Below are 57,671 nucleotides of genomic sequence, written 5' to 3'. Positions count from 1 at the left end.
GACGGATACACGTGGCTGCAGGACGCCGCCATCGTGGTGATCGACGAAGCGCACGGCGCCATCGCTCAAGGGATCACCGCCACGCTGAGGTGGCTGGGCATCGACCAACACAACACGGCACGTCCGCTGCTGGGACTGACCGCCACACCGTTCGCCGGAACCGGCGACGCATCCAATCAGCGGCTCGCCGCCCGTTTCCTACGGCAGCAGTTCAACGTGCTCGGCGATGACCCCTACGGTGAGCTGCAGAAACTTGGCGTACTGGCCCACGTCGAGCACCGGGTGATCGAAGGTTCGGTCTACCCGATCGCCGACGCCGACCGGAATCACTTCAACAAGTTCAAGGACGTCTCCTCAGACATGCTGAACCGGGTCGGCCGCGACCGAGACAGGACACTGCGTCTGGCGGAGGACATCGCGGGTCAACCCCGCGATTGGCCGATCCTGGTGTTCACCTCCTCGGTGCTCGCCGCGCAGACCCTGTCCGCGGTACTACGGGAACGGGGAATCCGATCAGCGGCCGTCAGTGGGGCCACGCCCACACCCGAGCGGCGCCGCACGATCGAGGGCTTCCGACGCAACGACATCCAGGTGCTGACCAACTGCAACGTGCTGACCCAGGGCTTCGACGCCCCCGGAGTGCGAGCCCTGTACATCGCCCGTCCGACCTTCAGCCCCAACCTGTACATCCAGATGGTCGGCCGAGGCCTGCGTGGGCCTTTGAACGGCGGAAAAGCCGAATGCCTCATCGTCAACGTCGCCGACACCTTCGAGGTGTTCGGTGACCGCCTCGCCTACAAGGAGTTCGACCACCTGTGGCGATACCGCGGCGGTGACCGATGAGGATGATCCCCGCACCCGAGCGTTTCGGACACATCAACTCGGCTGCCGAGACCCGCATCGCGAAGCTGCTGGCCCAGGTGGAACTGGGCGAACCGGCCACCTGCCTGTACTCGGTACACCTACCCCGGCACGAGTACAAACGCATGGCCGAGATCGACTTCCTGATCGTGCTCAGAGACCTCCTGCTCGTCGTGGAGGTCAAAGGGGGCCGACTGACACGCATCGACGGTCTCTGGGTCTTCACCGACCGCTACGGCGAGGAGCACGAGAAGCGGGAAGGCCCCTTCGAACAGGCTCGCGGCGCGATGTTCGCCCTGAGAGACGGCCTCAGCCGGCGGATACCCGGACTGACGACGGCATTCGGAGCCGTCGTGATGACACCGGACCAGGCGTTGGACCGCGATCTCGAATGGGACCCGGCGGAACACATCGGACCGGCCGCGATGACGGTCACCGGCCTGGAAACGGCGCTGAAGGCCACCGTGGGTTTCTGGCGTCACAAAGTCCACCGCCCGGTCCGTGACTCCGACTACCGCGACATCCTGGCCCTGCTGCGCCCGGACTTCGACCGTGTTCCCCGGCTGTCGCTGCTCGCCCCGACCTTCGAGACCGACTACCTGGAACTGGCCCGTGAGCAGTACGACATGCTCCGAGGCAGTGAGATCAACGAACGGATCTTCTGCACCGGCGGAGCCGGGTCCGGCAAGACCCTGCTGGCGGTGGAGACCTCACGGCGTGCCGCCCAAGCCGGTGCCTCGGTCCTGCTCACCTGCCGCTCGCCAGGCGTCATCGACGTCATGCGCCGTTCTCTGGCCCACACGAACGTCACCTGCCTGCCCTGGTCGGATCTGGCCGACATCGGTCCCGTCGACGTCCTCGTCGTCGACGAAGCCCAGGACCTGCTCAACGTCGAGGACTGCCTACGACTCGATGCACTCGTCACCGGCGGACTGCGCGACGGGCGCTGGCGCATGTTCAGCGACCCCAACAACCAGACCGACATCCACGGTGTCTTCGACCCCGACGTCTACCGAGAGGTCTGCGCGAACGCCAGCCGCTACCAACTGCCCTACAACTGCCGCAACACCTCGGCGATCGTCACCCAGACACAACTCATGACCGGCGCAGACCTCGGCGTGGCCAAAGCAGGGCAGGGACCCGCGGTCGACTACGACCGACCGGACACCGACCAGGACACTAGCGCGCTGCTCGACGCCCGACTCAAGAGGCTCCGCCGAGACGACATCGACCTGAGCGACGTCGTGGTCGTGACACTGCGCGAAACGGTCAAGGACAGCTCCGCCGTGCACTCCCGAGCCTTCGCCAGAGGACTACTGGTCACCGACGACCGTGGGCCGAGACCCTCCGAGCCCGGTGTCGCCAAACTCGTCACCGTCCAGGACTTCAAGGGCCTCGAGTCCCCGCACGTGCTGGTCATCGACATCGACGACGTCACCGAACCGGCCGACAAATCGAAGCTCTACGTGGCCATGACCCGACCACGGATCTCACTGTGGCTGGCGGTGCTACCGACAGCTTGGCAGCAGCTGACCAGGACACCCGAAGGGAACCGGCGATGACCGAACCGCGGACGTTCGTCGAACTGCGCGACGACACCGTCGCCTACCTACGACGGCAGTATCTCGGGCCCCAGGACGGTGAACACGAGATCCTCGCGAACCGCCCCGATCGGTTGTATCTGGTCGGGACTCTCTATCCGCGAGGGCCCGCGGCCCCGCGGCTGGACGGCGACGTCCTCGGTGACGAGGGCCACGAGGAAGGGCTCGACGAGCCGATCGAACTGGCGAACGCCTGGCGCCCCGCGTCCGCCGCGATCTCATTCCTGCACGACGGCGCCGACATCGACTGCGAGGTGTCGGCCGCCCGGTACGAGAAGCTCTCCGACGGCGGCGGCTGGCGGCGTGTCCCGCTCACGGAGCCCTCCGTCATCCTCGACCCGCACACCGACCCGGTGACGATCTTCGGCGGAACCGCGAGTCTCAAGGCGGTGTGGCGGCCGCTGGGCGATGCCTGGCTGGTCACGGTCGCCGTCGAGAACAACGCCCGCCACGACGACGCCGCCTCTCCGCCCCCGACCGAGGACTGCCTGTTCCAGGTGGACCTGCGCTGCACCATCGGCGGCGGCGAGGTTCGGCCGTATCCGTCGGTGTCGCTGCTCAGCGAGGACCCGGAGGATCAAGAGCTGCAGCTGCTCTACCGGCACCGCCGCGTCTACGGCGTCGGCCACGGCTGCTCCGTGGCCTGGGAGACCACCGCCGACGTCGTCACCCGGGTCGCCGTGGACATGCTGCCTGGCAGCATCGTCCCGGGGGTCTCGCCGGGCACCCGGACCGCGTCGGTGCTCAGGCTCGGCTTCCTCTGCGACGAGACCATCACGGTTCCCCGACTCGCCGAAGAACTCGGCACCTTCATCGAAGACTACGCAGGTTGGATCGAACGACGCCGGGCCGAAGCGGACGAGCTGCCCGCACACCACGCCGGCGCAGCGGGCCGCCTGCTGCAGCGGATGGACACGGCCCGCGACCGGATGCGTGAAGGCGTCCGAGTGCTCATCGACAACGAGCCCGCCCGGGTCGCCTTCCGCCTGGCGAACAGAGCCATGCGCGAACAGATCCTCCAGTCACGACACGCCAAGACGTCGCCGGGCCGCCGCGGACAGGAACTGGCGAAGCGCCCCGCCGACCTCACCGAACCCGCCTGGTACCCGTTCCAGCTGGCGTTCCAACTCCTCACCGTCGCCTCGACCGTCGATCACCGCCACACCGATCGCGAGGTCGTCGATCTCATCTGGTTCCCGACCGGTGGAGGAAAGACCGAGGCCTACCTGGCCCTCGCCGCCTTCGAGATGATCCACCGCAGGCTCACCCGAGGCGTACGCGGCGGCGGAACCGCGGTCCTCACCCGCTACACACTGCGCATGCTCACCGCCCAACAGTTCCAACGGGCCGCGACGCTCATCTGCGCACTGGAACAACTGCGCCACCACGACCCCCGGCTGCGGGGGACACCGGCATTCACGATCGGGCTGTGGCTCGGCGGTGCGACCACACCGAACACCTACAAGGACGCCCACGACCGGGCCCGCACCCTACGAAGGGCAACCGAGCCGGACAACTCCTTCCAGATCAACGACTGCCCGTGGTGCGCCACCCCTCTGCTGCCGCGTACCCGAACCGCCGACACTGGGGCCTACGGCGTACGAACCACCAACAACACGTTCGCACTCTTCTGCCCGCACGCCGAATGCCCGTTCCATCCTGAACTACCGGTCAAGGTGGTCGACCAACAGATCTACGCCGACCCGCCGACCCTGCTGGTCGCCACCGTCGACAAGTTCGCCGGGCTGGCCTGGCACAAGGACGCCGGCGTGCTGTTGGGCCGCGACGACGTGCCCTATGACCCACCCGGCCTGGTCATCCAGGACGAGCTGCACCTGCTGTCCGGTCCGCTCGGCACTACCGTCGCCCTGTACGAAGCCGCAGTTCTGGGCCTCATGGGCTGGGACGGCACCAAACCGAAGATCGTCGCGTCGACGGCCACGATCAGATCCGCACCGGAACAGGTGCAACGACTCTACGGATCACCCGTCGCGCTGTTCCCGCCCAGCGGACTGGACGCCGACCACAGCTACTTCGCCAACACCGACGACGAGTCACCGGGGCGCATGTACGTCGGTCTGATGCCCCAGTCGTTCACCCAGTCCCGCGCGACCGGCCTGGCCTGTCTGGCTCTGCTCGAAGTGCCGATGCTGTTGTCGCAGGAACCACGAGACCTGGACCCGTACTGGACGGTCGTGGCGTATCACAACTCCTTGCGGGAACTGGGCCGCACGGTCACCATCGTGCGCGACGACATCGAGTCCCTGCTGACCAACCGAGCGACACGTCGCGGTGATCGTGCACGCCGTATCCGCGGCGAGGGCGTCATCGAACTCACCAGCAACGTTGCGCCCAGCGCGCTGATCAAACGACTCGCCCGCCTCGAGCGACGTGTCGACCAGAAGGACGCGGTCGATCTCGTCGCGACGACCAACATGCTGTCCGTGGGCATCGACATCAGCCGTCTCGGTCTGATGCTCATGAACGGACAACCCAAGACGACGGCCGAGTACATCCAGGCCACGAGCCGGGTCGGCAGATCCGACGTTCCGGGCCTCGTCGTGACACTGCTACGTGCGGGAAAGCCGCGCGACAGGTCACACTACGAGTCGTTCCGGGCATTCCACGGATCGCTCTACCGCCACGTCGAGCCGACCAGCGTCACACCCTGGTCCGCGGCGTCGCGTGATCGATCGCTCAGTGCCGCCCTGGTCATGCTCGTGCGTCACGGTGCGGGACTGCGTACCAACGACGATGCGGGTGCCTTCCGCCCCACCGACCCGCCCGTGGCCAAGGCCGTTCGCATCCTGCTCGAGGCCGTCGCCAGGAGCGAACCGGATGCACTGAGTGAGACGACGGCCGAAGTACAGCGACTGGTCAACGAGTGGGACCGCAAGGCACGACGGGCCGAAGACCTGGGCCTGAACCTTCGCTACGACAGCAGCGACAACGATCACCCCGTCCTGTTGTGCGAGTTCGGGGAACGGCGGGACGCCTGGCCCACCATGCATTCCATGCGTTCGGTGGATCGCACCGTCCGTGTCATCGCCATCGGGGAGGTTCAGTGAGGACCACACGACTCAGCCAGACGATCTCACCCTTCGGTGTCGGTGCCGTCCTGGACGTCCTCGGGGAGTCGCTCATGGCTGCGGACATCAGCCGCTGGCCGGTGGACGAGACCTATCGGATCGTCTCGCGACGACTCGAGGAAAGTCTCGGCGTCGCCGAACTGCGCAGCCCGCCCAGCGTCCCCTCGCGCCCGTCTAAGCGCACCCCCGGGGTGCTCTACGAACGCTTCCCCGGCTGGTTGTTCTGTCAGGACTGCCGCCGCATGCACCGGATGAGACACCACGACGAGACCGGTGAACCGCCGACCTGCCGACACTGCAGGGGTCCTATGGTCCCGATGCGATTCATCGTCGTGGGAACCGAACGCGGTCACGCCATGGACGTCCCCTGGGTCAGATGGGCCCACTCCGAACCGCAGAATCAGGAACACCAACGCTGCCGGGCGGAGGATCTGCTGTTCCTCACCCGCTCGGGCGGCTCCGAAGGCCTTTCCAGCCTGTACGTGCGGTGCGCCACCTGCACGGCTGAACGAGACCTGGGCGACTTGACCACACGCGGGTCGCTGGCCCGCATCAACGTGCGATGCAGCGGCGCCCAACCCTGGCAACGTCCCAACCCCAACGCGTGCGACGAACGACTCGAGGTCCTCCAGCGAGGCGCCACCAACGTCACGCTCAGCGAGACCACCACCGCGCTGGACATCCCTGAACCGGCGATACCCGTACGCGACGAACAAGCCGAGATCCGTCAGCACCGCAACTTCGAAGACCTGCGGTCGGCACCGAACGGCCCGTTCGCCGAGATGTTCGTCGATCTCATCGCCTCCAACCTCACGGTCAGTAAAGACCTAGTCCGCCAGGTCGCCGGTTCGGGTACCGGTCATGATCAAGAGGTCAGTGCCGCGCGGGAGGGTCTGCTCGCCGACGAGTGGCAGGCATTCAGGCAGGCCATCGACAATCCCGACGAGCAGCTCGGCACACCCACCTTCCGCGTCTCGGCGACCGCGTTCCTGGAACCGAACGCCGGCTCGGCCTTCGCCGCGCTCGGCGAGACAATCAGTCACGTCGTGCTCGCCCACCGCCTCAGAGAGGTACGGGTTCTGCACGGCTTCCGCCGATACGATCCGAGCGCCGACATGGTCGACGCCGATCTTGGACCCCGAGGCAGAGCCCGGTGGCTGCCCGCCGTGGAGGCCTATGGAGAAGGGATACTCCTGACTCTCGACGAGGATCGACTCGCCCGTTGGGAAGGCCGGGAACCGGTCGCCGAACGCGCCCTCGAACTGGAACGCAGGCGACGCGAGTCACCCATCGGCTCGAGATTTTCCGAGGCGACGCCCCGCCTTATCCTGCTGCACACCCTCGCACACATCCTCATGCGTCAGCTGGCCTTCACCTGCGGATACTCGGCGGCATCACTGCGCGAACGCGTGTACGCCTCCACAGGACCGTCACCCGAGGCCGGCCTGCTCATCTACACAGCCGCCGGCGACGCGGAGGGCACTCTCGGTGGCCTCGTCCGCCAAGGACACGCTCCACGACTGGCGACGACCGTGTTCTCCGCTCTGGAGGGCGCTGCCTGGTGTTCCTCGGACCCCCTCTGTCGAGGAAGCCGCGGACAGGGCCTGGGCAGCATGAACCTCGCCGCCTGCCACGGCTGCTGCCTGGTGTCGGAGACCTCGTGCGAGCGAGGGAACCTTCTGCTGGACCGCGTCATGCTCGTCGGTGACGGGACGACACCCGGCTACTTCGAAGAGGTCATCGCTGGCGCCCGGATCACGGCGGCTCGGTACGCCTCGACTGAGTAGCATCCGACCTCGCCGGCGTGTCCAGACGAATCAAGCTAGAAACCCCCCGGACATGACGGCGAGGCCGATCCGGGCATCGAGCGTGTGCCGTCAACCGCCGATGCCAGCGGCGCATCGATTACACGATGTGGCCAGCCGGGCGACACTGGTCAGGCGATCCGCCGATAGCTCGGCCACCGCGTCAGGCGTGGCATCGAGATGCCGGACGACCAGGTAGAACACCTGATCCTGCGGTAACTTCGACGACAGGCGACCGACGCGGCAACTGCGACATGTGAATCGATCCCGCGAGAAGACCTGCCTACGCAAATCTTCCGGGAACAACCTTTGTGACGGATGCAGCCGGTCGGCCTCCCGCACCGACACAAGCCGGTGATCTCCCGGGTTCAAATCGGGTGCATCGGCAGAGGTCTCGATCGGCAACAACTCCCGGCCCCTGATCTGCCGGGCGACACCGGCGCCGTCCTTGTCCCGGGCGACCCTGTTGAGTTCCTCCGCAGACACGGCCTGGCCGACCAGCGTCTCGAGCAACGTCTGGACCCGTTTGACAGCGGAACCCCCCGCATTACGGACGTCGGTCACCGTCTTGAAACGAACACGACGGGCCGTATCGGGGTCCTCCGACATCAAACGGTAGCGGCCGCCACCCTCCTCGATCTCGTAACCCAGTTCGCCACGAAGCTCACGCACGCGCCGAGCCCACTCGCCGATACCCGACACCGCCGCCAACTCGTCGCTACCGACCCACTCACCGCGATGCCTCATCAAGTGGGCGAGGATCCGCTTGCGGGCCCCGCCGCCCGAGTCCGATCGCGGCCGTCGACCGCGGTATGCACGAGCGATTGCCACCCGAAGCTCGGCGACCGCGTCGAGAACCGCCTCCTGCGAGCGCTCGGCGGCCACCTCGTCCGCGAGCCCTCCCAGCCGCTCGACCGCAGCGCGAAAGTCGTCAGCTGGATCTCCGTCAACCACAAGGGCACCCTATGCCGTCCACCCTCCTCCGACGCCATTTCGACACGGAGCTGGGCCAGCACCTCTTAAGTCACACTGAGTGCCGTTCGTACCCGGTAAACGATTGGGCATACTCCGCTGCTGCGACCTTGTGTGGTGTGGCCTGCTCTACCAGCCGAGCTCGTGCCAACGGTGCTGGCCGGAGAACCACACCCCGGTGATCTTCGATAGGCGGTAGGTGCCCAACCAACCGAGCGGCTTGACCACAACGTCCACACGCCATGACGAACCTCGAGTGGTCTGCGCCAGTCCGCAGGCGCGCAATGCCGCGTACCAGCCGGCGTACCGATCTCGTATGAGGATCGCCGACGCGGAGCCGTCGGAGCCCACCACGAGACCACTCGAGGTTTGCGGGGACTCACCCATCGGGGTGTTCGCGTGGTGGGCGAGGTGCAACTCGGGGATCTGGTTCCAGATGGCCTGCCATACCGGGTCCCGTTGGTATGCGGCATGCCATGACCCGTCGACCACGACGTCGGCACCCGGCCGAGTCGCTCGATCGTGGAAGCCGCCCACCTGAGCCATCAATGCCAGCAGCGGTCCGTTCGCGAGGATGTCAGGAACGTACCGGCCCCACCACCGGTTCACCACGGCCAGAACCGGGTCGTCGACAGGACGTCCTCGTTTCTGCCATCGCTCTAGTCCCAGGTCGGCTGGATGGCCCGGAGTACCCGGCCTTGCGCGCGCTGCACGCCGACCTGGACGCCGGCCTGGCTGTTCGGGCCGCCCCCACCCCAACCCGAACACCAATAGGTGTAGCAGCGGCCCCCAGTACGCGATGAGCTCCGCGTGGTAGAGGTCGAGCCCGGCATCCGGGTCTGTCATCAGCACGGGCTCCGGCGGAGCGAGGTGCCGGCCGGCGGGATCGGCGACGGCGTGCCAGGCTCGGGGGATCCACGCTCCCCACGGACCTTGATCACCAGAGGCGATGTCCGAGTGCGGCAGACTCGACCAGTCGCTGACCGCCGGCACTCCCGTCATGGCTGCCCGCCAGCTAGGGCCCGGGCGGCGACTGCCTGGTCCCATCCACGTGCGGCGACCAGGCGTGCGCCGACGAGCGACGCTTCGGTGACGTCGAGGGCGGCCGGTCCGCGGGGGAGTATCTCCCAGTCAGCCGGTACGGCGGGCACGGTGGCGGTCCAGTCGTCGAATGCGGCGTGATCGTCCTGCTGCAAGCCGGTCTCCAGTTCTGGAGGAGAGCCGGCCATGACGAGGTTCAGTACCCGCGCCAGGTCGTTGATCTCCGTGGCGCTGCGGACGTCCCCGCCGTTGGCAGGGGCCACGATTTCGAGCAGGGCGAGTGCCAGCGAGCGACACCGTACGAACGGGCGATGCAGATAGCTGTTCGGGAAGTCCTGCCGAAGGAACGCCCGCAGAACGGGTGTGTAGTCGTCGCCGTTGCGGAACAACTCGGCACCCCACCACAACCGCATCATGGCTTGCTTCTGTACAGGTCCGTTCCAGCGTTCGTCGTTGACCGCTGCGGCTGAGTCGGCCCAGCGCCAGGTGACGTAGGCGTGATGGCGCACTGCGAGCCATGTCCACAGCACTCGGTCGCTGGCCTGGACTCTCGTGAGACGTAGCGCGTAGTGCAGTCGTGGCGCCAGCCATCGGTCGCTGGCGGCACGGTCCTCCGCCCAGTCGGCGCCGTCGGATCGCTGAGCGACCGATGCCATGAGGTCGTCGACAACGTTCAGGCCGATATCGGCGCCGCTCCGGTGTCGCACGGGCTCGGTGAGCGCCACGTCGCCGTCGATGTGCTCGATGAGCCGTCGACGCTGATCGTCGGAGAGGTGCTGTCGGAACCGGCGCAGAGAGTCGCTATCCATCGGCGACCTCTCGACTGGCGGTCGTCAGCGCGTCGGTGTATCCCATCAGTGCATCGATGGCCACGTCCACACGGGCCGACAGGTCGGTGTCGGACACGCGGGCGTCTGTGCTCCCGGCGAGCCGTTCGTACAGTTCGTCCACGTCACCGACGCCGGACATCCACGCGGCGATCGCTTCGCACACCTGCCGGTAGAGGGCGGTGGTGGGCGGTTCAAACGTCCCGTCGTCGTAGACGATGATCTCCGCCATGGCGGCGCGGAACAACGACGCGACCGCGTGGCGGGCGACCGAGGCGCTCAGGATGTCGCGCACGCGACGACGTTCGAGCCGTGCGGCGTTGTTGTGCAGCAGCTTCTGGAGTCCCTCGATGCTCTGATTCAACAGCAGCCGCGGTTGCGCGGCGAGGTCCATGAAGGCATGGGAAGCAGGGTTCTCCCGCGCTCCGAGCGGGGCGTCGGGCGAGGTGAAGTCCACCCAGTCGATGTCGAACGGTGGGCCACCGGGCGGCACGGGAGCCTCGTGCCGTTCGAGGACCACAGTCCACGGCTCGCTCGACCCGATCACGCGGTTCCTGCCACCGATGGTCGCGCCGACGTGAGCTTGAAGGGCGAAGCTTCCGGCGACGGCATCGGACGGGACGGCCAGACGCCCGCTCGGCGATCCGTCATGAGTGTCGTCGAGAGGGTAGGGAATGCGAGTATTCGCTGCGGCGGAGGACAGCAGGACGTAGGCCCGCACCGCGTCGGCCTCCGCAGGGATGGGCTCCTCCGCGCTCACGGTGACACGGCAGTCGAGCCGCTGCCATGTCAGACCGTCCAGGCGCAGGCGCAGGTGCTCGTCGTCCACGCGGCCGGCCATGATGACCGCACCGTCGACTCGGACGTCGTCAACGGCACACGTCAACGGCGCTTTGAGCGTCGGCCAGGGATAGCGGATCGTCACGGTTGACCGCCCGTCTGAGCCTGCACGAGCTGTGTGGTGCCTTGAAGCAGCACATCGATCGCCGACTCCTCGGCCGGGATCGGCAGATCGCCGCTCGAGACACCGTGCAGTGCGACCTTGATGTACCGACCCCGCGGTGTCCCCGGCATACGCAGGATCCCTTCCTCGAGGGATCCGCCGCCCTCGTCGACCTCGAGTACCGCCCAGTCGACGGTGTTCCTGCGTCCGTCCAGCCCCACGAATGCCAGCGCCGGGCGAACGGCCCACCCTTCGGACCGGTTCTTGGCGCGCACCGTGAAACGAACATCCCACCGACCGTCGCGCACACACCAGTCGGTGACGTCGACCTCGGGTTTGCGTGGCGCCCCTCCGCGAGCGCCCACGCCGGGCTCGGCCCTGAGGAAGCGGAAATGGCGCAGCAGCGATTCCGGAGGCTGCTGAGCACGAACCGGCGGCGCGCCGAACAGGCTGACCAGGGCATCGAGGACGCCCTTCTCGATCCCGCGGAGATGGGGCAGCCATGGAGCTTGGTAGTGGGCGGTCAGGTTCGCCTGTGACGCCTGGCGACGACCGGTGCCGGGGATCCACCGGTCGTGAGACGGGGGTTCGGAGTAGCGCAGGAAGTCGTCGGCCCACAACTGCTCGGGGGAGGGATCCCGAGGATCGATTGCGGCGCCCGCCAGGAGGAAACCGTGGTACTTGTACGCGTCGAACGAGCGGTCGACGGTCTGCACCACCATCTCCGGGCGGCGCACGAGGCAGACTCGGTTCTCCAGGGTGTCCGGCTGATCGTCGGAGGCAGTGACCACCAGTTTGGCCAGGTGTACGAAGGAGTCATGGCGGTCCCCGGTGCGTCGACGCGAGATGGTGATGGGGACGTCTCGCACCACTACAGAGTTCGGGCCGACCAGCTGGTCGTCGACCTCCCCGCGGTCGAAACGTCGCAGCGCTGTCACGAGTTCGGTGTAGGTCTCCTCCGGATCCACGACCTCCGCACGCGTGGCGCCCCCGTCGATGACCTCGATGCGTACCTGAAGCCCGCCCCGGGTGAGCAACGGCCAGAAGTTCTCCTCCACGCCGGCGCGCAGGTCGCGCGCCAAGGAGGTCAGCTCCTCCGGGCCGCCGAGGCCCCGTTCCGGCTGGTCCGGGTCGTAGAAGCCGACCAACAGGGCCGTTGTTCCCGGCCGCCGGTCCGAGCGGTTCAGGCACAGTGCATGCACCAGAGCGGGATCGTCCCAGACGGAGCCCACGTAGCCGTTCCGCTGGTCGCGGCCGAAGAAGCCTCGGCCCTGATACCCGATGCCGTCGTGGCGGTGCATGACGCCTTGACTCACGCCCAACACCCGATTCGCGGTGCGGCCCTCGACGGCGTCCCGCGGTGCCAGCACCGAGTTGAACAACACCGTCTGTAGCCTCGAGAACCTCCAGTAGACGGCCTTGCCCAGGCCGAAGGATCCGCCTGCCGCCTTGTCCTTACCGCTGAAGAGATCCAGCCGGCACAACTTGATGAAGTTCCCGTAGTCGTCGGGAGGGACGTGGTCGTCGGGGAACTCGGGCCCGGTCAGCCCTTGGCAGCCGTAGTCGGCCACCCGGAGCAGGAGAAGCGATTCGGATTGCTCCACGGCTTCCAGACCGGCGAGGATCTGACCGGCTGCCACCGCGCCGCCGGAGCTCGCGCCCATCGATTGGAGATGCGATCGCAGCTGCGACCACTCCAGCGCGTGCAGGAACCGGTGACGGTCGTGACCCGTCAGACGGATGAAGCTGAAGACCAGCTCCGCCGGCTCATCTCCGCGGCGCGCGTCGTTGGTGTTCTGGGCACTCTCTCGCGCCAGCGACTCCAACCCCGCATTGACGGTCCACTGATTGGCGTTGCCGTAGTTGCCGTAGGCGGGGCTCTGGGGTTCCCACTGCCACCTGGTTGCTCCACCGTCCACGGACGCCTCTTCGGTCACTCGCGCCGAGCTCGGACATGGCCGACGCAGGGCGTCTGGAAGCTGTTCTGAACGTTAGCCAGCCGGTCGTCTGAACGCCGACTCACAGTGCGGACCACGTTACGTGCCCTCACCTCACCACGTGGCGCGTTCCCGAGATCTGTCTCAGGTCCTGCTGCAGTCCCGCGGCGATGCCGTCCGGGCGGTGGCCGCCGGCCGGGTCTCCACTTCATCGACGCCCATAACGACCCCTTATGGTGTTGAGCCCCACGCAACACCGAAGACCGGGTCACTCGGCGGAAATCAGCAGCACATGGTCACTGCCTCGATGTTGGACCGGGGCGGTGTCGAGAATATGGACCACGAAAACGCTGCAGGCGCTTCAAGCAGCGCCTCGACCCTTCGCAGCGTATCCACCTTTATTGTCCTGCCCACACGATAAGGCTGCCGTTGGCGGGAGGGCGATAACCGCTGGCTCCGGGCCGACCGAACCGTGCATCATCCTGCGCGCAGGGCCGTCGTCTCAGGCGGACCATGCCAGCACACGACTGACCTGCCTCCAAACCTGGCCGGACTGGCGCGTGGCCTGAGGAGCGGACCAACATCACCGGCACGCCACTCACCGCCACCAGCGCGCCACGTCCCATACCGCTTCGATGGTTGCGGTCACGGCGGTTGCACCGCCCCGCTGCTTGATCCACCACGCCGACGCACCGACCAACGTAAAGAGTTCGGCACGGTCAGCGATGGGTGGCCACAGCGCGAACACATCCACCCGAGATAGCGGTAACGTTGGGTGGATAGGTCGCTAGCTCGGTGCAGTAGTGCCGCTATGGCGGTAACCCGCTTTTCCCTATCGGCCAGTTGACGCGCCCGGTCGAGGCGGGGCTGATCTCGTCACTTGCCAACACCGCGGTCAGTGCTACGGCGTTATCCTGCGCCGATGAAGGTGACTGCCCTGCGCGAGTTCGACGACGGTGCCGCGATCTGGGCAGCAGCAGAGCTGCGATCGTTAGCGCGAGCCAAGGTGGCCGCTATTTGGGCACATCAGCGTGCTTCCTGGCCGGGACTCCGCGATTACTTCGCTGTAGTCTGGGGGATCACAATGATTCCTTTGCTGTCGGAGATCACCTTGCTTTCACAGCCCGCAGCCGGGCTGGTGACCACCGTCGGCTTCACAAAATCGCCGCCGACGGCGACGCCGTCGAGACTGGTCAGTAAGCAGGTCGATGGCAGCCCGGCGGCGGCTCGGTCAGTGACCACCACGGTGACCGCGGTGGGCTTGTCGACCACCGCGGTAGGGCTGTCGAGGGTGGCCCAGGTGAACGCCACCAGTGCGGCGGCGAAGATCGCGGTGCCCAGGATCAGACGGTTGGTGAGCGCACGGAACCGCTCGCCGGTGGCGATCTGGTGGGCGACAACCTCGATACGGTTGACCGCCTGCAGCGAGCTGACGGCGCGGTCCTGGACCAGGCGTAGGTCCGCGTTGGACGACCCGTCACCGGCTTGCATCTGGGCCAGCGACGCTTGGGAATCCCGGTACTCCGCGTAGATCTCGGCGAGCGAGTTCTTGCCGTCGAACAGATACGACCGCAAAGCGAGGAGTGACCGGACGAGACTGTCCTGGTTGGAGTCGACGATGGCCAGGCCCCCAGTGCTGGGGCGCTGGCCGCGCAGCTCGCGCTCGGATAAGTCGCGGATGCTTGGGCGGGGCGTGATCATCACCCGGGCGGCGGCGATGATTAGCATCACCACGGTGCCGAGCGCGAGACCGCCACCGGCCACGGCTGCGACCCGGTGCAGCGTGTCGGCATCGGCCAGGACTCCGAGGTCTTTGAGCTGAAAGCTGCCGATCAGGATGGCGCCGACCGCGGCCGCGGCGGCGATTAACCACTTGGCAGACTCCCGGAGGTTCGCCACGGCGGCTGGAGCACTTGCCGCGTACGAGTCGTCGGCCACGCCTTCCCCTCACGTCGTTGTACTACATTCCGCTCGCTAAATGTACTACACTTGAGCTTGAGGAGGCCTAAATGACCGATGCACGCGAGCCAGTCGTCACGAGCGACCGCGTCTACACGATGCGCGAGCTTAATCAGCAGACCGCCGAGGTGCTGCGGCAAATCAACCAGGACGGCCGGCCCGCCGCGATCACCCGCCACGGCCGGTTTGTCGCCTTGATCACCCCGCTAGCCGACCGCAACATCGAGGCGGTCCTACTGGACCAGCTCCTCGAGTCGACCGACAGCCGGGAGCAGCTCCTCGGGCAACGCCCCCTGGACACCGCGCGGACGACGAGCGAGGTTGCCGCAGAGCTTGGCCTCACCCTGCCCGACTTTCCACAGCGGAAAGTCGACTAACTAGGTCCTGCGAGCCGCCGTGCTAGCTCGTCGTTGCTGAGGACCCGGAGTACGACGAACGTCTTGTGTCGCCGACGCAGCTTGATCCGCTCGGTGGTGGTGAGGTGGCGATAGACGAAGACGAAGTCCCGGGACCGGTCGAGCGGGGAAACCGCCGGGTCGGATCCGAAAGAGAGGAAATCGGGGAGATCACGATGCCGGACCGCCCGCCTCCACCAGACGCCTGGGTGCTCTTTGAGGTTACCTTCGATCTCCGTCTCGGTGGCAGGCACCCGAAGTTCCTCCTCGGCGAGCCGCATGAGCTCGCCCTGCACCAGGGCGTCGGCGATCATGTGCAGGTCCTCGATGGCGTCGGGCGACCAGTCCACCACTCCCATCCGGAAATGTATACCGGTGCGCATGCCGGGCGGCAAGGACATGCCACCCGTCTCGGTGAAGCGAGGAGGGCGCGATGACATCATCGTGGACGGTCTACCGCGACAGTGCCGGCGACTCGGTTGAAACGGATATCAAGCTGATGCCGCCGTACGACCTCGGCACTCTTCTGGAGCTTCTCGACCGGCTGAAAAACGGCGGAGTCCTATCCGGGGAGAGCCGGGCTCACCCTGGCGCGCTATGCGAACTGCGGGTAGCCGGGCGGTACCCGGTGAGCGCCGTCTACTTCGCCCCCGACCACCGGAGCGCGGTCCTGCTCGCCGTGGGCTTTAACCGCTCCGCGCGCGACGACGCGGTTTACCGGACGGCCGTGCGGCGGCTGCGCAACTATCTGCTCGAGCTGGATTCGAACGGGCTGCCCGCCGTCCGCGATCGGGCGGAGGAACCTGTCATCGCCCCGCGAGACGCGGATTTCGGCTTTCCCGCCTCGCCGACCCTGCTCGGCTATCCGGTCACGCACCAGGTGCTGCTCCGGTTCGCCGACGTCGACGACGGCACCCGTTACGTCGAGGTGGTCAAGCCCGGTTCAGGGGTGGTCGCGCTAGCGTTCACCTCGGACGACGTTGATGCGCTGTTCGAATTCTTGCCGCTCCTCCTTCCGGAGCGCCATCCGGAGCACACTCGCTTTACCGACCATCCAGACGACCGGCCGGAGTGACGATCGGCCGGAGTGAGGCGAAGGAGCGACGAATGGGTGACACGCCGGGGCACGAACTCTGGCCGCTGCGGGCGGAGGACATTGTTCCGGAGGTCCGATGGGGATTCGAGGATGCGCGTGTGCGCGCAAATCTGGTCTCCGCGCTGACACATCTGCGCCGGCAGGTGGCACTGACCACAGCTGAGCTGGCCCGGCGGTCGGGCATGCCGCAGGAAGCAATCGTCGAGTTCGAGGCGGGCGCGGCGGATTACTCGGTGGAGTTCGTCCAGCGCCTGTGCCGGTGCATGGGTGTACGTCTAACGCTGAGCCTGGAGACCGACATGCAGTCCTCGGCCGAAGGAATGGACTCGCCGCCAGCGATCGGGCGGCTGCGGTGGGATATCAGCCCGGCTCAAACCTGGTTCCGGGCAAGCCAACCGGACGAGCAGCCGTGACCGGCCGACGGACTTTTCGCCGGCCTGGGGATCAGGAAGACCGGACTACAGCACCGTCACCGAAGCCAGCGACGGTCTAGCACACACAATGAAATGTTCTCGTTCTTATGCCGCTGATAACGCGCGGGCCGGTTATCGCAGTAATCCCGCGTTATGCGCCAAATCCGTCATCGACCATGGGCTTTGCGGCGGGTGCGGACGATCACTCCGCCGAGCCAGCTGACGTCAAATCTAATCGAGTTTAGTCATCATCAATAACGCATCCGTTCACCGTCCTGGTAGCTCGCCAGCTGCTCGGATGCACCGTGGCGTCATCGGACGCTCCAGCACCCATGCCGAGAGTGGCAAAGCGACTCATGTGGGTCGTTAACCGCTGCCCATGCTCCTGCGCCTGACCAGCCCGGACCCCGCGGGATGAGTAGTGTGCCAGTCGGACATCCAGCAGGAACGCGCGATGTATCGCAAAGCAGAGCAACTAGGGACTTTTAATCCATAGGTTCCGGGTTCGAGTCCCGGGCGGCCCACCCGAGACGGATACCCAAACGGAGGGGGTTGCCGCTGGCGGACGGCCTCCGGACACTTAGGGATCCGATTGAGCCGTGCCGCCGGGTCGATGGGTTCTGGCGAGGGTCGGCGACTCCTGGGTGTAGTGGGTCAAGGGCTGGCTCAGGGTGTTGATGAGAGTCCTTGAAGGTGGCGGTTGGTGGTCCGACCCGCCTTCCGGGCGTAGGCCTGGGCCAATGTGCGGTGGGCGCGGTCGTCGGTTCGTCGGGCAAGGGCGTGGAGGTCTGCCGAGGCGGTGTCCGGGTGCCGTTGGCACCAGCCGGTCAACAAATCGTCTCGTGCCGGTGGTGGTGCGTCGGCGGCTGCGGTGATAACCACTTCGGCGGTCTCGTCGAGCATGTCCTGCCAGGTCGGCACGGTGATGCCTTCGCGGCGCAGATGTCCTGCGACCAGCCCTGTGCCGAGCCGGGTCAACTGGGCCTGCCGGTCGTTCAGGGTGATCGCGCCGAGCAGGTGGAGTTGGGTCAGCAGGCGGTGCACGTCGTTGTCGCACTGACGGCGCCAGATGTCGGCGTGTGGTGAGCCAAGGTCCACCACCATTGTGTCCTCGGCGACCCGGAACGCGATCTCCTCGAGGTCGGCCGTGTCCACCTCGCCCTGAGCGAGATAGAGACCCATCAGCAGCGCGAACGTCACTTCGTCGAATCGCCAGCGGATCATGGATTCGGCGTAGCCGGAACCGCAGACGGCCTCGCCGAGACTGAAGAACGCCTCGAACACCCGGTGCGCCAAGGCGAGTGGATCGGCGAGCAGCTTGGTGGCGCTCTTCACCGGTACGAGCTGCCCCTTGACCACGCGGACGACACGGGCGGACCGTGCCCAGGCGAATACGACGGAGGTTTCGTACAGTTCTTCGCTGCTCTTGGTTGTGAAGACCTTCCCGCCGATCTGGGGATCGACGACGTCCGCGACGTCCAGCAGGGAGATCAGTTCACGGGCGTCGGCGAGACGCAACCGGCCGGTCGCGGTCAGCGTTCGTCCCGGGGTTGCCCAGTGGGCGAACCGCTGTATCCGGGCCAGCGTGACCGATTCGGCTGCGAACCTCGCCAAGGTGGCATCTTCGGGCATGGCCACCAGGGGAAGCGGCTGCGGACGCTCATCGTCGGCGGCGGTCAGGTGATTGGCCATGACTTGGTCGAGCAGTTCCTGATCGACGGTAATCCGGCCGGCACGGACGTCGTTGATATAGCGCTCGGCCGCTGGTGGGTCGGCAGGGTCGACATCCGCGGCCAGCATTTGCATGCCCCAGAACTTCGCCAAGCCGTACCGGGATGGGTCACTCATGGCTACATCGAAGTCACCAGCCAGCGTGTCCAGCGCCGCATGCAAGTGATCCGGCTCCGCACAACGAAGATCGGCCAGATCTTCGGTGAACAAGAAGTCGACGAACGCGTGGACGGTCGGCACGACCGCCTGCCACTCGCCCGGCGGCATCGTCACCTTCCGCGGAAACCAGTCGAGCAGCGCCTCACGCAGATCGGCCGGATGCCACCGGCACAGGATGCCGTCACCGGCGTCCCAGCGGTGCTCGATCAGCACCTCGACCACGAACGGATCGACCGTACGTCGTTGCCGTCGCGCCCATCTGTCGAAAGCTTCCACCAGTCGATCCCGCGCCGGGTAGAACACCTCGTCCGGCGCAGCCGTGAACACCATCCGCATGACGTCGTACCGTACGCGCAGGGTCTGGTGGAGTCCGCGAAGACTGCGCGTAAGCGAGTTTTGTATCCGGATCGTCAAGGGCGAACAACCCTCACTGCGGACTGCTCACCCGCCTTGAACTGCGAGAACGTATTGGCAACAACTCGCCGACGACAGTCAGCGGTTGGTTCGCATGGTGTTGCCTCCGGCCCACCCTGACCTGCGGTTCCGGTACGAGCCGCGTCAAGCGCGAGCGGATCGAAACAGCCGCGGCGCGAAGTCGATCAGGTTCTTCTGCCACGTGTCCCAGCCGTGCGGGCCCGGAGTGACTCCGGCGAACTCGTATTCGATGCCGACCCGGTCGAAGGCCGCCATCGAGGCCAGCGTGATCTGGTAGGTGAAGTCAGTCCGGTTACCGGTGTATATGCGCAGCAGCTTCGTCCCGCTGTTGATCGCCGCCGGGTCGTATCCCGTCGGGTCGGCTTCGGTGGAGAAGCTGATGCCCGCGGAGAACGCCCCGATGTAGGCGAACTCGCCCGGGTGGTTCTTGAGGACGTCGAACGTCTGGAACCCGCCCATCGACAGGCCGGCGAGTGCTTGCTGCGCCGGCTCGTCGGAGATGTGGTAGCCGGCCCGCGCCGCCGGCACGATGTTCTCGAGGAGTTCCTTCGGGAAGTTGGAGACGTTGCCGTTGCCCATCACGACGACCATCGGCACGAGGGAGCCGTCCCGGAATTCGTTGTCGAGGATCTGCTTGGCTCGTCCCATCTCCAGCCAGTCGGTGTAGTTCTGGCCACCGCCGTGCTGGAGGTAGAAGACCGGATACGGCGTCGGCCGCGCGGGGTCGTAGCCGGGCGGTGTCCACACGTACGCCGAGCGTTCCTCTCCGGCCACCGTGCTCTGGTAGGTGAGCCGGTTCACGGCACCGCCCTTCCCGGCGGGGACGTCGGCGAGCAGACGCGACCGCTTTCCGGGGACGAGGAATGTGCTCCACGTCGGTTCCGTGGTGATGCTCGTCGGGTTCGACGTGTCCTTCTTCGACGCCAGGTCGACGATGAACTTGTAGTAGTAGAACCAGGGCTTGAGCGGTCCCACGGTTACGCGCCACCGGTCACCGGCGCGGGTGAGCGGCACGTTGACCCAGCTTCCGCCGGGCGCCCAGTTGCCCCAGAGCGTGACGCGCTGCGCACCGGCGAACTCGGTGCCGGTCTCGGCGGTGACGAAGGTGTCCCCGTTGGCTTCCCTGGTCAGCCATGGTGTCGGGGTGGTGCCGGGCGCCGGCGGCGTGAACTCGTGCCGCGGCACCAGGTGGCCCGGGCTGGGGCGGTGGTTAGGCACCGGGCGGAAGAGCCGCGGCGCGAAGTCGGCCAGGTTCTCCTGCCACGCCTTCCAGTTGTGGCCGGCGTCCGGGTTCACCCCGTCGAACTCGTGCCTGACCTGTGCCTTCTCGAGCTTGCGCAGCAATCGGTAAGTGGGGTTGTACGCGGGATCGGTCAAGTTCCCGGTGTACAGCCGCAGCAGCTTGATCTTCGCGTTGACCGCCTTGGCATTCACGCGGAGACCCTCATCGGCGAGGACGGCGCCGAACGAGCCGACATAGGCGAAGGCGCCGGGGCGGGTCAAGGCGGTTCGCACCGCCCGTACGCCGCCGGCCGACGCACCGGCAATCGCCTGTTGCCGGGGGTTGTCGGTGACGTTGTATCTCCTGTCGATCGCCCGCGGGAGCCGGGAGCGCGAGACGTCGTCCTCGTCGCTCATCACGACCACCATCGGCTCGATCCGGCGCTGCACCGAGAGGTTGTCGAGGATCTGTCCGGCGCGGCCCAGTTCGGCCCAGTCGGCGTGGCCCCCGCCTTCGCCGGGAACGAGGTACAGGATCGGATACGGGCGCCGGCGGTCGGCGTCGTATCCCGGCGGCGTCCACACCGTCGCTGACCGTTGCTCCTGCGCCGTACCGCCTGGATAGGTGATGGTCGCGATCTTTCCGCCCTGCCCCGGCGCCACGTCGGCGAGGTATCGCGCAGAGTCTCCCGGGACGAGGAAGGTGCTCCAGGTCGGGTCCGAGGTTACCGAGGCCGGGTTCGTGGAGTCCTTGACGATCTTGGTGCCGTCACCCCGGAGGCGGTAGTAGTACAGCCCTGCCGGCAGCGGACCGATCATCGACGTCCAGGCGGTGCTGTTGCCGGACCGTCCGAGCCCGAGTTCGGCCACGTTGAAGGACGGGCCGAAGTTGCCCTCGACGACGACGGAGGACACATTGCCCATGGTGCTCTGGATGTCCTCGGCCGGGACGGCGAAGGACGCGAAACCATCGGACACGGTCAGCCATGGTGCGGCCGCTGCTGCCGCTGCCGGCTGCGCGCCCGCGGCAGCGGTCGCGGCGCCCAGCGAGACGGTGACGAGCGCCGCCAGAAATCGGCGTGCGCCCCGCCGGTGGTGGAATGTTGATGACATTTACTCCACTCCTTGCTGGCCCTTCGCGTTCAGACGACGCACCGGAACACCTTGCGACGAGGAAGTCGAGGCAGGCCGAAACTTTCGGACTTCTACCGGAAGCAATGATGGGAATCTATGCGTTACCTCTTCCGGCGGTCAAGAGGACCGTGCTCGAGCGGCAGCAGAGTGTGATCACGCAGCCGTCCAGGAGTTCATGCGCCCGTGACCGGCCGGGGCCGGCCCCGGTGCCCGCCCGTTCACGTGATGTTCTGCCTGAGGCGGCACGGTGAGCCACGGCGGGCCGCGCCCGTAGCCGTCCGCAGAACCAAGCCACCGACCCTGGAGGTCATGTGCGCACCACATCCATCCGTGTGCGGGCAGTCGCATCCGCTGCGGCTGCGGTCACCCTCCTCGCGGCGGCACCGGCCGCCGGCACCACCGGCGGGCCGGACCGCGACCGTACGCCCGCCGGGGCGAGCTGCGCGCCGGACGCATCACTGCTCGGCTTCTCCGACGCCCTGGACAAGACCACGTTCGCGGGTACGCAGGTCGCCGGCTTGTCCGCGCTGACCCTCACCGGCCGGTCCCGCGCGCTCGCACTGGTCGACAACATCGGCACCAGCCCCGCGCGGCTGTACGACCTCCGCCTCAGCACCGGCCCGCGCGGCGTCGACGCGAAGGTCCGGGGCGTCGCCGTTCTCACCCGGCCGGACGGCACGCCGTACACGGGCGCCGATCTTGACGGCGAAGGGCTCGTCGCGGAGCGTGGCGGGGCCACCGTGCTCGCCACCTCGGAACGGGAGCCTTCCATCCGGCGGTTCCGCCGCTCCGATGGCCGCGAGCTCGCCGCGCTGCCGGTGCCGGCCCGGTTCCGGGTCGCCCCGGCCGGCGAGGCGGCAGCGAACCAGACGTTCGAGGCGCTCGCCATGACGCCCGACCAGCGGGTGTTGTACGCCGGCATGGAGGGCCCACTCGCCGCGGACGGCCGCGACGCCGAGGACCGCGGCCTGCAGCGAATCCTGCGGTACGACGGCCGCGCGGGCGGCGGTTACACCCCGGGCGCGCAATACGCCTACCGCACCGATCCGGCTCTCGGCCTCGTGGAGCTGGTCGCTCTCGGCGGCGATCAGCTGCTCGCGGTCGAACGCGGCTTCGTCGCCGGCGTGGGCAACACCGTACGGGTCTACCGGGTTTCCGGCACCGGCGTGCCCGACGTCTCCGGTGTCACCTCGCTGGCCACAGTGACCGACCCGCGATCCTGGCTGGGCAAGGAGCTGCTGGTCGACGTTGCGACCTGTCCGCCGTCCGGCGCTACCGCGAAGCAGCCGCAACCGAACCCGCTGCTCGACAACATCGAGGGCGCCGCGCTGGGCGGCCCGCTCCCCGGCGGTCGCCGGCTGCTCTACCTGATCTCCGATGACAACGGCAGCGCCACGCAGATCACCCGGGTGTACGCGTTCGCGGTCGCGCTGCGGCCCCAGCCGGCCTTGACGGGCCGGGCGATCCTGCCGGCGACGGCGTACCAGCCCGGCCAGGTCTCGGGCACCCAACTCCCCCCGGCGCCCGTCAACGGCATCGCGCCGCCTTTCCCCGGCCAGCCGGTCCCCGGCTTCTCCGCGGTGATCCCGGCTTCGGCCGGCGACCGGTCCGGCCGCCGCCTGCTCGCCATGCCGGACAACGGCTTCGGCGCGAAGAACAACTCGGCTGACTTCCTGTTGCGGGCGTACGACATCACGCCCGACTACCGCACGCACCGGGTCCGGGTGAACGGGTTCATCAGCTTCCGCGACCCCGACCGGAAGGTGCCGTTCCCGATCGTCCACCAGGACACCGGGGAGCGGCTGCTGACCGGCGCCGACTTCGACATCGAGTCGCTGGCCCGGGACGCGCGCGGCGACCTGTGGATCGGCGACGAGTTCGGGCCGTACCTGATCCGCACGGACCGCACCGGCAAGGTCCTGCAGGCTCCGATTCCGCTGCCGGACGGCAGCAAGTCGCCGCAGTCGCCGGACCTGGCGCCGGGCGAGACGCCGACCGTGCCGGCCAGCCGCGGCTTCGAGGCGATGGCGGTCAGCCGCGACGGCAGGACCCTGTATCCGATCCTGGAGGGCGCGAAGACGACCGACCCGGACCAGCGGCGCCGCGTCGTGTACGAGTTCGACGTGCCCGCCAACCGGTACACCGGCCGCACGTGGTCGTTCCGCGTCGAGGACCCGTCGCTGGTGATCGGTGACGCGGCGGTGCTGGACGGGCGGCGGCTGCTGCTGATCGAGCGGGACAACGCGATGGGCCCGCAGTCGCGGGTGAAGCGCCTGGTGGTCACCGACCTGAACGCAGCGGACGCCGACGGCAACCTGTCGCGCCGTACGGCCGTTGACCTGCTGCGCATCGCCGACCCGGCCGGTGTTTCCACGCCGGCGCGGCCCGGTGAGTACGGCGTCGGACCACTCTTCTCGTTCCCGCTGCAGTCGGTCGAGTCCGTCCTGCCGCTGGACGGGAACCGGGTGCTGGTCGCCAACGACAACAACTTCCCCGGCAACGACGGACGCATTCCGGGCCACGCCGACGACACCGAACTGATCGTCGTCGACGTACCCGGCCTGCGGTAACCGCTTCGAGGACGGGCGGCCCTCGGCGAGACGCCGGGGGCCGCGAACCCGTCACTGTGGTTCGAGGAGATCGCCGCCGGCCGGAAGGCCGTCAGGGACACCCGGTCGATGCCAGGGTGCGCCTCAGGCGGCGGCGATGGCGCGGTTGTAGGTCAGGAACGCCGCACCGCTGCTGAGCACGGTGTGGTCCGTGAGTTGCCAGGCCCGCGGATCGAAGGTGGCCTTGGCGGAGAACAGCGGGATGCCGGCGCCGATGGTGAGGGCGCCCACCTTGAGGATCAGCTGGTCGATCTGGCTGTACAGGGCGCCGGCCAGTTCGCCGCCGCCGAGCAGCCAGATGTCTTTGCCGTCCTGGCTTTTGAGGTCGCGTACCGTCTGGGCCGGGTCCGTGGCGACCAGCTCGACGGTGGGGTCGGGGCTCTCGGTGAGGGTCCGGGAGAAGACCAGGTGGCGCAGGTGCGGGAAGGCGTTGGTGACCCCGGCCTCGAGTCCGATCTCGTAGCTGCGGCGCCCTTCCAGCACGGTGTCGAAGTGGGTGCCTTCGGCGGTGACGGACAGGGCGGCGCGGGCCGGGCCGGGCAGGGTCTCGGGGTAGTGGGTCACGATGTGCTGGATGTAGTCGGCGGGCAGGGGCCAGAAGCCGCCCGGGCCGGTGGGGTCAGCGCCGTCCGGACCGGCGATGAAACCGTCGAGGGTGGTGGCGATGTAATACACCAGCTTGCGCAACAGAAAGCTCTCCTCCGTGAGGCGGCGGGAAAGTCGGGGCCGGCCACATCCCGCACATCAACGCGCCGCCCGGGCGGATTGCAGGATGCCCGGGCGGCGCGACGATCAGGTCATCCTACGACTCGGCGACCCGCAGCTCCGCGATCTTCAGCCCATCCTCCGCGGTGAGCCGCATGCGGTTGAAGCCGGCCGCGCCGTTGAACATCGCGTAGGTCATCGTGATGTTATCGGCGACTGCGTAGTGCAGGACCAGGTCGGTGTACTGGTCACCGTTGAGGTCCTCCGCGACGAACTTGATTTTGGTTGCGCCCAGCCCGCCGGGAGCGCGCCACTTCTCCGCCCGGGTCACCGTGCCGTTCAGGCCGGAGAAGATGTGCAGGCTCGCTCCGTTGTTGGACTTCGTGCCCTTCTCCTGGCGGAACAGCGCCAGCTCGGTCAGGCCGTTGTTGTCCATGTCGATGGCGACCGGGTTCCCGACCGCGGAGACGGCGAAGTTCTTGTCGGACCACTTGGCCACCGCGGCGCCGAGGCCCGTGGCGGTCGACAACCCGACCCACATCTGCAGGCCCTTGGTGGCGTCCTGCTGGATGCTGATGATGTCTTCCCGCTTGTCGTTGTTGACGTCGCCGGTCACGTGCCGTCCCGCGATCAGCACGTCGGTCGACGCGAACTCCTTGGACGCCCAGTTACCGGTGACGGGCTTGGAGAGGTGCAGGATGACCGGCTTGCCGGCCTTGTTCTTGGCGAAGACCGCGAGCTCCGAGCGGCCGTCGCCGTTGTAGTCGCCCACCGCCATGTTCTTGAGCTCGTAGTTCTTGCCCGCGCTGTCCGCGTTGCTCACCCACACCGCCAGCGGGGCGCGCACGGTGCCGTCGACGTTGGTGAGGAACCACCCGTTGACCTGGGTCGGTCCCCAGTGCAGCAGCAGCGCGTCACGCTTGGCGTCGCCGTCGAAGTCACCGGAGACGATGCGCGAGTTGGCGAACTTCCACACGCCGGCGGCGGACTTCCACAGCAGGCGGTCCTTGCTGGTCCACCGGCCGATCTCGGACCGCGTCCGGATCTGGACCGAGGTGCCCACGGCGTGCAGCAGGGTCAGCTCGCTGCTGTCCTTGGGGAGCGCGTCGCGCTTCTCGATGAAGTCCCAGAGCTTGGCGATGGAATTGGTGGCCAGCGCGGCCGTCGCGGCGCGGGCGACGTTCTTGTAACCGCTCGCCACGGCGTCGTCGCGGACCCAGGTGACGTAGTCGGCGTACACCTTCATGATCTCTTTGTTACGGCGCAACCGGTCGCTCTCGACCAGATCGAAGATTCCGGTGCTGATGATCCGCTTCCAGGACTCGGGGGTGCCGTTGAGCACCTCGTCCGCGAGCGTCGCGTAGGTCAGCTTCCAGAACTGGTCGCCCCGCAGCTTGCGGGAGAGGTCCCGCAGGAAGATGTCGTCGCTGGTGGCCATCCACGCTTCGTCGTCCACCTTGGCGTTGACGCCGACGACGTTGGCCGCGTACTTCCGCGCGAACCTGCGCTTCGCCTCCGCCTGCGCCGCCGCGTCCTCCGCCGTGTCCTCCTCGATGATCCGCTGCTGGTCGGCAGCGAACGCGGTGGCCAGGCCGCCGGTCAGGAAGGCGTCGACCTTGGCCACGTCACCCGTGAAGGCCGCCTGGGCGGCGGCGATGGTGCCGGTGAACCGCGGCTTCTCCTGGGTCAGGAAGTTCCACACGGAGATGGTGAAGTCACGGTCGCTCGAGGCGATCAGGCGCGGGGTGACCGCGATCTCGACCATGTCGGAGGCCTGCTGCCGGCGGGATTCCGCGGCCTGCGCGGTCTGCCGGTCCCGGATCTCGTTGTCGGTGTCGCGCTGGGCGGCCTCTTTGATGCCGCGGCGGATGTAGAGGGTGCAGGCCACGCAGACCTCGGCCTCCGGGTCCCAGTCGCTGAGCGACAGCAGGGCCGTGCCGCGTACCTCGGTGCCGGCCTTGGCCAGCAGCCAGAGCTCGAAGGTGAAGTCCCGGTCGTTCAGCCCGAGCGGATTGCTCGGCTGGGCGGTGTCCAGGCCGACGATGGACGCGGCCTGGATCTTCTCCGCGGGGGTCGCCTCTTCGAGGGCGCCGTCCTCGTCGGCCTCATCGGCCGCCACTGCGGATTTCTGGACGACCGGTGGTGCTTTGGGGGCCTGCGGAGTCGGCTCGGCCGCGGCGAGCCGGACCGGCGGGTCCTCCGGACCGTACGCCGAGGCGGGTACGGCGATCAGCGCGGAAAAGGTGGCCAGAGCAGCGACGATCGCCGCCCTGCGAACTCGTGGGGTAAACATGCCCGGTCAGCCTCCGAGGTATCGGGCCGTGCTGGATGCAGTCAAGAATCTGGGGTGCCGGACTACGGCTGGCACACGCGCGCCACGGCGGTCCGGTCGGCCCAGGGCATGCCGCTGATGGCGTTCGACGGCGCGTCCGGGCCCGCGGAGCGGTGGCTCTCGACGATGTCCCAGTAGTCCATCTCGTTGAGGTCCTTGGCGCCCCAGACGTTGAACAGGGTGGCCCACGTCCCGGCCTTGGGGTTGTTGTTGATGTAGCTGTCGACGTGCTTGTCCCACGTCTGGCCGTTCGAAAGCTTGTACGTCCACAGTGCCCGGAGCGTGCAGTCGGCGGGAAGCGTCAGCTTCTCGCCCTCCCAGAGCTGGTTTTGGAACAGGCAGAGGTCCTCGGACGAGCACCGGTCGGCCGCGGCCAGGGCGGCCTTGGCCGGCCCCGACTTGGCGGCCTTCACCGCACCGGCCGCCGTCGGCAGGGAGATCTCCGCCCCGTCCGGTGTACGGACGGTGCCCGGCCCGACCTGCACCGATCCGGGGTTGTTGGCGAGCAGGCCCTGCAGGCGGTCGTCCGGGCCGGCCGAGGCGGCACCGGACGGCATGCCGGCGCCCAGAGCGCTGGTGGTGAGGATCACGCAAGCGACCGCGCCGAGCGTACGCGCCCAGGTTTTCCGGTGGCGGCGAGAAAACATCGAGACTCCTTGGGGATAGCAAGTCATGGACGGCAGGCAGCATCGCGCGAGGTCACCGCGCTCTTCACGCAGTGCTCGCGACCCGTCGAGCCGTTGTTGATCCGTTATTGCGGCGGCGCCGGTGTCGACACGGCGATCCGCATCCCTACGTGGACGTACGCATCGGTATGGGCATGGTGGCTCCAGTCCTCGGAACGCTCAGGACCCCCGTCTGGTCCCCTACACGCGTGGACACTAGTCGATGTCGCGCGATCAGGTGGCCCCGTCATCGGCCGCAGCCCGGCTCGGTTCACGGGGCATCGCTCGCGGCCCGCGTCGGGCAGAATCCGAACGGCCCGGCACTCACGATCGTGAATGGGCCGGGCTCGATGACGGGAAAGGGTGAACATGGGGGTACGTCTCATCATCGCCGCGGGCACCGCGGCGACGATTCTCTTGGCCGCACCGGTTGCGGCCTTCGGCGCGGCGCCGCCCGAACGGCTCGGCACCGGCACGACCGCCACATTGGACGATCCGCCGGACGACGAGTTTCCCAGCGATCCCGAGGAGCTCCCGCCGCCGCCGGAGGCCACGATCCTGGAGAAGGAGCAGGCCGGCCTGGTCGTTGGCATCCCGGCATCGTCCTGGGAGGAATACGCCAAGGGCGACTACCAGTTCACCGTCGAGCTGTGGCGCCGTGCGATCTTCGACTCCGAGGTACGCGCCGGCGCGGAGCTGGCGATCGGTACGTACGACGTGGAGACGCAGCGGTGCGACGCCTGCACCACGTTCATCCGGACGAACATCTACGCCGCCGCCGACCGCGACCTCAAGCAGGAGACCACCGACCGGAAGGCGGCCTTCGAGGCTCGCTACCGGCGCCAGGCGGTCGCCGACATGGTGGACTACACGTTCCCGGACGCGTCGGCCGTCGGCTCCGGTGACCGCAACTTCGCCTTCTCCATCTGGGAGCACCTGCGGGCCACCAAGCCGTGGGCGACCCGGTCGATCGCCGCGGCGGCCACCGCGGTGACGGCCACGCCGGACGCACGGGTCGAGTTCCTGACCGCGTTCGGTGCCAGCTACTTCTACCCCGACCAGGCCGACCACCTGGCCGACATCTACGCGGGCGACCTGGAGGCCAAGGCCGAGGCCGAGCGCCGCGCGAAGCGCAAGCACGCGGGCATCGCGGTCGGCGTCTCCTTCGGGCGTCCGGGCGACGAGGACGAGTCGTGGTACCTGGTGAGCGACAGCGTCTTCCTCGACCGCCTCTACACCAGGATCGCGGGCGACCCGTTCTACAAGCTGACCGCGACCGAGATCGCCATCGTGCTGTTCGACGAGGGGCCGGCCCAGTGGCGGGAGTTCGTCAACCAGGGCATCCATGACGTGGCACTCCGCGACGAGGAGCGCCGCCGGGTCGAGCGGTACGAGGCCACCCGCGCGGTCGTGACCAAGATCCGCGACGAGGCCGAGAAGCTGGCGTACAAGAACCGTGCCGTGGCCGCCAACGCGGCGCTCGCGACCGGCAAGCTGGGCCCGCTGGTCACCTTCGAGCAGACCTACGACCGGCTGCCGCCGGACGCGAGCGACTTCGCGGCGTTCTACGACAACGGCACCGCGGCCTCGACGGTGTGGGTCTTCGGCCAGGCCGGCCGCAAGGCGGGCACCGTCCGCCGGGTGTGGAGTGCGCCGGCCGGTTGGCGCACTGCGAACGCGCAGCCGATCAGCGGTGAGTTCGACGGCAAGGCCGGGCGGGACGCCGCGGCGCTCTACAAGGTGGGGAACTTCAGCTACCGGCTCGAGGTGTTCGGCAACGTCGACGCGTTCACCGGCGCACCCCGTACGGCCTGGACCGTGTTGCCGGCCACCGCGACCACGGGCTACACCCTGCAGGCGCCGGTCGCCACCGACCTCAACGCCGACGGGCGCTCCGACATCGCGGTCTACGGCACCAACGCGGCCAAGCAGCCGATTCTGCTGACGCTGTTCGCCAACGCCGACGGCACGTTCCGGCAGCAGGTCGCCACCGTGCCCGCCGCACTCGTCGCCGGCCGGGTGGTGGCCGGCGATGTCACCGGCGACCGCAAGGGTGACCTGGTGACGTTCGTCCAGCACGCGACCAAGGGCGCGCAGATGTGGCTCGCCGTGGGCGGCGACAGCGGGTTCGCCGCACCGGTGGAACGCTGGTCGAACACCGGGGTGAAGCTGGCCGAGGCCGGCACGCCGGTGATCGGCGACTTCGACCGCGACAACAAGGCGGAGGTCGTCATCATCCGCAAGAAGACGGCCACCACCGCGGGCGCGTGGCTGTTCGACAACATCGCTTCCGGCACGGTCAGCTTCGCCGAGAAGTGGGCCTCGCCGGCGGCGTGGACGTTCGACGCGCTGTCGCCGGTCGCCACCGACGTCAACGGTGACGCCCGGGTCGACCTGGTCCTGATGCGGCGCGACGACACCGCGAAGGCCTCGGTCTGGACGGTCCGTGCGAAGTCCGGTGGCTTCGACCCGGCGGTCCAGCCGTGGACCTCGGCCAAGGGCGCCTGGCGGATGGCGAACACCCGCATCGCCCGCTGACGGGTAGCGCACGAAGAAGGCCGGGTCACCTCGCGGTGACCCGGCCTTTCGTCGCTGCTGAGATCAGCCGGCGGGCCGGATGTCCTCCTCGGCGGCGCGAGCGTCCTCGACCACCTGCTCCCAGTACGCCGCCCGGTCACGGGCGTTGCGGCTGTCCCGCTCCCACGCGTCGCGGTTGTTGCGGGCCGGCTTGCTCATGGCCTTCCAGTTCGGACCGGTCTGCCGCAGCGCGAGCTGGTAGATGGCCGACCACTGCCGCGCCTGCGCATCGGCGGTCTGCTTGGCCGTCAGCCATCCCGACGCCGACGGGGCGGCCCCGGCGGCCACCTGACCCCACTTGTCGGCTGCCTCCTGCTGCAGAGCCTTCTGCGCCTCACCACTGGCTCCCTCGGCGGCCGTCTGCGCGTCGCGCGCCGCCTTCTGCAGCCGGTCCACCGCGGCGAACCACCGCATCTCCTGCTCGGCCGTGGTGAGCTGGAATCGCTCGAGATCCAGCTTGGCGAAGCTCGACCACGCGTACGTGTAGAAGTCGACGATGTCGCTGTCGGTGGCATCCCGCCGCAGCGCGTAGGCCGCCGCGATCTGCACCTGCTCGCCCTGCGCGGTGTCCCGCATCAGGGCCACGTAGTCGCGATCGAAATCGCGCAGCGCCGCGGCGTTCGCGCCGTTCTCGTCCCGCGCGCGCTGGTCGGCCGCTCGCGCCTCGTCCAGTCCGAAGCGGACGAAGTATTCCTTCTCCGCGCCGGAGGCCGTCCGGGCGGCATTCGCCGCGCTCCACACCCAGGGCGACGTCTCGTACGCGTGGGTGGCCAGCACCCGGGCGATGATGTGGTCGTTCATCGCCGCGTCCTTCTCGGCGCGATCGGTCGCCTGGCACCAGCCGGTGGGAATGAACTCCTTCAGCGCGATCTGGCCGCGCGGCGAGTTGATCGCGGTCGTCGCCGCGGCCCGCACCGCGCCGTACGGGGACGCGACGGCCAGGTGGACGGTGAGCGCCTCCGGCGGAAGCAGCGAGGTCAGTGAACCGCTGGTGAACTCACAGGGATCGAGGCCCGGATCGGCGGCGAACCCGGGCGAACCCGGAATCACGCTGATGACGGCGGTGGCGGCGACCAGGGTGCCGGCCAGCCAGGTGCGAATCATGTTTTGTTGCTCCCCCGTTGACTCGGATCGATGGACCATCATCGTGGCATCGATCGATGCCCGGCGGGGGGCGCACGGTTCGCGCCCCCCGCGGACGTAGACGATGGCCTATGTTCAAGCGGTTCGCGGACCATACGGGGGTCCGGGTATGACGGAGTGGAGCCGCTTTGCTGAGGAGAACTCTGCGCCGCCTCACGGTGACCGCAACCGCGGTGGCCGTGCTGGCGGGTCTGGGCGCCGAAGGCGCCGTCGCCGCACCGACCTCACCACCTCCGGCGCCCGCGCCGGCCGCGGGCAAGCCTGCCGGGGAGTCGCTCAACGACCTGTTCAAGTACCCGACCTTCGCGCCGAGGACCGCGCGCACGGGCAACACGGACGATGTCACGTACCAGTTGATGTGCTGGTATGCCGAAGCGCACGCCGACCCGGAGGTCCGGGAGGCGGCAGCCGCGGCCCTGTCCGCCGGGGACGCCGCGATCGTGGCGTTCCTGGCCCCCAACGGCGGTTACACCCAAGCGGTCAAGAAGGCCGAGCAGCGCCGGCAGAAAGCCGACCAGGCGCTGATCACCGAGATCCGGGCCCTGCGGGGTACCGGCGGGCCGACCTTCAACGCCGAGGTCGAACGCGTCCTCGCGCCGGCGGCCAAGCCGCGTGACCGCGAGGCGTTCAAGGCCTACGGCGCGCAGATCAGCCGGGAGCGCGACGCCGAGCTGACCAAGCAGCAGGCAGACCGGGCCGCCGAGCTGCGGGGCCGGGTGCAGCTGATCATCGACTCCACCGACGAGGCGGAGAGCCCGAACACGCACACCGCCGCGGTCGAGGCGCTGGCCGGCGGGGACGCCGCGATCACCGACTTCTTCGAGCGGGGGCTGGCCGAGGCCGGGCAGCTGGACGCGGAGCTGCGCGAGGATCTGGTCGCCAGCCGCGAGGCGGAGCTGAAGGCCATCGAGGAAGCCGCCGACCTGGCTGTCCGTTCCCGCAAGGCGAACGACGCCCGGGTCCGGCTGATCCAGGCGCACGGCGCGGGCGTCAAGGCGCTGCAGCAGTCGGCGAACGCGATGACCAGCGGTTCGATCAACGGCCGGCGGGCGGCGCAGATCCTCCAGGCCAGGGGGCCGCTGCGCGACCTGGAAGCGGTCAAGGCGGCCGCCGCGGTCAACCTGACGGATGCCCGTAACTTCGCCACGGAGGCCCGCAACGCGGCAGCCGTCGCTCAGGCGGCGGCTGACGTGCTGGTCAATGAGGCGAAGCTGCCGTACGGCGCGGAGTGGGCCGACATGGCGGAGGGCTTGTCGCTGTCCGCCGAGGCCGCGTACCAGGCGACCCAGACCGCGGTGCACGCGATCGACGCCACGATCGCCACCCACAAGGCCATCGGCAGCGCCGACGAGGCGACCCGGCGCGCCGAGCAGGCCCGCCGCTGGAAGCTGCAGGCGATCCAGCACAAGGAGGCGGCCGCGAAGCTGGCCGCGGTGGCCAAGAAGCAGGCCGACGCGGCTGACAAGGCCGCCCAGCGGGCCGAGGCGCACCGGCAGGCGACCGCCGTGCAGACGGCGGCGGCGTGGGACCACGCGGCCAAGGCGCGGGCGCACCGCGACGAGGCGATCCGGCAGGCCGACATCGCTGCCGACCAGCGTGAGATCGCCGAGGCGGAGCGGGCCAACGCCGAGCGGTCCCATGCCACCGCGAAGGCGCAGGCCGACGAGGCCAACCGGCTCCGCGGCCTGGCCGAGGTGGACCGGAACAACGCCGCCGGTGAGCGGAAGCGCGCGGAGGCGGCGGAAGGCAAGGCGCGGACCGCGCGGGACAATGCGGCGGCTCGCGAGGAGAGCGCCCGCCGGCTCCGTGAGCAGGCCCGAGACGCGGCCGAGGAACGCGATCTGGCCAGGAAGCAGGCCGAAGCGGCCGAGCTGGCGGCGAAGGCCAACCTGACCGGTCAGGACAAGCGGGACGCCGAAGCCGCGGCTGCGGAGGCGCGGCAGGCGGCCGACGCCGCGCAGCGCAACGCGGACTCGGCCAAGGCCAACGCGGACGGGGCCACCGCGGCCGCGTCGAAGGCCGACGCCGCAGCCATCGAGACGGAGCGTGCGGCCGACCGCGCCCGGGAGGCGGCGAGCAAGGCCGCCGCCGCCGCTGCCGCGTCCGACCGGGCGGCCAGTGGCGCCGAGGCCGAGGCCGCGAAGGCCCGGAAGGCGGCGCGCGCCGCCGAGCGGGAAGCGGCCGCGGCGACGGTGCAGGAGGTCAAGGCGGCCAAGGCGGCCAAGGCCGCCGACCGGGCCGCGCAGGGTTCCGCCACCGCGGCCGTGAAGAGCCTGTGGGCAGCGGACCGTACGCGGGACGAAGCGATCGCCGCGACCAACGAGGCGGCGTCGGCGACGGTGCAGTCGGAGAACGCGCTGCGGTCGGCCAATGCGGCCCGGGCTTCGGCGACCGCTGCGCTGATCCCGGCGTCGAACGCGGTCGAGCTGCTGGCCCCGTTCACCGCGACCGACATCAGCGCGGTGTTCGCCACCCAGGTGGCGAACATGGCGGTCCAGATCAGCGAGGAGCAGGCCCGGGCCGCTGAGGCGCGTGCCGTCGAGGCGCAGTCCGCCGCGGACAGCGCACGCCTGGCGGCCGAGGCAGCGCAGCTCGACATGAAAGAGGCGTACCAGGCGGCTGCCGATGCCGCGAAGTCGGCCGCCGAAGCGGCCCGGGACAATGCGCGCGCCAAGCGGGCGTCGCTGCGGGCCAAGGAATCAGCACGGTTGGCGCGCGAGTCGGCGGCCAGCGCCCGCAACGCCGATGCGCAGGCCCGGCGGGATGCCCAGGACGCGCGTTCGGCGTCCAACCGGGCGTACGAGGACGCGCGGATCGCCGGCCTCAACGCCGACCAGGCCGAGCGGCTCAGCACCGACGCACGCAACCGGGCCGACCAGGCGTTGAAGGACGCCGACGACGCCCAGCGGTTCGCGACCGAGGCTCAGGAGCACGCCAACGTCGCCGACCAGTCCGCCAAGGACGCCGCGGCCTTCGCCACGGAATCGGCGAAATACGCGGAGCTGGCGAACCAGTACGCGGACGAGGCGCAGGCCGAGGCCGACCGTCTGGAGGCCGAGATCCGGGCGTCGGAGAACGCCGACCTGGACCAGGCCTTCGGTGGGTGGTCGCCGGCGATGCTGGCCGACGCCAAGGACTATCTGACGGCGGCGCAGTTCGCGTCGATCGAGCCGTTCGTCGCCGCCTCCCGCGGCGACGTGTCGCAGTTCCTGACGCAGTACGGCCCGCAGCTGATCGGCGACTTCTTCAACGTCGACGACATCCGGGCGTGCTTCGGCGGCAAGGTGCTGTCCTGCCTGATCCTGGTGGCCGAGCAGCTCGGTCCGATCAAGGCGTTCAAGGCGCTGAAGCTGCTCTACAAGACCACCAAGGCGATCAAGGGCTTCTGGGACGCGGTCAAGAAGGCTCGCAAGATCATCCGCAACGTCGAGAAGAAGCTCGGCGACTGCAAGAAGGGCCTGATCAAGGAGATCGCCGGCGACCTCGTCGAGGTCGCGGCCACAGCCGCAGCCGCGAAACGGTCGGCTGCCGCTACCGATCCGCCGAAGAAGTGCAAGGTCAAGTACGACGACGACGATGTCGAGATCTACTACCGTGCGATGTCCGATGAACACTGGGACATCCTCGATCGGCCCAACGGTCGCGTTTCCGCCACCTCGGAAACGTTCATCTCACCGACCGAGGCATACTCGCGGAAGTACGACGGGGTGCTGGTCAAGCTGATCGTCAAGAAGGGCACCACTGCCCAGCTGGAGGCCATCGGCATCCGCGACGACTCGGAGGCGACGCGCCGGGCGTACCCGAAGATGCCGGCCCCGGAGAAGTTCGGGGGCTGGTGGAAGAAACACGCGTACTTCAAGGGGGAAGGCGCGAATCACATCAACATCGGACTCGGCCGGGAAGATGCGTTGGGGATCTTCAACAAGAACCTGGTCGACTACGAGAGGTTGCGATGACGCCGCAGGACCGTGATGTGATCTTCTCGCTCGTCGTGGTCCCCGGCCGGGGCGCCGCGGGGTCGGAGGAGGACGTCCTCCGGCACTTCGGCACGACCGACGGCGTGGGCCTGAGCCTCCGCCTCCTGAGCGAGGCGATCGCCGAGAAGTCACCCGCCGACCTGGAGGCCGCCCTGATCGTCAGCGGCACCTTCGGCACCGTGCCGCAGCACCTGCCCTACCTGGTGGCCCTGGTGCCGGAGGACTGGCACAAGCAGCACGAGAACGTCGTCGCCATGCTCAGTGACCTGAGAGCGCCCGAGGCGGTCGACGCCCTGCACCATGCCGCCATCTGGGCGCCGGCCTACCTCGACTGGAACGAGGCGCGTCCGCTGGCCACCAAGGCGATCTGGGCGCTCGGTGCCATCCCGGGCGCCGAGGCGGAGCGGGCACTGACCTGGATCGCCGACGAACCGGACGAGGTCGTCCGGGACGCCGCACGAGCGCAACTGGACAGACGACGCCGTTGACGGAGCCGGCCAGCTGAGCAATCCGGACGGACGGTGGCAGCCGGCCACCGTCCGTCCGGCCCAACACCCAGTCAGGGGCACCAGTGCAGGACCCAGCCACACCGCAGATTCGACGAGGCTTCCAGGCTCCCGTCGAGCCGGCCGCTCCGCCCGCCGCACCGAAGCTGTCCCGTCGGCGCACGGCGATCCTCGGCGGCGCCGTCCTGGCCGTCGTCGCCATCACCACCGCGATCGGTGCCGTCGTCACCCACGAGCCGGCGCAGACCGCGGCCCAGGTGATCAGCGACGTCAGCAGGCCGGTCCAGACCGTCACCACTGCGGCGCCGGCCACTGCCATCACCACTCGGGCTCAGATCGACAGCCCTGGCGGCCGGGCCGAGGAGACTCTCAACAAGGCGGCGGCGGCTCTGCTCAAGGGCGACCAAGCGGGCTGGCTCGCCATGGTCGACCCCGGCAAGCCCAAGGTACGAGCCTACTACCGTCAGCTCTACACGTCACTGCGCGGGCTCGACGTGACCGCTCTGCAGTTCCACCGCCTCATTCCCAAGCCGGTGGGCTGGGGAGACTCGAGCTGGACCGAGGACTTCTTCCTGACCTACTGCTTCAGCGCGAACAGCTGCCCGCCGTTCAGGTACCTGAACCCGGGTGGTCCGGGCGCGCCGATGATCGCGCAGGGCCTGACCATCCGGCAGGTCGCGGCCCTGGACTACCGGATCACCGCCGTCGGCGCGCCCCGGCTGGCCTCCGAATCCTGGGCCTCACCGCCCTGGCAGGTCACCCCTCTGGTGCAGGCCAAGGGAAAACGCGTCACCGTCAGCGCCGGCCGCGGCGACGCCAAGCGGATCAAGGAAGTGCTCGCGGCCGCCGAGCGAGCCGCCACCAGGGCCGACCACTACGCCGGACTCGTCGGCAACCCCCAGACGCGGTACCGCGTCTACATGGCCACCGACAAACAGTGGCGCACCTGGTTCGGCGGCTCCCAAGGTCGCTGGGCCATCGGCTACGCCACCTTCCCGCAGGGTGTCATGACCGAGATCATCATCAGGATGAGCGCGGCCGGCAGCGGCAGCAAGCTGCAGAACCTCCTCCAGCACGAGATGGGCCACGCGGTCACCGTGGGCGGCGCCGACCTCGGCGGCCAGGCGATCGCCAACCCGATGATGTGGCTGCAGGAGGGCATTGCCGAGTACATCGCCTACGCACCCCGCCCGGCGACCGCGACCAGCCGCCTGCCCGAAGTCCGCGACGCGCTGCGCCGCAAACGGCCGTCCAGCATCGTGCTCGGCCAGCTGTCCGACAACGCCGGCCGCAACGAGGCCAGCGCCTACTACGGTCTGAGCCACTTCGCGGTCGACTGCCTCGCCGACAAGTACGGCGAACGCAAACTCTTCGACTTCGTCACCCTGACCCTGCGCGAGCGAGTGGGCGTCGACAAGGCATCCGCCCAGGTCTTCGGCACCGAGTTCCGCCCCATCGACCAGACCTGCCGCACCTGGATCCGCCAGCGAGCCTGAGCGATCCCCAAGACATTGATGTTCTTGACTTGCCGATGCCGAGCACCCACCGCCGCCCACGCCCACGGCGACCGCTACGCCGCCAAGGTGTCCTTCCTCAACCCGGAATGGCACGTGGTCGTCGTCTGGCTCGCCAACCAGTTCGAGGCACAGGTCGACCTGTCGGCGTCCCGAGGCTTCTGGCTCACCTACAGCGCGACCGACGACCTGTACGTGCAGCTGCGGCCCGCCTCGCAGTGGAGCGGCGGCGCCCAGTGGGCCACCGCGATCCCGTCGACCCGGGGCCGGACGGTGACCAGGTTCTTCAGCTTCCGGCCCGAGGCGTGGACCTCAGTGCCCGCGCTCGGCGCGCCCGCGCACTCCTTCGCCGATGCGATCAGTGAGGCGCGGGGGCTGGTCTTCGTCGGCAAGACGCCCAACGAGCTGACCTTCCGGGGCCTGCGGTTCCACCGCTACACCCCGCCGTGCCTCTGATCGCGCCTACGCGGGCTTGCGGCCGACTCCCACCAGGTTGTGCAGCGGACGCGTCTCGCCCGGCTCGGTCCGCCAGCGGGTCACGTCCACCAGGCCCGGCTCGACCAGCTCCAGGCCCGCGAAGTAGCTGGCGATCTCTTCCGGGCTGCGCATCGCGTACGGCGGATTGGCCGTCGCGTTCCAGATCTTCATGACCTCGTTGAGCTCCGGGTTGGTGTTGGTCCCGTCGACCACCACCAGATAGCTTCCCGGCGCCAGGGCGTCCATGACCCTGCCCACGATGGCCGCCGCTTCCTCGGCCGAGGGCAGGTGGGCCAGGATCCCGGACAGCATCAGCGCCACCGGCTTGGTGAAGTCCAGCGTGCGCCCCGCCTCGCGCAGGATCGTCTCCGTGTCGCGCAGGTCCGCGTCGATGTAGTCCGTCGCGCCTTCCGGGCCGCTGGTCAGCAGCGCGCGGGCGTGCACCAGCACCAGCGGGTCGTAGTCGACGTAGACGATGCGGGACTCCGGGGCCACCTCCTGGGCCACCTCGTGCGTGTTGTTCGTGGTCGGCAGCCCCGTACCGATGTCCAGGAACTGCCGGACGCCGGCCTCGCCCGCCAGGTAGCGGACGGCCCTGTTCAGCACCGCGCGGTCGGCGCGGGCGATGTCGACGATGATCGGGTATTCCTCGGCGATCTGGTCGCCGAGGTCACGGTCGACCGCGTAGTTGTCCTTGCCGCCCAGCCAGTAGTTCCAGACCCGGGCCGTCTGCGGGACGGTGGTATCGATCTTCGGCGCCTGTCCGTCGGTCATCGGCGATGCCCTTCAACTCGATCTGTCTACTGTGGAGTGCGGTCGGATTGTAAGGACAGGTCGTCGATGATCCTTTCCAGGATGACGGCGGTGTCCAGCAGCGGCGCGGCCTCGACGAACAGGCGGTTCGCCGCGTGGAAGTAGAATTCGACGTCCTTGCGGCTGTGTAGGTACAGCGCGCTGGTGAGCTGCTCGAGGTAGACCATGTCCGGCAGGTCGGGCTGCGGGAAGCGCAGGATGGTGAACGATCCGCCGGCCGCCGCGTGCCCACCCGCGGTGAGCGGGAGCACCTGCAGCCGTACGTTGGGCGACTTCGTCACGATGCCGAGCAGCGCCTCGAGCTGGTCGCGCATCACCCGCTTGCCGCCGACCGGGCGCCGCAACGCCGCCTCGTCCACGAGCGCCCAGAGTTTCGGCGGGTCGGGGCGGGTGAGCATCTGCTGCTGCGCCAGTCGCTGCCGGACGCGACGAGCGCTCCCGGCTCCCCGGGGCATCACCGCCCGGGCGTACCCCTCGGTCTGCAACAGGCCCGGCACGGACTGCACCTCGTAGGTCCGGATCAGCGAGGCCGTCGCTTCCAGGCTCAGATACCGCTCGAACCAGTTCGGCGTCACGTCGCTGTAGGCGTGCGACCGGCCCGGCGCGTTGGCCTCGCGGACCCGGGCCAGCAGAGCCGCCCGTTCGTGTTCGTCGTGGACGCCGTAGCGGGACAGCAGGTCGAGGACGTCCCGCTCGGCGAAGGTGGCCCGGCCCAGCTCCATCCGGTCGATCGCCGACTCCGGCAGCTGCCGCGGTCCGCCGGCCTCGGCCCTGGTCAGGCCGCTTTCCTCGCGCAGCCGCCGCAGGTAGGCGCCCACGAGAACGCGCACGGCTGTGGGGGTGTCGCCGCCCCCGTCCCGCTGGGGTGATGTGTCCACCGTGCACCTCCGGCCGCGTCCCGGAGCCAGCATGCCATCGGAATTCATCTGAAACCAGTACACGGGAGACGGCCCGCCCGAGCGGGGGTCACTCCGCTCGGCCGGGCCGTCCATAACCAGGTGTTGTCTACTTCATTGCCGCCCGGGCGGCCGCCGCCCGCTGCTGCGCCTGCACGGCAGCCTCGATCCGGGCCGCCGGCGCGACCGCCGCGGAACGCGCCTGCGTGCCACCCCGGACGTCCTCGCAGTTCTTCGCGGTGCCCGCGGCCTTGATCAGGCACAAGTCACCGAGGACGGTGGCGTGGGCGCCGCCGTCGAGCTGGTCCCGAGCCGCGTCGCTACCGGACGGCTGACCCGCCACGGCGTCCTCGCCGACGAGGGCGTCGTCGCCCTTGTGGCCGGCGATGGTGTCGTTGCCGGCCTTGCCGAAGAGGTAGTCGTTCCCGTCGCCACCGGCGACGGTGTCGTTGCCCGCCTCACCGAGAACGATGTCCTTGCCGGCGTCGCCGGCGAGCCAGTCGTTGCCCGCATCGCCGTAGACCACGTCGTCACCGGTCGATCCGGTGATGCGGTCGTTGCCCGCGTCACCGACGAGCACGTCGTTGCCGGCGGCACCGGTGATCGTGTCGTTGCCCGCACCGCCCTCGATCCCGTCGATGCCCGCGGCGCCGGAGAGGGTGTCGTTGCCCGAACCACCGAGGATCTCGTCGTTGCCGGCTTCGCCGTAGGCCTTGTCGGTGCCGGGCCCGGCGTCGATGCGGTCGTTGCCGGCGCCACCGGCCAGGTGGTCGTTGCCCGAGCCACCGAAGAGCGTGTCGATGCCGCCCCGGCCGTACAGCTTGTCGTTGCCGGTGCCGCCCTGCAGCTGGTCGGCCGCCGAGCCACCGGTGAGCTTGTCGGTGCCGGAACCACCGTCGGCGAGCATGTAGACGGAGGTCTTGTTCAAGACCCAGTCGTTCTTGTCGCCGAGGGCGACGCTGAGCCGCGACGTCTTCTTCTTGGTCTTGCACTTGACCTTGGTCTTGTCGCCCTTGACCGCCTTGCAGCCCTTGCCGGCCTTGATGGCGACCTTGTCGTTCAGCGTGACGGTGCGGCCCGAGATGGTGATGGTCAGCCCGTTGCTCTTGCCCAGCAGAGCGTTGAACTGGACGGTGGACGAACCGACCACCTTGGCCAGGCCGGCGGACGCCGCCTGGGCGGGCACAGCGAAGAACGCGGTCGAGGCGACCGCCGCCGCGGTGACGCCGGCGACCGTCAAAGCCTTGCGGTGGAACAGGAACATGCAGAATCCCCCGTGTCGAAAAGCGTGTTGTGGTGATCGGCGGCGACTATACGTGAGGCATGCTCGCACTCGGGTGCCGACGTATGCCTGTTCGTTACCTGAACGAGCGTTGATCGTCATTGGACCTGCTTACGCTCCGGCGCATTAGAACCTTGGAAGGACAAAACTCCATGCGTCGATCCATGCCCGCAGCCGGGGTCGCTCCGCGATCCCGGTCAGGGCGTCACGCTCTCGGTGCGGCGTTCGTGGCCACCACCCTCGGCCTCGGCTTCACCGGTCCGGCTCGCGCCGCGGAAGCGCCGACCCGCGCCGCGGAAACTGCGCCGGTACGCGCCGCAAAAGCGGTGCCGGGACCATTCATCAGCGAAATTCACTACGACAATTCCGGCACCGACAGCGGTGAGGCGATCGAGATCGAGGCGCCCGCCGGCTTCGATCTGACCGGCTGGCGGATCGTGCTCTACAACGGCAACGGTGGCGTGGTCTACGACACCGACACGTTCGCCGGGAGCGTTCCGGCCGCCGGCGTGGTCGTGCAGAGGTATCCGGTGGACGGGATCCAGAACGGCCCGGACGGGGCGGCCCTGGTCGACCCGGCCGGTGCGGTCGCCGAGTTCCTCACCTACGAGGGGGCTTTCGCCGCCACCGCCGGACCGGCGGCCGGCACCTCCGGTGTCGACCTCGGCGTCGTCGAGGGTCAGAGCACCACTGCGGCCGACTCGCTGCAGAAGATCGACGGCGTCTGGAAGGCGCCGGCCGCGAACAGCTTCGGCGCGCGCAACGCCGTCGCGCCGGACCCGGATCCCGATCCCGACCCGGCCCCCGGCTGCACCGTCGCGACCGACCACACCATCGCCGAGGTGCAGGGCACCGGCGCGGCCACCACGCTGGCCGGCACCCGGGTCACCGTCGAGGGCGTCGTGACCGCCGACCACCGCACCGGTGGCTACAACGGCATCTACGTGCAGACCGCGGGCAGCGGCGGGGACCGCCCGGTCGCCGCGGGCACGGCCTCCGACGCCGTCTTCGTCTACCTGCCCACCGGCACCGCCCCGGCCGTCGCCCTCGGTGACCGGGTCCGCGTCACCGGCACGGCCACCGAGTTCAACGCGTTCACCCAGCTCAGCATCGCGGCCAAGGCCGACGTGCAGGTCTGCGCGCACGACGCGCCGCTGCCGGCGCCCGTACCGCTGAGCCTGCCGCTGGCCGACGACGCCCGCGAGTCCGTCGAGGGCATGCTGGTCGCCCCGGTCGGGGCGTACACCGTCTCCGACGTCTACAACACCAACCGGTACGGCGAGATCGTGCTCGCCGCCGGCAACGCCCCGGCCCGCGTGCCGACCGACGTGGCCCGCCCCGGCACCGAGGCCGCGGCGCAGGTCAAGGCGGCGAACAAGCTCGGCCGGATCCTGCTCGACGACGGCCGGACGACGAACCTGGCCTCGGCCGGGCTCGCGCCGCCGTACCTGTCGAAGACCGACCCGGTCCGGGTGGATGACACCGTCGAATCGTTCGGCCCGGCCGTCCTGGGCTTCGGCTTCAACGAGTGGCGGCTGCAGCCGACCACTCCGGTCGACGCGGGAACCCCGGCACCGGCCCGCACGACGTTCAAGGACACCAACCCGCGCACCGCGGCGCCCGCCGCGGTCGGTGGTGACATCAAGGTGGCCAGCTTCAACGTCCTGAACTACTTCGTGCACTTCGGTGAGCCGGCCCGGGGAGCCGCCGACGCGGCCGCGCTGGCCAAGCAGCAGGCGAAGATCGTCTCGGCGATCACCGCCCTGGACGCCGACGTGGTCGCGCTGATGGAGATCGAGAACTCGGTCCGGTTCGAGGCCGACCAGCCGCAGCGGGCGCTGGAGACGCTGGTCGGCGCGCTGAACGCGGTCGACGGCGCGGGCACCTGGGACTACGTGCGCTCGCCGGCGGACCTCCCGGCCGCCGCCCAGCAGGACTTCATCACCACGGCCATCATCTTCAAGCCGGCCGCGGTCACCCTGAAGGGCGCCGCCCGCTCGATCAACGACGAGTCGGTGTGGTCCAACGCCCGCGAGCCGATCGCGCAGACGTTCACCTCCGGCGCGATCACCTTCACCGTGGTGGCCAACCACTTCAAGTCCAAGAGCGCCTCGACCCCGCCGAGCGGCGACAACGCCGACAGCGGTGACGGGCAGGGGCCGTACAACGGCGACCGGGTGCGGCAGGCGAACTCGCTGGCCGGCTTCGTCGACCAGCTGAAGGCCGGCAGCGGCAGCGACCAGGTGCTGCTGCTCGGCGACTTCAACGCCTACACCCGGGAAGACCCGATGCAGGCCCTGTACGACAAGGGCTTCACCGACGTGCACACCACCGGGGCACCGGGCGGGTACTCGTACGTCTTCGGCGGCGAGACCGGCTCGCTCGACCACGGGCTGGCCACCGCCCCGCTCGCCGAGCGGGTCACCGGCGTCGACATCTGGAACATCAACTCCGTCGAGTCGTACGCCTACCAGTACGACGTCTACGCACCGTTCTACGACGCCGGTCCGTACCGGGCCAGCGACCACGATCCCGTGGTGATCGGCCTGGAGACCGGGTTGACCAAGCCGGTCGACCTGCAGCTGCTGACCATCAACGACTTCCACGGCCGGCTCGAGCCGCCGTCGACCGCGGGCGGCCAGCCGGTCGGCGGCGCCGCCCAGCTCGTCGGGCTGGTCGACCGGTTGCGGGCCGCCAACCCGAACACCGCGTGGGTCTCCGCCGGAGACAACATCGGGGCGTCGACCTTCGTGTCGGCGATCGACAACGACAATCCGACCCTGGACGTGCTGAACGCCGGCGGGCTGACCGTCGCGGCGGTCGGCAACCACGAGTTCGACAAGGGCCTGGCCGACCTGCTGGGCCGGGTCGAGGACCGGGCGAAGTTCCCGTACCTCGCGGCCAACGTCTACAAGGACGGCAAGCGGGTGCTGCCCGGGTACTCGGTGCAGAGCCTGGGCGGCGTCGAGGTGGGCTACATCGGCGTGGTGACCGAGCAGACCGCTTCGCTGGTCGCGCCGGGCGGCATCGCCGGCGTGGAGTTCCGGGACCCGGTGGCCGAGGCGGACAAGCTCGCCACGGAGCTGTCCGACGGCAACGCGGCCAACGGCGAGGCCGACGTCCTGGTGCTGCTGGCTCACGAGGGCGCGGCGTCGGAGCACATCGGTTCCGCCGCCGAGCTGGTGGCCGACCCCGTTTTCGGCCGGTACACCCAGGTCAGCCCCGAGATCGACGCCATCCTCAGCGGTCACACCCACCAGCCGTACGCGTTCCAGGTGCCGGTCCCCGGCACGTCGCGGACCCGGCCGGTCATCCAGGCCGAGGACTACGGCGTCAAGCTGGGCAAGGCCGTGCTCACCTACGACCCGGCCGCCCGCGCGGTGACCGCGTCCACGGCTGAGCTGCTCGCCGTCACGGGCGTCACGTCGAATCCGGCGGTCGCCGACCTCGTGGCCAAGGCCAAGGCCAACGCCACCGAGCTGGGCAAGCAGACCCTGGGCAAGATCACCGCGGACATCCTGCGCGGCTACACCGCTGCCGGCAACGAGGACCGCGGCATCGAGTCGGTGCTGGGCAACTTCATCGCCGATGTGCAGCTGGACCAGACCCGCGACGCCGGCCGGGGCGGGGCGCAGATCGCCCTGATGAACCCGGGCGGCCTGCGGTCCGACCTCAAGTACGGCACCGACGGCACGGTCACCTACGCCGACGCGTTCGCCGTGCAGCCGTTCGCCAACGACGTCATCACCCAGACGCTGACCGGCGCCGACATCAAGCTGGCGCTGGAGCAGCAGTGGCAGCCGGCCGGTGCGTCCCGTCCGGTGCTGCACCTGGGCGTGTCGAAGGGGCTCACCTACTCCTACGACGCCGCCCAGCCGCAGGGTCAGCGGATCATCGCCTCGTCGCTCAAGCTCAACGGGGTCACGCTGAACCCGGCGGGCACGTACCGGGTGACGACGAACTCGTTCCTGGCCACCGGCGGGGACAACTTCGCCGCCCTGGCCGGGGGCAGCAACAAGGTGACGACCGGCGACAACGACCTGACGATGCTGGTCAACTACTTCGCCGCGCACACGCCGGTCACGGCCGACCCGGCGCCGCGGGCCACCGCGGGCGTGTCGGACTCCACCGCACCGACGGGCACGTTCACGCTGGACGCGACGGCGCTGTGGCCGGGTCAGACGGTCACTCTGACCCAGACCGCGCTCACCGACGACGTGAGTGCGCCGGCGGGGATCCGCCGGGTCGTCACCTGGGGCGACGGCAGCGCGCCGCAGACCCTGGCGGCCGGGGCGAAGACCGCGACCCACACCTATGCGGCCGCGGGCCGCTTCCCGGTGTCGGTAGCGCTGACCGACGAGGCGGGCAACACCGGGCCGGCCGGCTTCACCGGTACGTCCACGGTGGTCGTCGCGGCTCAGCCCGGCCGGTACGCCCTGGACCGCAGGTCGATCTGGGCGACCCAGTCCGTCAAGCTCAGCCTCAGCGGCGTGAGCGGAGCGAGCAAGGTCTCGGTGGCCTGGGGCGACGGCGCAACCTCCACGATGTCGCCGAATGTCGGCAGCGCGGCGCACGTCTACCCGAAGGCCGGCACGTTCACGGTCAAGGTGACGCTGTTCAACCAGGCCGGGGCCGGCACGCCGGTCACGGTCGGGTCGGTCAGGGTCACCAAGGACACCCACAAGCCGGTCGTGACCTTCACCGTGCCGAAGAACGCCGGCAAGGCGTCCGCCTGGTCGAAGATCACGGGTACGGCGACCGACAAGGGCGTCGGGGTGGCCCGGGTCCGGGTGAAGCTGATCGAGCAGCGCAACGGCAAGTGGTACTACTACACCGGCCGTACCTGGGTGAAGACCACCTCGAAGAGCAAGGCCTCGGCCAAGGCGACCGTCCTCACCGTGACGCCGACTGCCCGGGGCACCTGGAGCCTGGGTCTCAAGGGCGTCAAGAAGGGCACCCTGACGGTCACCTACTGGGGCTCCGACAAGGCCGGTAACACCTCGGCCGGTAAGAGCTATACGCGGAAGATCACCAGGTAACGCCGTACCGGAAAAGGAAGGCCCCGACCGTCCGGCCGGGGCCTTCCGTCGTTTCCGGGCGCGGAGCCGGGAAACGGGCGTCGCCGGCCCGCGGAGACCGCGGGCCGGCGACGTTGTGTCGGGTCAGGTGGTGCTGGGCGTCAGCGACGCGGGCGGTTGTTGTTCCAGTGGCCGCCACCGTGGTGGTCGTTGCCGTTGTTCCAGTGGCCGCCACCGTGGTGGCCGCCGCCGTGCCAGTCACGCTCGACGTCGAGACGCCAGATCACCCGGAAGCCACGGCGCACGCGCTCGCACTCGTAGTCGTCCCAGCGGTCGAAGCGCTCGCCGATGCGGCCGACCCGCTCGCACTGGAGGCGGGTGCGGTAGTAGCCGGCGACCCAGTCACGGTCACGGCCGCGGTCGGTCTTCGCCTGCTGCTGGGTGCTCTGCGTGACGGACGTGGTTCCCTGGGCGGTCGACGAGGACGCCGCGGCGGGGCCGGCGGCCATCGTCACACCGGCGACCAGCGCCATTCCGGTCATGGCCAGCATTCGTGTTGCCTTACTCATGGAACCACCTTTTCTCGGCTGGTTTATTGCTAGATCCACAGAATCATGATCTAGAGCCGGAATTGTGGACCTACGTCCACATTAACCCGATTAGGTGATATTCCGTGTCGCGGGCGTACCGGGCAGAAGACCCGAAAATCGTTCCCGGGGCCCGCTAATCCTCCGAACGGCCGATGAGCGCTCAAACCGGCGGGCGTCAGTACTCATACTTTCGGCCAATTAGAACCGGTTCATACCCATTGGCGGCGCGGTCATTCACCACCTATTACCGCGAAATTGCCGCGCCGGATAAGGCGTGTGAATCGTGCCGTTCAGTTGATCTAGAGAGCGCTCACTAGCGTGAATTTTGACCAGCTGGTAGAAAAGATGAAGACCGCTTGGAGGTAGCGATGAGCAAGCTTTCCGTCCAGCTGTACTCAGTCCGGGATGCCTTCGCCCAAGACCCCGCCGGCACCCTCGCCCGGCTCGCCGCCCTCGGGTTCACCCAGGTGGAGCCGTACGGCGTGCGGGAGAACCTCGCCGTACTGCGCACCGGGCTCCCGGCCCACGGCCTGACCGCGCCGACGGCCCACGCCCAGCTCCTCGACCCGCGCGTCGATCAGCCTGCGGTGTTCGCCGCCGCAGCCGAGCTGGGTATCGGCATCGTCATCGACCCCATGGTGGAGCCGGCCCGCTGGCAGGACCCGGCCGACATCACCGCCACCGCGACCGCGCTCAACGACGCCGCCAAGGTGGCCGCCGAGCACGGCGTCACCGTCGGCTACCACAACCACTTCTGGGAGCTGCAGTCCCGGATCGGCGACCGGACCGCCTTCGAGGTGCTCGCGGAGCAGCTCGACCCGGCCGTGGTCCTTGAGGTGGACACGTACTGGGTCACGGCCGGCGGCGCGGAGGCGCCGGCCCTGCTGCGCCGCCTCGGCGACCGGGTACGCGCGATCCACGTCAAGGACGGCGACCTCGCCACCGACGGCTCCGGCCAGGTCCCCGCCGGCCAGGGCCGGGTCCCCGTCACCGACGTTCTCGCCGCGGCGCCGCAGGCCCTGCGGGTCGTCGAGTTCGACCGCTACGACGGCGACATCTTCGCCGCCCTGGGAGCCAGCCTCGCGTTCCTGCGCGACAGCGAGCAGCACGAGGGGGCCGCGCGATGAGCGCCGGCGCGGTGCGGGTCGGCGTCATCGGGGCCGGCACGATCAGCGAGACGTACCTGCGGAATCTCACCAGCTTCCCGGATCTGGACGTCCGCATGGTCGCCGACCTCGACCCCGGCCGGGCCGCCGCCCAGGCCGCCAGGCACGGCGTCCCCGCCGCGGGCACGACCCAGGACCTGCTCGCCGACCCGGCCGTCGAGCTCGTCGTCAACCTCACCGTCCCGGCCGCCCACGTCGACGTGGGCCTGGCCGCGCTGGAGGCCGGCAAGCACGTCTGGGCGGAGAAGCCGCTCGCACTCGACCGGCCATCCGCCCGCAAACTCCTGGACCGCGCCCGCGAGCTGGACCTCCGGGTGGCCAGCGCACCGGACACAGTGCTCGGGGCGGGGCTGCAGACCGCCCGGCGGGCCGTCGACGCCGGGCGCATCGGCGAGCCGCGGACGGCACTGGCCCTGTTCCAGTCACCCGGGCCGGAGAGCTGGCATCCCGCGCCGGAGTTCCTGTTCCAGACCGGCGGCGGTCCGCTGCTGGACATGGGCCCGTACTACCTGACCGCCCTCGTGCAGCTGCTGGGACCGATCGGCCGGGTCACCGCGACCGGCGGACGGGCCCGCGAGACCCGGGTGATCGGCTCCGGCCCCCGAGCCGGTACGGAGTTCCCGGTCACCGTCCCGACCACCGTGACGGCACTGCTGGAGTTCAGCCGGGGCGGCTCGGCCCAGGTGGTGCTGACCTTCGACTCGGCGCTGCCCCGCACCACCCTCGAGGTCGCCGGCACGCTGGGCACCGCCGTACTCCCGGATCCCAACCGTTTCGACGGCCCGACGGTGCTGCATCCGCTCACCGGGGGCGACCCGCAGGAGCTGGCGCCGCAGGGACATCCGGCCTCGCGCGGCACCGGCGTGCTGGAGCTGGCCCGCTCGATCCGGGCCGGCATGCCGGAACGCGCCTCGGGAGCGCTCGCCTACCACGTGCTCGACGCGATGCAGTCCATCGAGGAGTCGATCGCCGACCGGCGCCCGGTGGTCGTGCAGAGCACGGCCGACACGCCGCCCGCCCTGCCGGCCGACTGGGACCCCTACGCCCGGACCCTCTAGTCGAGCGGGACGGTGAGCAGGTCCTGCAGGTAGAAACGCAGCGCGCCGACCAGGTCGACCGCGGTGCCGTCGGACAGCCACTGCACCTGAAGGCCGTCCATCAGCGCGACCAGGTTCAGGCCCGCATGCTCGGGGTCGACGCCCGCGCGCAGTTCGCCCCGGGCGGCCAGCACCCGGAACGAGGCGGTCGCGTACTCCCGGGCCATCCGGTAGTGCCGTTCGAAGTAGTCGTGCGCGGGATGGTCCGCCGCGACTGCTTCGGCGGCCAGCCGGGCGTACACGTCGACGATGCCGGGGTGCCGGACGTTGTGCTCGGCGAGCGCGACCAGATGGGCCAGCGCCTCCCGGCCGGGCGGTACGGCCAGGCGCTCCCGCTCGGTGTCCTCCGCGTCCCGGCGCTCCAGCACGGCGGCGAGCAGCGACTCCTTGGTCGGGAAGTAGTACAGCAGGCCGGCGTGGGTGATGCCGACGCGGCGGGCGATCTCCCGCAGGGACGAGCCGTGGTAGCCCGCCTCCGCGTACACGGCGACGGCCGTCGTGATGATGTCCTCCCGACGGATCCGGCCCTTCAGATAACCCCCGGTCACCCGGCCATCATGCCGTACCAGTGGCTCGTCGACCGGCGCCCGCCCGGTCCGCAGTCATGATCGACAGGAAGCCGGCCACCGAGGCCGACCAGGGGAACCGCTCCGCCTGCGCGCGGGCGGCGACCCGGCGGTCCGGGCGGTCCAGCAGAGCACGGACCGCGGCACCGTAGGACGCGTCAGTCGTGGCGGCGAGACCGGCCGTCCCGATCACCTCCGGCAACGCGCTCGCGGCGCTGACCACTACCGGCGTACCGCTGGCCAGGGCCTCGAGCGCGGCCAGGCCGAACGTCTCGATCGGTCCGGGCGCCAGGGCCACGTCCGCCGTCGCGAGCAGGGCGGCCAGCTCGGTGCGGTCGCGCAGATGACCGGCGAAGCGGACCGGCAGGCCACGTTCGGCCGCCTCGGCCTGCAGGGCGGGCCGCAGCGGCCCGCCGCCGGCGACCACCAGCACCGCGGGCACTCCGGCGGCACGGACCTCGGCCAGCGCGGCGAGCGAGCGCCGTGGCTGCTTCTCCGCCGACAACCGGCCACAGTGCACCAGCAGCGCGTCGCCGGGCCCGGCCCACCGGCGCCGCAGCGCCGGATCGTGCCGGTCCGGCGAGAACAGATCAAGATCAACGCCCAGCGGTACGCGAGCCACGTCACGCACCCCGAGCCGCTCGAACTCGGCCGCCGCCCAGCCCGTGGTGCACACGATCCGGTCGAAGCCGGCGGCGCTGCGCGCGTTGAGCCGATCGGCCAGCCACCGCCCGTTGCCGCCGCCGAACAGCCGCAGCAGCCCGTCCAGGCTCTCGTGCGACACCATCGTCGACGGCACGCCGTGCCGCCGCGCCCAGTTGCCGGTCCAGCGCAGCGTCGTCCGGTCGGAGACCTCCAGGTGGTCCGGCCGCAACCGGGCCAGGGTGTCCGCGACCCGGCGCCGGTCGAGCAGCACCCGGTAGCCGCCCATCCGCGGCACCTCGGGCCCGGGCAGCGTGATGACCCGGCCCTGCTCGGTCTCGGCGTCGGCGAACCGGTTCCCGGGCACGACCAGGACCGGCGAGTGCCCGGCGGCGAGATAGCCGGCACCCAGTTCCCGCAGCGCGGTGCGCAGCCCACCCGAGCGGGCCGTGACGAAGTTGGCCAGCCGCACGATCCTCATGCCGGCACCAGCACCCGCTCGGCGGCCGGCTGCAACGCGGCCTCGTAGTGCCCGATCAGCTCGTCGCCGACGGCGGCCCACGTCCGGCCCTCGACCGCGACCCGGGCCGCGGCACCGAACAGGGCGCGCCGAGCGGGATCCCCGGCCAGCCCCGCGATCGCCGCGGTGAAGCCCTCGGCCCGGAAAGGCGGCACGAGATGCCCGGTCAGGCCGTCCGCGACCAGGTCGAGCGGCCCACCGGCAGCCGGCGCGACCACCGGCAGCCCGCTGGCCATCGCCTCCTGGATCGCCTGGCCGAACGTCTCGTACGGGCCGGTGTGCGCGAACACGTCGAGGCTGGCGTAGATCCGGGCCAGCTGGGCACCGTGCCGGGCGCCCAGGAACACGGCATCGGGCAGGGCCTGGCGCAACGTACCGGCCGCGGGCCCGTCGCCGACGACGATCAGCCGTACCCCCGGCAACCGGCTGGTCTGCGCGAGCAGATCCACCTGCTTCTCCACCGCCAGCCGCCCGACGAAGCCGACCAGCACCTCGCCGCCCGGGGCCAGCGCCCGGCGCAGGCCGGCGCTGCGGTGCCGCGGATGGAACCGCACGTCGTCGACCCCGCGCCGCCACAGGTGCACCCGGCGCACGCCGTGGCTGTCCAGCGCCGTCACCGATTCGGTCGACGGCGCCAGCGTCCGGAACGCCGCGTTGTGGACGGTCCGGATCCACCGCCACGCGGCGTGCTCGGTCATCGCGACCTTGTACGCCCGGGCGTAGGCGGCGACGTCGGTCTGGTAGACCGCAACGGCCGGCAACCGCAGCGCCCGGGCGGCCGCCGCACCCCACGCACCGAGCACGAACGGGCTCGCCAGGTGCACGACCTCGGTGCCGTGGGCGCGCAGCGCGCTGGTCAGGGCCGGGGTCGGCAGCCCGAGCCGGATCTGCGGATAGCCGGGCATCGGCAACGACGGGATACGCACCACCGGATAGGGCAGCTCACCGACCGCCCCACGACTGCCGGGCGGCGGCTGGGGAGCGATCACCAACGGGTCGTGCCCGCGCCGCACGAGATGCTCGGCGGCCCGGACGACCGAGTGTGCGACACCGTTGACATCCGGCAGGAAGGACTCCGTGACCAGCGCGATTCGCATGGGCAGAGGATGGGTGGCGGTCCCGCTCCGCCAGGCCACAAGGTTGTGACGGGGACGGGAACGGTGGGCGACAAGAGCGCTGTTCGCCCGTTCTTCGCCTCGCCGACGTCGGCTGTTGCCGCGACTTCAGCAGAGTGATCACCGTGGACCGACGGAACCTGCTGCGCGCGGCTGTGGCCGCTCCTGCCGTGCCCCTGCTGACCGGATCGGCCGCCGAGGCGGCGGACAAGACCCGCGGCGGTACGGGTGAACGCTTCGCGCTCGCCGTACTGCCCGACACCCAGTACCTCTTCGACGCCGACAGCCCGGACCCGGCGCCGCTGCGCGAGACTTTCCGCTACCTGCTCGACCAGCGTGAGGTTGTCTTCATGACCCACCTCGGCGACGTCACCGAGCACGGTACGGCCGAGGAGATCGGACTCGCCGGGGAGTGTTTCCGGCGGCTGGACGGGCGGCTGCCGTACAGCGTGCTGGCCGGCAACCATGACGTGAAGTCGTCCACGGACGACCAGCGTGGTGACTCGGCGTACCTGAGGGCCTTCGGACCGCACCGCTTCGCCCGGATGCCCACCTTCGCCGGGGCGTCCGCCGACGGCTACAACAGCGCCCACCTGCTCGCCGCGGGCGGCCGGCAGTGGCTCGTGCTCGCCCTGGACTGGCGCATCTCCGACCGCGGTCTGGCCTGGGCGCAGAACATCCTGGACAAGCACCGGCGGGTACCGGCGATCGTCACCACGCACGACCTCGCCTACGCCGACGATGCCGGTGTCGCGGCCCTGTCCGCCCACGGACAGCGCCTCTGGGACCGCCTGATCAAGGGCAACGACCAGATCTTCCTGACCCTGAACGGGCACTACTGGCCGCCCGGACGCACCGTGCTGAAGAACGACGCCGGGCACGACGTCCACGTGCACATCACCAACTACCAGGACCGCTACTACGGCGGCGCGGGCATGGTCCGGACCTACACGTTCGACCTGGCGCGCGACACGATCGACGTCGAGACCTTCGCACCCTGGTTCCTCGCCCGGCGGCCGGCGGAACGCACGCAGCTGGAGGCGGAGACCATCGAGCTCACCGGGCCGGCCGACCGGTTCAGCCTGAAGATCGACTTCGCCGACCGGTTCGCCGGCTTCGACCCGCCGGCGCTGCCCGCACCCCGGCCGGCCGCCGCGGTCGTGGACCGGCACACGGCCGCCTACTGGCGCTTCGACGCCGCCGGGCAGTCGGTCGCCGACGGCGCCACGGTCCGGGACCTGACCGGCAAGGGCAACGACCTGACGGTACGGCGACTGGCCAACAGCGGCCCCGACGTCCTGACCCTCTCCACCGAGCACCACCCCGGCCAGCCCGCGCACGCCAGCCTCCGCTTCGACGGCGGCAAGGGCCCCGACCGCGGCGCGATCCTGCACACCGGTCCGGACGCCGTGCTGAACGGCATGACCTTCGAGGGTGGCTACACCATCGAGGCGTTCGTGAAGCTGCCCGACCCGTTCGTCGGCGACCACGCCTGGATGGGCATCCTCAGCTGGGAGGGCCGCAGCGGCGACGCCGGCAAGCACAGCGGCTGGTCCCCGCTGGAACCCACCTGCAGTCTCAACGTGTCCCCCGAGCGCTTCCTGCAGTACGTCGTCTACCCGGCCGACCGGGACGCCGACCCGACGTCGTGGAGCCATGCCCTGCCGGTGGGCCGGTGGATGCACGTGGCGGTGGTGAACGACAGCCGCCGGACGACCGTGTGGATCGACGGCTCGAAGATTCTGCGGAATCCGAGCGAGGCCTCGCACGGCATCGCCACCCTGGGCCGCCCGTTCGTCCTCGGTGCGACGTCCTTCGACCTGCGCTACGGCCAGGGCTTCTACGGCTGGCTCGGCGACGTGCGGATCACCGCCCGGGCACTGGCCCCGAGGCAGTTCCTCCAGCGTTTCCGGTGACCCCGCCGTAGTGTCGAGGCATGTCGACGATCGCCACCAGCGACGGTGTCAACCTGCACTACACCGACGAGGGCAGCGGACCGCCGGTCGTGCTCATCGCCGGCTTCACCGCCTCGGCCGAGACCTGGGAGCTGCAACGCCGGGCCCTGCTGGGCGCCGGCTTCGGGGTGCTCGGCCTGGACCGGCGCTCGCACGGCGGTTCGGACAATCCCGCGTACGGCCAGCGGATCGCCCGGCACGGCAAGGACATCCGCGACTTCCTCGACGCCGCCGGCCTGGACCGGGTCGTCCTGGTCGGCGCTTCGATGGGCGCCAGCACGATCTGGGCCTACTACGACCTGTTCGGCGCCGACCGGCTGCGCGGCATCGTCACCGTCGACCAGACCCCGAAGATGGTCAACGACGAGGTCTGGCCGCACGGCTTCTACGGCCTCACCCGGCACAACCTCGGCACCTTCTTCGAGGACGGCGTGCCGGACACCGGCCACGGCCTGCCGGTCGCCGAGTCGGTGCAGCGGTTGGGGCGGTTGGTCGAGGCCCTCGGCCGGGTGCCGCGGATGAGCGACGCCCGGGCCCCGGAGACGTGGCCGCTGCTGCAGGACCACGCGGAGCAGGACTGGCGTGACGTGGTCGCCCGGGTCGCGGTGCCGAGCCTGCTCCTCGCCGGCCGCCACAGCCAGTTGTGGCCGTGCGAGCACGCGACCGCCGCGGCCGCGACCAACTCCCGCGCGGCCGCGCTGATCCTCGAGGACAGCGGGCACGCGGCCAACATCGACCAACCGGACCAGGTGAACGAGGCGCTGCTCAAGTTCCTGGCGGGCCTGGCATGACCGGCTCACTCGCGGCGGCCCTGCCCGGGCTGGACGTCATCGTCGACCCGGACGTGCTCGGCTCGCTGAGCCACGACGACGCGGAATGGGCCCCGGTGGGCCGCCCGGTCGGGGCGATCCGGGCCCGGAGCACCGAAGAAGTGAGCGCCATCGTCGCAGCCTGCGCCGCCCGGGACATCCCGGTGATCGCGCGGGGAGCGGGCACCGGGCTGTCCGGCGGCGCCAACGCGGTCGACGGCAGTCTCATCCTGGACCTGACCCGGATGAACAAGATCCTCGAGATCGACCCGGACAACATGATCGCGGTGGTCCAGCCCGGCGTCGTCAACGACGACCTGAAGGCCGCGGTCGCGGCCCACGGTCTCTGGTATCCGCCGGACCCGGCGAGCGCACCCTGGTCCACCATCGGCGGCAACGTGGCGACGAACGCGGGCGGCCTGTGCTGCCTGAAATACGGCGTGACCCGCGACTACGTGCTCGGCCTGCAGGCCGTCGTGGGCGGTCCGGCCGGCGCATACGGTACGGCGGTGCGCCTCGGCCACCGCACGACGAAGGGAGTGGCCGGCTACGACCTGGTCAGCCTGTTCGTCGGCGCCGAAGGAACGCTGGGAGTGGTCACCGAGGTCACGGTGCGGCTGCGTCCGGCTCGCGCGGCTGCGCCCCGTACCGTCGTCGGGGCTTTCGACAGCCTGGTGGCCGCCGGCGACGCGGTGGCCGCGACCACCCGCCTGGGTCTGCTCCCCACCGCGCTGGAATTGCTGGACCGGACCTGCCTGCAGGCGGTCGAGCAGTGGAAGCACCTCGGCCTGTCGGCGACGGCGGAGGCGCTGCTGCTCGCGCAGATCGACACGCCGGGCGAATCAGGCCAGGCGGAGGCGGACGCGCTGGCCCGGGTCTTCCGGGACGCGGGCGCCCAGTGGGCCGAGCAGTCGACCGACGAGTTCGAGGCGGAAGCGCTGTTCGCCGCGCGCCGGCTGGCCTACCCGGCGATGGAACGCCTGGGTCCGGTGCTGACCGAGGACGTGTGCGTGCCCCGGTCGGCCGTGCCGACGATGCTCGCCTCGATCGAGGAGATCGCGGCCCGGCACGGCGTCGCGATCGCGACCATCGCGCACGCGGGCGACGGCAACCTGCACCCGCTGATCCGAACCCCGGCCGGCGACGACGCGGCCCGGCGGTCGGCCCAGGCGGCGTTCGATCAGATCCTGACGGCGGCGATCGCCCTCGGGGGTACGGTCACCGGCGAGCACGGGGTGGGCCTGCTGAAGCGGCGCGGCCTGCGCCAGGAGCTGGAGCCGCCGGTGCTGGCGATGATGCAGGCGGTGAAGCAGACCCTGGATCCCCGGAACCTGTTCAACCCCGGCAAGGTGACCGGCGACCCGGACGCTGTAGCCCCCGCCCCGGCGCCGCCTGCCGGATCATGAACTGGCCCGAACAGCCGGTCGACGCGCCGCGGGAACCGTCATAGGCTGTCCGCCCGGCGAACGTGGGGTGACGGAAGGCAGACCGATGTTCAACACCGCGGTCGACGTCCGAACGGACGCGGACGGAAACGTTGTGCTCCAGCCCCATGGCCCCCTGGGCGCGGACTCCGCGGTGCAGTTCCGCCGGATTCTCGTGCACACGGTCCGGAAGGTCCGCCCGCTGCGCCTGGTCCTCGACCTGGCCGACGTGCCGGAGGTGGATGCGATCAACCTGGGCACGCTGGTGGCCCTGTGCGACCTGGCGGACGACCATCACGTGGTCGTGTCCATGCAGAACCCGTGCGCGGAGGTGGCCATCCAGCTGGCCGCGGCCGGCGTGCCATCGCGACACTTCCACACCGCCGGCCAGGCAGCCGTCAGCTAGCTGCGGGCGACGGTCATGGAGGAGACACCGCTGGTCGCGTCGATGTCGAAGCGGTCGGTGGCGGTGTCCCACCCCGGCCCGGTGAAGACGGCGCCCCCGGGTACGCCGGACTTGGTCTGCCCGTCCACCGTGACCTCGCCGGCCCCGTTCCTCGCAGCGACCCGTACGGGAGCAGTCCCGGTGAGGTTGACGACCAGCTGACTGGCGCCACCACCGACCACAACCCGCTGAGTCCCGCGGGCCGCCGGCAGCGATACCTCAGCTCGGCTGGTGCCGGCCGCGAAGTCGACGTCCCCGCCAGGTCCACCCTTGAGATCCACGGTCTGATCACTGGCGCCGCCCGTCAGCCGGACACTCCAGCGCACATCATCACTGAGCACAATGGTGATCAGAGCGGGACCGGTGAGCCCGGTGCCCCGCAGCCCAGCGACAACGGTGCTCCCGTTGACATCGACCTTGGGCACCACCTTGGACTCCGCGGGCGTGGAGACCTCGAAGAGATCAGGCCCGAGATCCCCGACGGTGACCCGGACGACGTCAGACGGGTTGACGAGGGAGAAGACCGCCGGCTTGTCCTTGGCGGCAGAGACGGCACCGCCCCGCACAACATGATCGGGTTCGCTCGGCGCGGCCTGCCCGATACCTGGCAAGCCGAGACCGGTGCCGGAGCCAGGCCAGGTAGCAGCCGGATTCGGAAGACCCTCACCCTCATCAGGCCCGACGTAGCGAGGCTGATGGGCCGGGTTGTAGTCCCGGCCGCCACCGTCCGCAGCCGAACACCCGGCCAGCAAGCCCACGGCCACAGCGAACGCACCCACCCGGACAATCACGTTCACCTATTACCCACCGTCCCTAGCGACTACACGACCACGCCGCCAGACTCCCCCACGCCGCCGCTGCCTTCCGCCACCCCTTCTCTCATGCCTGCAACAGAGCAACGGGAGCTGCGGGGTCGCAACTATCGCCCGTGCGGCCTCCCTGTCTCCATCCGCTGCCTGGACCCGCCCAGCCTCCCGATCAGTCCCGCCGGCCCCTCTCCGCCCCGTCCCGACCGACAACCCGAGGAGCCCTTCCCCGCAGTGCCCCCGCCTTGCCCCCCTTGCCCTGCCTGCCCCGCCTTGCCCTGCCCGCCCCGCCCGGCCCTGCCCGAAAACGAGCCGGGCCCGGCCGAAAAGCGGGATCGCCCGGGAACGCAAAAGAGCCCGCCCCGGTCAGGGGCAGGCTCCAACACACGCGTGGGGGTATAGA

The 57,671-nt window shown here is 69.6% G+C and carries 42 protein-coding genes (1 of these 42 running past the window's edge); 20 read left to right on the top strand and 22 right to left on the bottom strand.

From position 1 onward, the window contains the following. The 4 genes in view from Aau02nite_RS30545 to drmB are tightly spaced (each overlapping or abutting the next) and all read left to right on the top strand, a layout consistent with a single transcriptional unit that may run on beyond the window. Positions 1 to 843: the 3' end of a DEAD/DEAH box helicase gene (locus tag Aau02nite_RS30545; protein WP_212992060.1), read on the top strand. The gene continues 3,804 nt to the left of window position 1, outside the view; 843 of the gene's 4,647 nt are visible here — the last part of the coding sequence; its start codon lies off the left edge, out of view; its stop codon occupies positions 841 to 843. Continuing rightward, entirely contained in the window at positions 840 to 2,423 is a 1,584-nt protein-coding gene (locus tag Aau02nite_RS30540) for a nuclease-related domain-containing DEAD/DEAH box helicase (protein WP_212992059.1), read from the top strand. The genes Aau02nite_RS30545 and Aau02nite_RS30540 overlap by 4 nt, the downstream gene beginning before the upstream one ends. Continuing rightward, a complete protein-coding gene (locus Aau02nite_RS30535; protein ID WP_212992058.1) occupies positions 2,420 to 5,530 on the top strand; it encodes a helicase-related protein in 3,111 nt (1,036 codons plus the stop codon). The genes Aau02nite_RS30540 and Aau02nite_RS30535 overlap by 4 nt, the downstream gene beginning before the upstream one ends. Next, complete coding sequence (drmB, locus tag Aau02nite_RS30530; protein ID WP_307857966.1) at positions 5,431 to 7,338, top strand: DrmB family protein; 1,908 nt, start codon at positions 5,431 to 5,433, stop codon at positions 7,336 to 7,338. The genes Aau02nite_RS30535 and drmB overlap by 100 nt, the downstream gene beginning before the upstream one ends. Before the next feature lie 90 nt (positions 7,339 to 7,428). On the opposite strand, the gene Aau02nite_RS30525 is transcribed toward drmB, so the two are convergent. The 7 genes from Aau02nite_RS30525 to Aau02nite_RS30495 all read right to left on the bottom strand — a co-directional run bounded on the left by Aau02nite_RS30525 (position 7,429) and on the right by Aau02nite_RS30495 (position 15,014). After that, a complete protein-coding gene (locus Aau02nite_RS30525; protein ID WP_212992056.1) occupies positions 7,429 to 8,310 on the bottom strand; it encodes a KpnI family restriction enzyme N-terminal domain-containing protein in 882 nt (293 codons plus the stop codon). A gap of 147 nt (positions 8,311 to 8,457) precedes the next feature. After that, positions 8,458 to 8,940: a hypothetical protein gene (locus Aau02nite_RS30520; RefSeq protein WP_212992055.1), complete on the bottom strand. Its 483-nt coding sequence runs from the start codon at positions 8,938 to 8,940 to the stop codon at positions 8,458 to 8,460. 386 nt (positions 8,941 to 9,326) lie between these two features. Next, the gene (locus Aau02nite_RS30515) at positions 9,327 to 10,178 is read right to left on the bottom strand and encodes a DUF6339 family protein (protein ID WP_212992054.1); all 852 of its coding nucleotides are present in this window, start codon (positions 10,176 to 10,178) and stop codon (positions 9,327 to 9,329) included. After that, complete coding sequence (locus Aau02nite_RS30510; protein ID WP_212992053.1) at positions 10,171 to 11,121, bottom strand: hypothetical protein; 951 nt, start codon at positions 11,119 to 11,121, stop codon at positions 10,171 to 10,173. The genes Aau02nite_RS30515 and Aau02nite_RS30510 overlap by 8 nt, the downstream gene beginning before the upstream one ends. Beyond that, positions 11,118 to 13,076: a hypothetical protein gene (locus Aau02nite_RS30505; protein ID WP_212992052.1), complete on the bottom strand. Its 1,959-nt coding sequence runs from the start codon at positions 13,074 to 13,076 to the stop codon at positions 11,118 to 11,120. Before Aau02nite_RS30505 ends, Aau02nite_RS30510 begins: the two co-directional genes overlap by 4 nt. A gap of 598 nt (positions 13,077 to 13,674) precedes the next feature. Further along, the gene (locus tag Aau02nite_RS30500) at positions 13,675 to 13,830 is read right to left on the bottom strand and encodes a hypothetical protein (protein WP_212992051.1); all 156 of its coding nucleotides are present in this window, start codon (positions 13,828 to 13,830) and stop codon (positions 13,675 to 13,677) included. Between the two features lie 302 nt (positions 13,831 to 14,132). Continuing rightward, positions 14,133 to 15,014 carry a hypothetical protein gene (locus tag Aau02nite_RS30495; protein ID WP_212992050.1) on the bottom strand — a complete coding sequence of 294 codons (882 nt, stop codon included), beginning with the start codon at positions 15,012 to 15,014 and terminating at the stop codon, positions 14,133 to 14,135. A 71-nt stretch (positions 15,015 to 15,085) separates the two neighbouring features. On the opposite strand from Aau02nite_RS30495, the gene Aau02nite_RS30490 reads away from it, so the two are divergent. Then, positions 15,086 to 15,412, top strand: coding sequence for a type II toxin-antitoxin system Phd/YefM family antitoxin (locus Aau02nite_RS30490; protein ID WP_212992049.1), 327 nt, complete (start codon positions 15,086 to 15,088; stop codon positions 15,410 to 15,412). On the opposite strand, the gene Aau02nite_RS30485 is transcribed toward Aau02nite_RS30490, so the two are convergent. Continuing rightward, positions 15,409 to 15,789: a hypothetical protein gene (locus Aau02nite_RS30485; RefSeq protein WP_212992048.1), complete on the bottom strand. Its 381-nt coding sequence runs from the start codon at positions 15,787 to 15,789 to the stop codon at positions 15,409 to 15,411. The genes Aau02nite_RS30490 and Aau02nite_RS30485 overlap by 4 nt on opposite strands. A gap of 74 nt (positions 15,790 to 15,863) precedes the next feature. On the opposite strand from Aau02nite_RS30485, the gene Aau02nite_RS30480 reads away from it, so the two are divergent. Both Aau02nite_RS30480 and Aau02nite_RS30475 read left to right on the top strand, forming a co-directional pair. Then, a complete protein-coding gene (locus tag Aau02nite_RS30480) occupies positions 15,864 to 16,505 on the top strand; it encodes a hypothetical protein (protein WP_212992047.1) in 642 nt (213 codons plus the stop codon). 32 nt (positions 16,506 to 16,537) lie between these two features. Then, on the top strand, positions 16,538 to 16,939 hold the full coding sequence (locus tag Aau02nite_RS30475; RefSeq protein WP_212992046.1) for a helix-turn-helix domain-containing protein: 402 nt from the start codon (positions 16,538 to 16,540) through the stop codon (positions 16,937 to 16,939). Positions 16,940 to 17,605: 666 nt separating this feature from the next. On the opposite strand, the gene Aau02nite_RS30470 is transcribed toward Aau02nite_RS30475, so the two are convergent. Both Aau02nite_RS30470 and Aau02nite_RS30465 read right to left on the bottom strand, forming a co-directional pair. Then, positions 17,606 to 19,165, bottom strand: coding sequence for a hypothetical protein (locus tag Aau02nite_RS30470; RefSeq protein ID WP_212992045.1), 1,560 nt, complete (start codon positions 19,163 to 19,165; stop codon positions 17,606 to 17,608). A 222-nt stretch (positions 19,166 to 19,387) separates the two neighbouring features. Beyond that, the gene (locus Aau02nite_RS30465) at positions 19,388 to 21,598 is read right to left on the bottom strand and encodes an alpha/beta hydrolase-fold protein (protein WP_212992044.1); all 2,211 of its coding nucleotides are present in this window, start codon (positions 21,596 to 21,598) and stop codon (positions 19,388 to 19,390) included. A gap of 332 nt (positions 21,599 to 21,930) precedes the next feature. On the opposite strand from Aau02nite_RS30465, the gene Aau02nite_RS30460 reads away from it, so the two are divergent. Then, positions 21,931 to 24,189, top strand: coding sequence for an esterase-like activity of phytase family protein (locus tag Aau02nite_RS30460; RefSeq protein WP_246595563.1), 2,259 nt, complete (start codon positions 21,931 to 21,933; stop codon positions 24,187 to 24,189). Positions 24,190 to 24,312: 123 nt separating this feature from the next. On the opposite strand, the gene Aau02nite_RS30455 is transcribed toward Aau02nite_RS30460, so the two are convergent. The 3 genes from Aau02nite_RS30455 to Aau02nite_RS30445 all read right to left on the bottom strand — a co-directional run bounded on the left by Aau02nite_RS30455 (position 24,313) and on the right by Aau02nite_RS30445 (position 27,912). After that, entirely contained in the window at positions 24,313 to 24,915 is a 603-nt protein-coding gene (locus tag Aau02nite_RS30455; protein WP_212992043.1) for a dihydrofolate reductase family protein, read from the bottom strand. 115 nt (positions 24,916 to 25,030) lie between these two features. Beyond that, a complete protein-coding gene (locus tag Aau02nite_RS30450; protein WP_212992042.1) occupies positions 25,031 to 27,226 on the bottom strand; it encodes an FG-GAP repeat domain-containing protein in 2,196 nt (731 codons plus the stop codon). Between the two features lie 62 nt (positions 27,227 to 27,288). Beyond that, entirely contained in the window at positions 27,289 to 27,912 is a 624-nt protein-coding gene (locus Aau02nite_RS30445; protein ID WP_212992041.1) for a peptidase inhibitor family I36 protein, read from the bottom strand. A 387-nt stretch (positions 27,913 to 28,299) separates the two neighbouring features. On the opposite strand from Aau02nite_RS30445, the gene Aau02nite_RS30440 reads away from it, so the two are divergent. Next, on the top strand, positions 28,300 to 30,468 hold the full coding sequence (locus Aau02nite_RS30440; RefSeq protein ID WP_212992040.1) for an FG-GAP repeat domain-containing protein: 2,169 nt from the start codon (positions 28,300 to 28,302) through the stop codon (positions 30,466 to 30,468). 63 nt (positions 30,469 to 30,531) lie between these two features. Here the strand turns inward: Aau02nite_RS30440 and Aau02nite_RS30435 are convergent, their stop codons facing one another. Further along, positions 30,532 to 31,611: a hypothetical protein gene (locus Aau02nite_RS30435; protein WP_212992039.1), complete on the bottom strand. Its 1,080-nt coding sequence runs from the start codon at positions 31,609 to 31,611 to the stop codon at positions 30,532 to 30,534. Positions 31,612 to 31,778: 167 nt separating this feature from the next. On the opposite strand from Aau02nite_RS30435, the gene Aau02nite_RS30430 reads away from it, so the two are divergent. The 4 genes from Aau02nite_RS30430 to Aau02nite_RS30415 all read left to right on the top strand — a co-directional run bounded on the left by Aau02nite_RS30430 (position 31,779) and on the right by Aau02nite_RS30415 (position 38,103). Next, complete coding sequence (locus tag Aau02nite_RS30430) at positions 31,779 to 35,606, top strand: coiled-coil domain-containing protein (protein WP_212992038.1); 3,828 nt, start codon at positions 31,779 to 31,781, stop codon at positions 35,604 to 35,606. Then, positions 35,603 to 36,115 (top strand): hypothetical protein, encoded by a 513-nt coding sequence (locus Aau02nite_RS30425; protein ID WP_212992037.1) that lies wholly within the window; start codon positions 35,603 to 35,605, stop codon positions 36,113 to 36,115. The genes Aau02nite_RS30430 and Aau02nite_RS30425 overlap by 4 nt, the downstream gene beginning before the upstream one ends. Positions 36,116 to 36,198: 83 nt before the next feature. Further along, positions 36,199 to 37,629, top strand: a complete 1,431-nt coding sequence (locus Aau02nite_RS30420) for a hypothetical protein (RefSeq protein ID WP_212992036.1) — start codon at positions 36,199 to 36,201, stop codon at positions 37,627 to 37,629. 24 nt (positions 37,630 to 37,653) lie between these two features. Further along, entirely contained in the window at positions 37,654 to 38,103 is a 450-nt protein-coding gene (locus Aau02nite_RS30415) for a hypothetical protein (protein ID WP_212992035.1), read from the top strand. Positions 38,104 to 38,109: 6 nt separating this feature from the next. On the opposite strand, the gene Aau02nite_RS30410 is transcribed toward Aau02nite_RS30415, so the two are convergent. From Aau02nite_RS30410 to Aau02nite_RS30400, 3 genes are all read right to left on the bottom strand, one after another. After that, entirely contained in the window at positions 38,110 to 38,898 is a 789-nt protein-coding gene (locus Aau02nite_RS30410) for an SAM-dependent methyltransferase (protein WP_212992034.1), read from the bottom strand. 26 nt (positions 38,899 to 38,924) lie between these two features. Further along, positions 38,925 to 39,815 (bottom strand): helix-turn-helix domain-containing protein, encoded by an 891-nt coding sequence (locus Aau02nite_RS30405; protein WP_246595562.1) that lies wholly within the window; start codon positions 39,813 to 39,815, stop codon positions 38,925 to 38,927. A 127-nt stretch (positions 39,816 to 39,942) separates the two neighbouring features. Then, the gene (locus Aau02nite_RS30400) at positions 39,943 to 41,097 is read right to left on the bottom strand and encodes a calcium-binding protein (protein WP_212992033.1); all 1,155 of its coding nucleotides are present in this window, start codon (positions 41,095 to 41,097) and stop codon (positions 39,943 to 39,945) included. A gap of 245 nt (positions 41,098 to 41,342) precedes the next feature. Between Aau02nite_RS30400 and Aau02nite_RS30395 the strand changes: the two genes are divergently transcribed. Next, positions 41,343 to 46,154, top strand: a complete 4,812-nt coding sequence (locus Aau02nite_RS30395) for an ExeM/NucH family extracellular endonuclease (RefSeq protein ID WP_246595561.1) — start codon at positions 41,343 to 41,345, stop codon at positions 46,152 to 46,154. 140 nt (positions 46,155 to 46,294) lie between these two features. On the opposite strand, the gene Aau02nite_RS30390 is transcribed toward Aau02nite_RS30395, so the two are convergent. Continuing rightward, a complete protein-coding gene (locus Aau02nite_RS30390; RefSeq protein ID WP_212992032.1) occupies positions 46,295 to 46,702 on the bottom strand; it encodes a hypothetical protein in 408 nt (135 codons plus the stop codon). Between the two features lie 389 nt (positions 46,703 to 47,091). Here Aau02nite_RS30390 and Aau02nite_RS30385 point away from each other — a divergent pair, with 389 nt between their 5' ends. Continuing rightward, positions 47,092 to 47,850, top strand: coding sequence for a sugar phosphate isomerase/epimerase family protein (locus tag Aau02nite_RS30385; RefSeq protein WP_212992031.1), 759 nt, complete (start codon positions 47,092 to 47,094; stop codon positions 47,848 to 47,850). Next, complete coding sequence (locus Aau02nite_RS30380) at positions 47,847 to 48,947, top strand: Gfo/Idh/MocA family protein (protein ID WP_212992030.1); 1,101 nt, start codon at positions 47,847 to 47,849, stop codon at positions 48,945 to 48,947. Before Aau02nite_RS30385 ends, Aau02nite_RS30380 begins: the two co-directional genes overlap by 4 nt. On the opposite strand, the gene Aau02nite_RS30375 is transcribed toward Aau02nite_RS30380, so the two are convergent. Genes Aau02nite_RS30375 through Aau02nite_RS30365 form a run of 3 tightly spaced genes read right to left on the bottom strand, consistent with a single transcriptional unit; the run spans position 48,944 to position 51,811 of the window. Beyond that, on the bottom strand, positions 48,944 to 49,534 hold the full coding sequence (locus Aau02nite_RS30375; protein WP_212992029.1) for a TetR/AcrR family transcriptional regulator: 591 nt from the start codon (positions 49,532 to 49,534) through the stop codon (positions 48,944 to 48,946). The two genes, Aau02nite_RS30380 and Aau02nite_RS30375, sit on opposite strands and share 4 nt — an antisense overlap. Positions 49,535 to 49,541: 7 nt before the next feature. Beyond that, a complete protein-coding gene (locus Aau02nite_RS30370; protein WP_212992028.1) occupies positions 49,542 to 50,675 on the bottom strand; it encodes a glycosyltransferase in 1,134 nt (377 codons plus the stop codon). Beyond that, complete coding sequence (locus Aau02nite_RS30365; protein WP_212992027.1) at positions 50,672 to 51,811, bottom strand: glycosyltransferase family 4 protein; 1,140 nt, start codon at positions 51,809 to 51,811, stop codon at positions 50,672 to 50,674. The genes Aau02nite_RS30370 and Aau02nite_RS30365 overlap by 4 nt, the downstream gene beginning before the upstream one ends. Positions 51,812 to 51,954: 143 nt before the next feature. On the opposite strand from Aau02nite_RS30365, the gene Aau02nite_RS30360 reads away from it, so the two are divergent. The 4 genes from Aau02nite_RS30360 (at position 51,955) to Aau02nite_RS30345 (ending at position 56,423) form a co-directional block, all read left to right on the top strand. Beyond that, entirely contained in the window at positions 51,955 to 53,745 is a 1,791-nt protein-coding gene (locus tag Aau02nite_RS30360; RefSeq protein ID WP_212992026.1) for a LamG-like jellyroll fold domain-containing protein, read from the top strand. 20 nt (positions 53,746 to 53,765) lie between these two features. Continuing rightward, positions 53,766 to 54,575, top strand: coding sequence for an alpha/beta fold hydrolase (locus Aau02nite_RS30355; RefSeq protein ID WP_212992025.1), 810 nt, complete (start codon positions 53,766 to 53,768; stop codon positions 54,573 to 54,575). Continuing rightward, positions 54,572 to 55,999, top strand: coding sequence for an FAD-binding oxidoreductase (locus Aau02nite_RS30350; RefSeq protein WP_212992024.1), 1,428 nt, complete (start codon positions 54,572 to 54,574; stop codon positions 55,997 to 55,999). The genes Aau02nite_RS30355 and Aau02nite_RS30350 overlap by 4 nt, the downstream gene beginning before the upstream one ends. Positions 56,000 to 56,132: 133 nt before the next feature. After that, the gene (locus Aau02nite_RS30345) at positions 56,133 to 56,423 is read left to right on the top strand and encodes an STAS domain-containing protein (RefSeq protein ID WP_246595560.1); all 291 of its coding nucleotides are present in this window, start codon (positions 56,133 to 56,135) and stop codon (positions 56,421 to 56,423) included. Here the strand turns inward: Aau02nite_RS30345 and Aau02nite_RS30340 are convergent. Beyond that, positions 56,420 to 57,028, bottom strand: coding sequence for a hypothetical protein (locus Aau02nite_RS30340; protein WP_212992022.1), 609 nt, complete (start codon positions 57,026 to 57,028; stop codon positions 56,420 to 56,422). The two genes, Aau02nite_RS30345 and Aau02nite_RS30340, sit on opposite strands and share 4 nt — an antisense overlap. Positions 57,029 to 57,671 lie beyond the last annotated feature (643 nt).

The sequence above is a fragment of the Actinoplanes auranticolor genome (assembly GCF_018332655.1).
GTDB lineage: Bacteria > Actinomycetota > Actinomycetes > Mycobacteriales > Micromonosporaceae > Actinoplanes > Actinoplanes auranticolor.
The sequence above is the reverse complement of the archived record's forward strand: the minus strand, read 5'-3'. Positions and strand labels throughout refer to the sequence as shown.

Excerpts from the sequence above, each read along its gene's own strand:
- Aau02nite_RS30540 (WP_212992059.1), top strand. The coding sequence starts at position 840 with ATGAGGATGATCCCCGCACCCGAGCGTTTCGGACACATCAACTCGGCT.
- Aau02nite_RS30535 (WP_212992058.1), top strand. The coding sequence starts at position 2,420 with ATGACCGAACCGCGGACGTTCGTCGAACTGCGCGACGACACCGTCGCC.
- Aau02nite_RS30515 (WP_212992054.1), bottom strand. The coding sequence starts at position 10,178 with ATGGATAGCGACTCTCTGCGCCGGTTCCGACAGCACCTCTCCGACGAT.
- Aau02nite_RS30490 (WP_212992049.1), top strand. The coding sequence starts at position 15,086 with ATGACCGATGCACGCGAGCCAGTCGTCACGAGCGACCGCGTCTACACG.
- Aau02nite_RS30485 (WP_212992048.1), bottom strand. The coding sequence starts at position 15,789 with ATGGGAGTGGTGGACTGGTCGCCCGACGCCATCGAGGACCTGCACATG.
- Aau02nite_RS30480 (WP_212992047.1), top strand. The coding sequence starts at position 15,864 with ATGACATCATCGTGGACGGTCTACCGCGACAGTGCCGGCGACTCGGTT.
- Aau02nite_RS30475 (WP_212992046.1), top strand. The coding sequence starts at position 16,538 with ATGGGTGACACGCCGGGGCACGAACTCTGGCCGCTGCGGGCGGAGGAC.
- Aau02nite_RS30470 (WP_212992045.1), bottom strand. The coding sequence starts at position 19,165 with ATGCGGATGGTGTTCACGGCTGCGCCGGACGAGGTGTTCTACCCGGCG.
- Aau02nite_RS30465 (WP_212992044.1), bottom strand. The coding sequence starts at position 21,598 with ATGTCATCAACATTCCACCACCGGCGGGGCGCACGCCGATTTCTGGCG.
- Aau02nite_RS30450 (WP_212992042.1), bottom strand. The coding sequence starts at position 27,226 with ATGTTTACCCCACGAGTTCGCAGGGCGGCGATCGTCGCTGCTCTGGCC.
- Aau02nite_RS30445 (WP_212992041.1), bottom strand. The coding sequence starts at position 27,912 with ATGTTTTCTCGCCGCCACCGGAAAACCTGGGCGCGTACGCTCGGCGCG.
- Aau02nite_RS30440 (WP_212992040.1), top strand. The coding sequence starts at position 28,300 with ATGGGGGTACGTCTCATCATCGCCGCGGGCACCGCGGCGACGATTCTC.
- Aau02nite_RS30435 (WP_212992039.1), bottom strand. The coding sequence starts at position 31,611 with ATGATTCGCACCTGGCTGGCCGGCACCCTGGTCGCCGCCACCGCCGTC.
- Aau02nite_RS30425 (WP_212992037.1), top strand. The coding sequence starts at position 35,603 with ATGACGCCGCAGGACCGTGATGTGATCTTCTCGCTCGTCGTGGTCCCC.
- Aau02nite_RS30410 (WP_212992034.1), bottom strand. The coding sequence starts at position 38,898 with ATGACCGACGGACAGGCGCCGAAGATCGATACCACCGTCCCGCAGACG.
- Aau02nite_RS30400 (WP_212992033.1), bottom strand. The coding sequence starts at position 41,097 with ATGTTCCTGTTCCACCGCAAGGCTTTGACGGTCGCCGGCGTCACCGCG.
- Aau02nite_RS30390 (WP_212992032.1), bottom strand. The coding sequence starts at position 46,702 with ATGAGTAAGGCAACACGAATGCTGGCCATGACCGGAATGGCGCTGGTC.
- Aau02nite_RS30385 (WP_212992031.1), top strand. The coding sequence starts at position 47,092 with ATGAGCAAGCTTTCCGTCCAGCTGTACTCAGTCCGGGATGCCTTCGCC.
- Aau02nite_RS30380 (WP_212992030.1), top strand. The coding sequence starts at position 47,847 with ATGAGCGCCGGCGCGGTGCGGGTCGGCGTCATCGGGGCCGGCACGATC.
- Aau02nite_RS30370 (WP_212992028.1), bottom strand. The coding sequence starts at position 50,675 with ATGAGGATCGTGCGGCTGGCCAACTTCGTCACGGCCCGCTCGGGTGGG.
- Aau02nite_RS30365 (WP_212992027.1), bottom strand. The coding sequence starts at position 51,811 with ATGCGAATCGCGCTGGTCACGGAGTCCTTCCTGCCGGATGTCAACGGT.
- Aau02nite_RS30355 (WP_212992025.1), top strand. The coding sequence starts at position 53,766 with ATGTCGACGATCGCCACCAGCGACGGTGTCAACCTGCACTACACCGAC.
- Aau02nite_RS30350 (WP_212992024.1), top strand. The coding sequence starts at position 54,572 with ATGACCGGCTCACTCGCGGCGGCCCTGCCCGGGCTGGACGTCATCGTC.